At 73.5% G+C, this 50,076-nt stretch carries 43 protein-coding genes, 3 tRNA genes and 2 pseudogenes (1 of these 48 only partly in view); 35 read left to right on the top strand and 13 right to left on the bottom strand.

All coding sequences use genetic code 11. The features are described 5' to 3' along the window. Positions 1 to 396 precede the first annotated feature (396 nt). The 10 genes from dnaN (at position 397) to HJG43_14515 (ending at position 11,816) form a co-directional block, all read left to right on the top strand. On the top strand, positions 397 to 1,527 hold the full coding sequence (gene dnaN, locus HJG43_14560) for a DNA polymerase III subunit beta (GenBank protein ID UER55556.1): 1,131 nt from the start codon (positions 397 to 399) through the stop codon (positions 1,525 to 1,527). A 24-nt stretch (positions 1,528 to 1,551) separates the two neighbouring features. After that, the gene (gnd, locus tag HJG43_14555) at positions 1,552 to 2,517 is read left to right on the top strand and encodes a decarboxylating 6-phosphogluconate dehydrogenase (protein UER55555.1); all 966 of its coding nucleotides are present in this window, start codon (positions 1,552 to 1,554) and stop codon (positions 2,515 to 2,517) included. A 60-nt stretch (positions 2,518 to 2,577) separates the two neighbouring features. Further along, positions 2,578 to 3,729: a DNA replication/repair protein RecF gene (recF, locus tag HJG43_14550; protein ID UER55554.1), complete on the top strand. Its 1,152-nt coding sequence runs from the start codon at positions 2,578 to 2,580 to the stop codon at positions 3,727 to 3,729. 61 nt (positions 3,730 to 3,790) lie between these two features. After that, entirely contained in the window at positions 3,791 to 4,291 is a 501-nt protein-coding gene (locus tag HJG43_14545; GenBank protein UER56007.1) for a DUF721 domain-containing protein, read from the top strand. A 252-nt stretch (positions 4,292 to 4,543) separates the two neighbouring features. Next, positions 4,544 to 6,634 carry a DNA topoisomerase (ATP-hydrolyzing) subunit B gene (gene gyrB, locus HJG43_14540; protein UER55553.1) on the top strand — a complete coding sequence of 697 codons (2,091 nt, stop codon included), beginning with the start codon at positions 4,544 to 4,546 and terminating at the stop codon, positions 6,632 to 6,634. A 94-nt stretch (positions 6,635 to 6,728) separates the two neighbouring features. After that, on the top strand, positions 6,729 to 9,311 hold the full coding sequence (gene gyrA, locus HJG43_14535; GenBank protein UER55552.1) for a DNA gyrase subunit A: 2,583 nt from the start codon (positions 6,729 to 6,731) through the stop codon (positions 9,309 to 9,311). A gap of 32 nt (positions 9,312 to 9,343) precedes the next feature. Continuing rightward, a complete protein-coding gene (locus HJG43_14530) occupies positions 9,344 to 9,808 on the top strand; it encodes a DUF3566 domain-containing protein (GenBank protein ID UER56006.1) in 465 nt (154 codons plus the stop codon). A 97-nt stretch (positions 9,809 to 9,905) separates the two neighbouring features. Beyond that, positions 9,906 to 9,979 (top strand) — tRNA-Ile (locus HJG43_14525). Positions 9,980 to 10,155: 176 nt separating this feature from the next. Next, a tRNA-Ala gene (locus tag HJG43_14520) sits at positions 10,156 to 10,228 on the top strand. A 61-nt stretch (positions 10,229 to 10,289) separates the two neighbouring features. After that, positions 10,290 to 11,816: a CYTH and CHAD domain-containing protein gene (locus tag HJG43_14515; GenBank protein UER55551.1), complete on the top strand. Its 1,527-nt coding sequence runs from the start codon at positions 10,290 to 10,292 to the stop codon at positions 11,814 to 11,816. Between the two features lie 62 nt (positions 11,817 to 11,878). Here HJG43_14515 and HJG43_14510 read toward each other — a convergent pair whose 3' ends face one another. Next, a complete protein-coding gene (locus tag HJG43_14510; GenBank protein UER55550.1) occupies positions 11,879 to 12,727 on the bottom strand; it encodes a DUF5324 family protein in 849 nt (282 codons plus the stop codon). A gap of 124 nt (positions 12,728 to 12,851) precedes the next feature. Between HJG43_14510 and HJG43_14505 the strand changes: the two genes are divergently transcribed. After that, positions 12,852 to 13,373 carry a peptidylprolyl isomerase gene (locus tag HJG43_14505; GenBank protein UER55549.1) on the top strand — a complete coding sequence of 174 codons (522 nt, stop codon included), beginning with the start codon at positions 12,852 to 12,854 and terminating at the stop codon, positions 13,371 to 13,373. Further along, the gene (locus HJG43_14500) at positions 13,370 to 14,224 is read left to right on the top strand and encodes a rhomboid family intramembrane serine protease (protein ID UER55548.1); all 855 of its coding nucleotides are present in this window, start codon (positions 13,370 to 13,372) and stop codon (positions 14,222 to 14,224) included. Before HJG43_14505 ends, HJG43_14500 begins: the two co-directional genes overlap by 4 nt. Positions 14,225 to 14,370: 146 nt before the next feature. Here the strand turns inward: HJG43_14500 and HJG43_14495 are convergent, their stop codons facing one another. After that, positions 14,371 to 14,646 (bottom strand): cell division protein CrgA, encoded by a 276-nt coding sequence (locus HJG43_14495; GenBank protein ID UER55547.1) that lies wholly within the window; start codon positions 14,644 to 14,646, stop codon positions 14,371 to 14,373. A 210-nt stretch (positions 14,647 to 14,856) separates the two neighbouring features. On the opposite strand from HJG43_14495, the gene HJG43_14490 reads away from it, so the two are divergent. From HJG43_14490 to HJG43_14475, 4 genes are read left to right on the top strand one after another with little or no spacing between them, the layout of a single operon-like run. Further along, complete coding sequence (locus tag HJG43_14490) at positions 14,857 to 15,561, top strand: DUF881 domain-containing protein (GenBank protein ID UER56005.1); 705 nt, start codon at positions 14,857 to 14,859, stop codon at positions 15,559 to 15,561. Next, the gene (locus tag HJG43_14485) at positions 15,558 to 16,277 is read left to right on the top strand and encodes a class E sortase (GenBank protein ID UER55546.1); all 720 of its coding nucleotides are present in this window, start codon (positions 15,558 to 15,560) and stop codon (positions 16,275 to 16,277) included. The genes HJG43_14490 and HJG43_14485 overlap by 4 nt, the downstream gene beginning before the upstream one ends. 4 nt (positions 16,278 to 16,281) lie before the next feature. After that, positions 16,282 to 16,437 (top strand): hypothetical protein, encoded by a 156-nt coding sequence (locus tag HJG43_14480; protein UER55545.1) that lies wholly within the window; start codon positions 16,282 to 16,284, stop codon positions 16,435 to 16,437. A 14-nt stretch (positions 16,438 to 16,451) separates the two neighbouring features. Further along, the gene (locus tag HJG43_14475; protein UER55544.1) at positions 16,452 to 17,087 is read left to right on the top strand and encodes an aminodeoxychorismate/anthranilate synthase component II; all 636 of its coding nucleotides are present in this window, start codon (positions 16,452 to 16,454) and stop codon (positions 17,085 to 17,087) included. Positions 17,088 to 17,353: 266 nt separating this feature from the next. Here HJG43_14475 and pknB read toward each other — a convergent pair whose 3' ends face one another. Genes pknB through HJG43_14440 form a run of 7 tightly spaced genes read right to left on the bottom strand, consistent with a single transcriptional unit; the run spans position 17,354 to position 26,156 of the window. Further along, entirely contained in the window at positions 17,354 to 19,252 is a 1,899-nt protein-coding gene (gene pknB, locus HJG43_14470; protein ID UER55543.1) for a Stk1 family PASTA domain-containing Ser/Thr kinase, read from the bottom strand. A gap of 2 nt (positions 19,253 to 19,254) precedes the next feature. Then, positions 19,255 to 20,679: a serine/threonine protein kinase gene (locus HJG43_14465; protein ID UER55542.1), complete on the bottom strand. Its 1,425-nt coding sequence runs from the start codon at positions 20,677 to 20,679 to the stop codon at positions 19,255 to 19,257. Beyond that, on the bottom strand, positions 20,676 to 22,133 hold the full coding sequence (locus HJG43_14460) for a penicillin-binding protein 2 (protein UER55541.1): 1,458 nt from the start codon (positions 22,131 to 22,133) through the stop codon (positions 20,676 to 20,678). The genes HJG43_14465 and HJG43_14460 overlap by 4 nt, the downstream gene beginning before the upstream one ends. Further along, positions 22,130 to 23,545: an FtsW/RodA/SpoVE family cell cycle protein gene (locus tag HJG43_14455; protein ID UER55540.1), complete on the bottom strand. Its 1,416-nt coding sequence runs from the start codon at positions 23,543 to 23,545 to the stop codon at positions 22,130 to 22,132. Before HJG43_14455 ends, HJG43_14460 begins: the two co-directional genes overlap by 4 nt. Further along, positions 23,545 to 24,933 carry a serine/threonine-protein phosphatase gene (locus tag HJG43_14450; protein ID UER55539.1) on the bottom strand — a complete coding sequence of 463 codons (1,389 nt, stop codon included), beginning with the start codon at positions 24,931 to 24,933 and terminating at the stop codon, positions 23,545 to 23,547. The genes HJG43_14455 and HJG43_14450 overlap by 1 nt, the downstream gene beginning before the upstream one ends. Before the next feature lie 3 nt (positions 24,934 to 24,936). Continuing rightward, positions 24,937 to 25,449, bottom strand: a complete 513-nt coding sequence (locus HJG43_14445) for an FHA domain-containing protein (GenBank protein ID UER55538.1) — start codon at positions 25,447 to 25,449, stop codon at positions 24,937 to 24,939. Next, positions 25,446 to 26,156, bottom strand: a complete 711-nt coding sequence (locus HJG43_14440) for a DUF3662 and FHA domain-containing protein (GenBank protein UER55537.1) — start codon at positions 26,154 to 26,156, stop codon at positions 25,446 to 25,448. Before HJG43_14440 ends, HJG43_14445 begins: the two co-directional genes overlap by 4 nt. Before the next feature lie 165 nt (positions 26,157 to 26,321). On the opposite strand from HJG43_14440, the gene HJG43_14435 reads away from it, so the two are divergent. The 6 genes from HJG43_14435 (at position 26,322) to trxA (ending at position 29,394) form a co-directional block, all read left to right on the top strand. Continuing rightward, positions 26,322 to 26,405: transfer RNA gene (locus HJG43_14435), tRNA-Leu, on the top strand. A gap of 238 nt (positions 26,406 to 26,643) precedes the next feature. Then, entirely contained in the window at positions 26,644 to 27,207 is a 564-nt protein-coding gene (locus HJG43_14430; protein UER55536.1) for a helix-turn-helix domain-containing protein, read from the top strand. A gap of 3 nt (positions 27,208 to 27,210) precedes the next feature. Beyond that, positions 27,211 to 27,798 carry a PIN domain-containing protein gene (locus HJG43_14425; GenBank protein UER55535.1) on the top strand — a complete coding sequence of 196 codons (588 nt, stop codon included), beginning with the start codon at positions 27,211 to 27,213 and terminating at the stop codon, positions 27,796 to 27,798. Positions 27,799 to 28,123: 325 nt separating this feature from the next. Then, positions 28,124 to 28,645 carry a peroxiredoxin gene (locus HJG43_14420; protein UER56004.1) on the top strand — a complete coding sequence of 174 codons (522 nt, stop codon included), beginning with the start codon at positions 28,124 to 28,126 and terminating at the stop codon, positions 28,643 to 28,645. Further along, positions 28,642 to 28,935 carry an NrdH-redoxin gene (locus tag HJG43_14415; GenBank protein UER55534.1) on the top strand — a complete coding sequence of 98 codons (294 nt, stop codon included), beginning with the start codon at positions 28,642 to 28,644 and terminating at the stop codon, positions 28,933 to 28,935. The genes HJG43_14420 and HJG43_14415 overlap by 4 nt, the downstream gene beginning before the upstream one ends. Before the next feature lie 6 nt (positions 28,936 to 28,941). After that, the gene (trxA, locus tag HJG43_14410) at positions 28,942 to 29,394 is read left to right on the top strand and encodes a thioredoxin (GenBank protein ID UER55533.1); all 453 of its coding nucleotides are present in this window, start codon (positions 28,942 to 28,944) and stop codon (positions 29,392 to 29,394) included. A gap of 75 nt (positions 29,395 to 29,469) precedes the next feature. Here the strand turns inward: trxA and HJG43_14405 are convergent, their stop codons facing one another. Further along, a complete protein-coding gene (locus HJG43_14405) occupies positions 29,470 to 31,098 on the bottom strand; it encodes a long-chain fatty acid--CoA ligase (GenBank protein UER55532.1) in 1,629 nt (542 codons plus the stop codon). 115 nt (positions 31,099 to 31,213) lie between these two features. Here HJG43_14405 and HJG43_14400 point away from each other — a divergent pair, with 115 nt between their 5' ends. Together HJG43_14400 and HJG43_14395 are read left to right on the top strand one after the other, a co-directional pair. Next, positions 31,214 to 32,767, top strand: a complete 1,554-nt coding sequence (locus HJG43_14400) for an AMP-binding protein (GenBank protein ID UER55531.1) — start codon at positions 31,214 to 31,216, stop codon at positions 32,765 to 32,767. Positions 32,768 to 33,034: 267 nt separating this feature from the next. After that, positions 33,035 to 34,325 (top strand): annotated as a pseudogene (locus HJG43_14395) (ISL3 family transposase). A gap of 57 nt (positions 34,326 to 34,382) precedes the next feature. Here the strand turns inward: HJG43_14395 and HJG43_14390 are convergent. After that, positions 34,383 to 35,944, bottom strand: a pseudogene (locus tag HJG43_14390) (IS1634 family transposase). 108 nt (positions 35,945 to 36,052) lie between these two features. Between HJG43_14390 and HJG43_14385 the strand changes: the two are divergent. Both HJG43_14385 and HJG43_14380 read left to right on the top strand, forming a co-directional pair. Beyond that, positions 36,053 to 36,262: a hypothetical protein gene (locus HJG43_14385; GenBank protein ID UER55530.1), complete on the top strand. Its 210-nt coding sequence runs from the start codon at positions 36,053 to 36,055 to the stop codon at positions 36,260 to 36,262. A gap of 198 nt (positions 36,263 to 36,460) precedes the next feature. After that, positions 36,461 to 37,381 (top strand): glycosyltransferase, encoded by a 921-nt coding sequence (locus tag HJG43_14380; GenBank protein ID UER55529.1) that lies wholly within the window; start codon positions 36,461 to 36,463, stop codon positions 37,379 to 37,381. A gap of 42 nt (positions 37,382 to 37,423) precedes the next feature. Here HJG43_14380 and HJG43_14375 read toward each other — a convergent pair whose 3' ends face one another. Continuing rightward, a complete protein-coding gene (locus tag HJG43_14375; protein ID UER55528.1) occupies positions 37,424 to 38,878 on the bottom strand; it encodes an aldehyde dehydrogenase in 1,455 nt (484 codons plus the stop codon). A gap of 188 nt (positions 38,879 to 39,066) precedes the next feature. Between HJG43_14375 and HJG43_14370 the strand changes: the two genes are divergently transcribed. From HJG43_14370 to HJG43_14330, 9 genes are read left to right on the top strand one after another with little or no spacing between them, the layout of a single operon-like run. Then, positions 39,067 to 40,767: a carbamoyltransferase gene (locus tag HJG43_14370; protein UER55527.1), complete on the top strand. Its 1,701-nt coding sequence runs from the start codon at positions 39,067 to 39,069 to the stop codon at positions 40,765 to 40,767. Continuing rightward, a complete protein-coding gene (locus tag HJG43_14365; protein ID UER55526.1) occupies positions 40,764 to 42,293 on the top strand; it encodes an HAD-IIIA family hydrolase in 1,530 nt (509 codons plus the stop codon). Before HJG43_14370 ends, HJG43_14365 begins: the two co-directional genes overlap by 4 nt. Next, complete coding sequence (locus HJG43_14360) at positions 42,290 to 43,309, top strand: glycosyltransferase family 9 protein (protein ID UER55525.1); 1,020 nt, start codon at positions 42,290 to 42,292, stop codon at positions 43,307 to 43,309. Before HJG43_14365 ends, HJG43_14360 begins: the two co-directional genes overlap by 4 nt. Beyond that, complete coding sequence (locus HJG43_14355) at positions 43,306 to 44,262, top strand: glycosyltransferase family 4 protein (GenBank protein ID UER55524.1); 957 nt, start codon at positions 43,306 to 43,308, stop codon at positions 44,260 to 44,262. The genes HJG43_14360 and HJG43_14355 overlap by 4 nt, the downstream gene beginning before the upstream one ends. Next, on the top strand, positions 44,259 to 45,482 hold the full coding sequence (locus HJG43_14350; protein ID UER55523.1) for a glycosyltransferase: 1,224 nt from the start codon (positions 44,259 to 44,261) through the stop codon (positions 45,480 to 45,482). The genes HJG43_14355 and HJG43_14350 overlap by 4 nt, the downstream gene beginning before the upstream one ends. After that, positions 45,479 to 46,090, top strand: coding sequence for an SIS domain-containing protein (locus HJG43_14345; GenBank protein ID UER55522.1), 612 nt, complete (start codon positions 45,479 to 45,481; stop codon positions 46,088 to 46,090). The genes HJG43_14350 and HJG43_14345 overlap by 4 nt, the downstream gene beginning before the upstream one ends. Next, the gene (locus tag HJG43_14340; GenBank protein UER55521.1) at positions 46,087 to 47,583 is read left to right on the top strand and encodes a bifunctional heptose 7-phosphate kinase/heptose 1-phosphate adenyltransferase; all 1,497 of its coding nucleotides are present in this window, start codon (positions 46,087 to 46,089) and stop codon (positions 47,581 to 47,583) included. The genes HJG43_14345 and HJG43_14340 overlap by 4 nt, the downstream gene beginning before the upstream one ends. Continuing rightward, positions 47,580 to 48,290 carry an SDR family NAD(P)-dependent oxidoreductase gene (locus HJG43_14335; protein ID UER55520.1) on the top strand — a complete coding sequence of 237 codons (711 nt, stop codon included), beginning with the start codon at positions 47,580 to 47,582 and terminating at the stop codon, positions 48,288 to 48,290. Before HJG43_14340 ends, HJG43_14335 begins: the two co-directional genes overlap by 4 nt. After that, the gene (locus HJG43_14330) at positions 48,287 to 49,309 is read left to right on the top strand and encodes a glycosyltransferase family 9 protein (GenBank protein ID UER55519.1); all 1,023 of its coding nucleotides are present in this window, start codon (positions 48,287 to 48,289) and stop codon (positions 49,307 to 49,309) included. Before HJG43_14335 ends, HJG43_14330 begins: the two co-directional genes overlap by 4 nt. On the opposite strand, the gene HJG43_14325 is transcribed toward HJG43_14330, so the two are convergent. After that, positions 49,293 to 50,076: the 3' portion of an SDR family oxidoreductase gene (locus HJG43_14325; GenBank protein UER55518.1), read on the bottom strand. The gene runs 179 nt beyond the window's last position; 784 of the gene's 963 nt are visible here — the last part of the coding sequence; its start codon lies beyond the right edge, outside the window — the gene reads right to left on this strand; the stop codon is at positions 49,293 to 49,295. The genes HJG43_14330 and HJG43_14325 overlap by 17 nt on opposite strands.

Genomic DNA, 50,076 nt, shown 5'->3' with positions numbered 1-50,076 from the left:
GATCATGTGGACGGACCGGCCTGTGCCTGGGGACGAAGGGTGGACACGACGTGGACGACGTCCGGGAGCGCCGGTACGTGCACAGCCGTCCACCGGTCGACCGGCCGGGGTGCACACCCGGCGCACACCCCGACGCGCTGCCTGACCAGGCCTGACGTCCGTCGTCCACAGGATCCACAACCGTGAGTACGACGACGGTCCTGTCGTGCGAGGAAAGTTGATCCGCGCACAGTCAGGGACGCGCACTCCAGGGGCGGCTTCACCCGCGGAGCCGGTTGTTCACTGACAGCGCCGGCTGCCGTACTGTCGTCCCGCGCACGCCGGTCGGCGGGTGCGTCCGAGCACGGGCTGGTCGCGACCGCCGGGTCGCGCGCCGGGGAGAAGGAGCGTGGCTGCGTGAGGTTCCGGGTCGAGCGCGACGTCCTGGCCGAGGCGGTGGGGTGGGCGGCCCGCACGCTCCCGACGCGTCCTCCGGTGCCGGTGCTCGCCGGCGTCCGGGTCGACGCCGACACCGCCGGAACCCTCGTGCTGTCCAGCTTCGACTACGAGGTGTCTGCCCGGGTCGAGGTGCCCGCAGAGGTCGCCGAGGGCGGGACCGCGCTGGTCTCCGGGCGGCTGCTCGCCGACATCTCCCGGAGCCTGCCGAACCGCCCGGTGGACGTCGTCGCCGAGGGCAGCAAGGTCACCGTCACCTGTGGGGCCAGCCGGTTCGCTCTGGCCACCATGCCGGTCGAGGAGTACCCCGACCTGCCGCCGATGCCCTCGGTCGCCGGCACCGTCTCCGGTGAGGCGCTGACCTCAGCGGTCGCCCAGGTCACGGTCGCGGCGAGCCGGGACGAGACCCTGCCGATCCTTACCGGCGTCCGGATGGAGATCGAGGACGACCGGATCACCCTGCTGGCCACCGACCGCTACCGGCTGGCCCTGCGGGAGATGCCGTGGCGGTCGGCCGCTCCGGGCACGTCAGCGGTCGCGCTGGTCCGGGCGCGCACGCTGTCCGACGTGGCCAAGTCCCTCGGCGGCGGCGGCGAGGTCACCGTCGCGCTGTCCGCGGACGGCGGCACCGGGCTCATCGGCTTCGAGGCCGGCGGCCGCCGGACCACCTCGATGCTCGTCGACGGGGACTACCCGAAGGTGCGGTCGCTGTTCCCCGCCGAGTCGCCGGTGTGGGCCGTGTGCCACACCGCGGCTCTGGTCGAGGCGGTCCGCCGGGTGGCGCTCGTCGCCGAGCGCAACACCCCGGTGCGGATGGCGTTCACCGACGGCCAGGTGCGACTGGACGCAGGCCAGGGCGACGACGCCCAGGCGACCGAGGAGCTCGAGGCGGACCTGCACGGCGAGGACATCACGATCGCGTTCAACCCGCAGTTCCTCCTCGACGGGCTGCAGGCGTTGACCACCGACTACGTCCGGATGTCGTTCACGCTGGCGACCAAGCCGGCCGTGCTCACCGGGCAGTCTGAACGCGACGGGGACCCCGACGACACCTACCGTTACCTGCTGATGCCCGTCCGGATGGCGGGCTGACAACCGCGGCAGGGAGGTCTCACCGTGCACATCGGTCTGGTCGGGCTGGGCAGGATGGGCGGCAACATGCGCGAGCGGCTGCGCCGCGCGGGCCTGGACGTGACCGGGTACGACCGGGACCCGCAGGTCAGCGATGTCGACTCCCTCGCAGCCATGGTCGAGGCGCTGCCGGCGCCGCGCACGGTGTGGGTGATGGTGCCGGCCGGCGACATCACCCGGGGCGTCGTCGAGGAGCTCGGCGGCCTGCTCGAGGCCGGGGACCTCGTGATCGAGGGCGGGAACTCCCACTACACCGACGACCGGGAGCACGCCGCCTTTCTCGCCGAACGTGGCATCGGCTACCTCGACTGCGGCGTCAGCGGCGGGGTGTGGGGCCTGGACAACGGCTACGGCCTCATGTGCGGTGGCTCGGCCGACGACGTCGAGCGGGCGATGCCGGTGTTCGACGCGCTGCGCCCGGAGGGTCCTCGCGAGGAGGGCTTCGTGCACGCCGGCGACGTCGGCGCCGGCCACTACGCGAAGATGGTCCACAACGGCATCGAGTACGGGCTCATGCAGGCCTACGCCGAGGGCTACGAGCTGCTCGCGGCCAAGGACATCGTCACCGACGTCCACGGCTGCTTCCAGGCCTGGAGCCGGGGCACCGTCGTCCGCTCCTGGCTGCTCGACCTGCTCGTCAAGGCGCTGGACGAGGACGCCGGTCTGACCGGGATCAAGGGCTACGTCGAGGACTCCGGCGAGGGCCGGTGGACCGTGCAGGAGGCCATCGACAACGCCGTCCCGATGCCGGTGATCTCCGCTGCCCTGTTCGCCCGGTTCGCCTCCCGGCAGGAGGACTCCCCGGCGATGAAGGCGGTCGCCGCGCTGCGCCACCAGTTCGGCGGGCACGCCATGACCGAGGCCGGGCCGACGTCCGGCACCGAGGACGTCAGCGCCGAGGCCGAGGCCGACGAGGCCGGTCCCTCCTCCGGCGCCGGCGACACGGACTGACCGGCCCTGACCGGCACCGACCGTCAGCCGCACCCGACCCGCCGAGGACTCCGTGAACCTGTGCACGTCACCCACCTGTCGCTGACCGACTTCCGCTCCTACCGGGGCGCCGAGGTCACCCTCGGCCCGGGGGCGACGGCCGTCGTCGGGCCGAACGGGCAGGGTAAGACGAACCTCGTGGAGGCCCTCGGCTACATCGCCACGCTGGGGAGCCACCGGGTGGCCACCGACGCCCCGCTGGTGCGGGCCGGGGCCGAGCGGGCGGTCGTGCGGGTCGCGGTCGACCGCGGCGGGCGCTCCACGCTGGTCGAGCTCGAGATCGTGCCCGGCCGGGCCAACCGGGCCCGGCTCAATCGCGCCCCGGTGCCGCGGCCGCGGGAGGTGCTCGGCACGCTGCGCACCGTGCTGTTCGCGCCGGAGGACCTCGGCCTGGTCAAGGGCGAGCCCGACGCCCGTCGCCGCTTCCTCGACGAGCTGCTCGTCGCCCTGGCCCCGCGGCTGGCCGGCGTGCGAGCCGACTACGACCGGGTGCTGCGTCAGCGCAACGCGCTGCTGAAGTCCGCCGGCGCCACCCGCGCGACCCGCCGCGGCACGGCCGACCTGCCCACCCTCGACGTCTGGGACGGCCACCTCGCTGCGGCCGGTGCCGAGCTCGTCGCCGCCCGGCTGCACTTGGTCCGCCGGCTCGCCCCGTTCGTCGCCGAGGCCTACCGGCAGGTCAGCGACGCCCAGGGGGACGCGGTCATCGGCTACCGCTGGTCGCTGACCGGCCCCGTCCCGGACGACGTCCCGCGCCGGGACGAGCTCGCCGAGGCGCTGCGGGCCGACCTGGCCCGTGGACGCGGCCAGGAGATCGAGCGGGGCACCACCCTGACCGGCCCGCACCGCGACGACCTCGTGCTGACCCTCGGCGACCTGCCGGCCAGGGGGTACGCCAGCCACGGCGAGTCCTGGTCCTACGCCCTGGCCCTGCGGCTGGCGTCGTGGTACCTGCTGCGCGGCGACGGACAGGATCCTGACCCGGCGCAGGAGCCGGTGCTCGTCCTCGACGACGTGTTCGCCGAGCTCGACACCGGTCGGCGCCGCCGGCTCGCCGAGCTGGTGGCCGGTGCCGAGCAGGTGCTCGTCACCGCCGCGGTGGACGACGACGTGCCGGCCGAGCTGAAGGGAGCGCGGCTGACCGTGCGCGACGGGGAGGTTCTCGGTGGCTGACGAGCACGAGCGCGGCCCGGACGACGAGCCCGCCGAGGGGGCTGGGCCGGACGGGACCGGGGTGGACGCCGTCCGCGCGGCCCTGAACCGGGCCCGGGCGGCTGCCGCCGCCCGAGGTCACACCCCGTCGTCCCGGCCTGGTCCGGCCGCCGGCCGCGGCCGGCGCCGGGTGGCCGGCCAGAGCCGGTCCGGGGCCCACCCCGACGGCCGGGACCCGCAGCGGGTTGCGGGTGTCATCGACCGGCTCGTCGCCGAGCGGGGCTGGCAGGCCCCGGTCGCCGTCGGCGGGGTGATCGGCCGCTGGGAGCAGGTGGTCGGCGACCAGGTCGCCGCGCACTGCACCGCCGAGGCCTTCGCGGACGGTGTCCTGACCGTCCGCGCCGACTCCACCGCGTGGGCCACCCAGCTGCGGCTGCTCACCCCGACCCTGCTGCGGCGGATCAGCGAGGAGCTCGGCCCCGGGGTCGTCGAGCGGCTCGTCGTACGCGGTCCGACGGCCCCGAGCTGGCACCGCGGCCCCCGGACCGTCCAGGGCCGCGGTCCCCGCGACACCTACGGCTGAGGCGTTCGAGGACCGGGGGCGCGTACGGGGACCCGTGACTGAACCCCTTCGCGCGCCACGCCGGCCGCCACGGGCTGTGGACGGCCTGTCCGGACTGTCGCGACGGGTAGACTGGACCTCAGTTCGGTGGTCGTCCCCACCGCTGCGCCGGGATCCCGTGCGGGTCGTCCGGCCCGGGCGGCCGCCGACATCAGGCCGGCGTCCGTCGGCCCGACTGCGACCGCCGTACGCGAGACAGGAGCGCCGGACCCAGTGGCCGACGAGACGAGCACGCCCCAGCCCGACACGTCCCCCGACCAGGCACCCTCCCTCGCCGACGTCGTCGACGCGTCCGCGGCCGGGCCGGCGTCGTCCGGGAGCTACGACGCGAGCGCGATCACGGTGCTCGAAGGCTTGGAGGCGGTCCGCAAGCGTCCCGGCATGTACATCGGCTCCACCGGGGAGCGCGGGCTGCACCACCTCGTCTACGAGGTTGTCGACAACTCCGTCGACGAGGCGCTCGCCGGGTACGCCACGTCGATCGAGGTGACGCTGCTGGCCGACGGCGGCGTCCGGGTCGTCGACGACGGCCGCGGCATCCCCGTCGACGTCCACCCGGTGGAGAACCGTCCTGCGGTGGAGGTCGTGCTCACCGTGCTGCACGCCGGCGGCAAGTTCGGGGGCACCGGGTACGCGGTTTCCGGTGGCCTGCACGGGGTTGGCGTGTCCGTCGTCAACGCCCTGTCCACCCGGCTCGAGGTCGAGGTGCGCCGGCAGGGTCACGTCTGGCGGCAGGCCTACCTGCAGGGCGTGCCGGAGGCGCCGCTGGCCAAGGGGGAGCCGACCGACCGCACGGGCACCACGGTGACCTTCTGGCCGAACCCCGACATCTTCGAGACCACCGACTTCGACTTCGAGACGTTGCGCAGCCGGTTCCAGCAGGTGGCGTTCCTCAACAAGGGACTGACGATCTCGCTGACCGACGAGCGCCCGGGGCACGCCGCTGAGGACGCCGGCGACGTCGCCGCCGACACGGGTGGGCCGGCGCAGGAGGCGGCGGCCCGCACGGTGACCTTCCGCTACGACGGCGGACTCGTCGACTACGTCACCCACCTCAACTCCTCGAAGAAGACCGAGAAGATCCACCCCGAGGTGATCTCCTTCGAGACCGAGGACGCCGACCGGCGGATGAGCCTCGAGGTCGCGATGCAGTGGACGGGCGCGTACTCCGAGAGCGTCCACACCTACGCCAACACCATCAACACCCACGAGGGCGGCACTCACGAGGAGGGCTTCCGGGCGGCGCTGACCACGCTCGTCAACCGGTACGCCCGCGAGCAGAACCTGCTCAAGGAGAAGGACCTCAACCTCACCGGCGAGGACGTCCGCGAGGGCCTCACCGCCGTCGTGTCGATCAAGCTGGCGGACCCGCAGTTCGAGGGCCAGACCAAGACCAAGCTCGGCAACACCGAGGTCAAGGGGTTCGTCCAGCGGGTGGTCACCGACGAGCTCGCCGACTGGTTCGAGCGCAACCCGCGGGAGGCCAAGGACGTCGTCCGCAAGGCCATCCAGGCGGCCGCGGCCCGGATGGCCGCACGCAAGGCCCGGGAGGCGACCCGGCGCAAGGGGCTGCTGGAGTCCGGCGGGATGCCGGGCAAGCTGCGGGACTGCCAGCTCAACGACCCCGTGCGCACCGAGGTGTTCATCGTCGAGGGCGACTCCGCCGGCGGCTCCGCCGTCCGCGGCCGCAACCCCGAGACGCAGGCGATCCTGCCGATCCGCGGCAAGATCCTCAACGTCGAGAAGGCCCGGATCGACAAGGCGCTGGGCAACCTCGAGGTCCAGGCGCTCATCACCGCGTTCGGCACCGGCATCGGGGAGGACTTCGACCTCGCCCGGCTGAGGTACCACAAGATCATCCTGATGGCGGACGCCGACGTCGACGGCCAGCACATCTCGACGCTGCTGCTGACCCTGCTGTTCCGCTACATGAAGCCGCTCATCGAGAACGGCCACGTCTACCTCGCCCAGCCGCCGCTGTACCGGCTGAAGTGGAGCAACGCCCCGCACGAGTACGTCTACAGCGACAAGGAGCGCGACGCCCTGCTGCGCGAGGGGATCGCCGCGGGCAAGCGGATCCCCAAGGACAACGGCATCCAGCGCTACAAGGGCCTCGGCGAGATGGACTACTCCGAGCTGTGGGAGACGACGATGGACCCCGAGCACCGCACGCTGCGGATGGTGACCATCGACGACGCGGCCGCCGCCGACGAGATCTTCTCCGTGCTCATGGGTGAGGACGTCGAGTCCCGGCGGGCGTTCATCCAGCGCAACGCCAAGGACGTCCGCTTCCTCGACATCTGACCCCCACCCCCGACCCCCTCCACCCTGACCCCTCCACCCCCGACCCCCCAACCGTGATCATGCAGTCCCGCCACCCTGACGACGAAGGACGCCCGTGACCGAGCAGCCCCCCACCCCGTCGGCCGGCGACCGGGTCGAGACCGTCGACCTGCAGCTGGAGATGCAGCGGTCCTACCTCGACTACGCGATGAGTGTGATCGTGGGGCGGGCGCTGCCGGAGGTGCGGGACGGTCTCAAGCCGGTGCACCGCCGCGTCCTGTACGCGATGTACGACGGCGGCTACCGACCGGACCGCGCGTTCTCCAAGTGCTCCAGGGTCGTCGGTGACGTCATGGGGCAGTACCACCCGCACGGCGACCAGGCGATCTACGACACCCTCGTACGGCTGGTCCAGGACTGGTCGATGCGGTACCCGCTGGTGGCGGGCCAGGGCAACTTCGGCTCCCCGGGCAACGACCCGGCCGCCGCCCCCCGGTACACCGAGTGCCGGCTGGCGCCGCTGGCCATGGAGATGGTCCGTGACATCACCGAGGACACCGTCGACTTCGTCGACAACTACGACGGGCGCACCAAGGAGCCGGTGATCCTGCCGAGCCGGTTCCCGAACCTGCTCGTCAACGGGTCCGCCGGCATCGCCGTCGGGATGGCGACCAACATCCCCCCGCACAACCTGCGCGAGGTCGCGGCCGGCGTCCAGTGGCTGCTGGAGAACCCGGACGCCTCTAAGGAGGAGCTCCTCGACGCCCTCATCGCCCGGATCCAGGGGCCGGACTTCCCGACCGGAGCCCTCGTCCTCGGTCGCCGCGGCATCGAGGAGGCCTACCGCACCGGCCGCGGGTCGATCACGATGCGCGCGGTGGTGGAGGTCGAGGAGATCCAGGGCCGCACCTGCCTCGTCGTCACCGAGCTGCCCTACCAGGTCAACCCGGACAACCTGGCGCAGACGATCGCCCAGCTGGTCAAGGACGGCCGCCTCGCCGGCATCGCGGACATCCGGGACGAGACGTCCGGGCGCACCGGGCAGCGGCTGGTCATCGTGCTCAAGCGTGACGCCATCGCCAAGGTGGTGCTCAACAACCTCTACAAGCACACCCAGCTGCAGTACACCTTCGGCGCCAACATGCTGGCCCTCGTCGACGGCGTGCCGCGCACCCTGAGCCTCGACGCGTTCGTCCGGTACTGGGTCGACCACCAGATCGAGGTCATCGTCCGGCGGACCCGCTACCGGCTGCGGGAGGCCGAGCAGGAGGCGCACATCCTGCGCGGCTACCTCAAGGCGCTCGACGCGCTCGACGAGGTGATCGCGCTGATCCGGGCCAGCGCCACGGTCGAGGTCGCCCGCACCGGGCTGATGGACCTCCTCGACATCGACGAGGTGCAGGCGACCGCGATCCTCAACATGCAGCTGCGCCGGCTGGCGGCCCTCGAGCGGCAGAAGATCGAGGACCGGTTCGCCGAGCTGCAGACCCTCATCGCCGACTACGAGGCGATCCTCGCCGACCCCCAGCGGCAGCGTCGGATCGTCAGCGAGGAGCTCACCGAGATCGTCGACAAGTACGGCGACGAGCGGCGCACCCGGGTGGTGCCCTTCGACGGGGACATGTCGATGGAGGACCTCGTCCCGCAGGAGGACGTCGTCGTCACCATCACCCGCGGCGGGTACGCCAAGCGGACCCGGGTGGACCAGTACCGGTCCCAGCGCCGCGGCGGCAAGGGGGTGCGCGGGGCGCAGCTGCGGGCCGACGACGTCGTGAGCCACTTCTTCACCACCTCGACCCACCACTGGCTGCTGTTCTTCACCAACCTCGGCCGCGTCTACCGGGCCAAGGCGTACGAGCTGCCCGAGGGGGGCCGGGACGCGCGAGGCCAGCACATCGCCAACCTGCTCGCCTTCCAGCCCGGCGAGGAGATCGCCCAGGTGCTGGCGCTGGAGAGCTACACGCAGGCCCCGTACCTCGTGCTGGCCACCCGGCGCGGGCTGGTGAAGAAGACCCGGCTGACCGAGTACGACTCCAACCGGTCCGGCGGGGTGATCGCGATCAACCTGCGGGACGGCGACGAGCTGGTGTCCGCCCGCCTCGCCTCCGCCGAGGACGACCTGCTGCTGGTCTCCCGCAAGGGTCAGTCGCTGCGGTTCACGGCTACTGACGAGAGCCTGCGGCCGATGGGCCGGGCGACCTCCGGGGTCACCGGGATGAAGTTCCGCGGGGACGACGAGCTGCTGGCGATGGACGTCGTCCGGGAGGGCACGCCGGACGACGTGTTCGTCGTCTTCGAGAACGGCCTGGCCAAGCGCACCCCGGTGGCGCAGTACCGGGTGCAGGGCCGCGGCGGGCTGGGGATCAAGGTCGCCGCGATCACCGAGCGCGGCGGGGACCTCGTCGGAGCCCTCATCGTCGGCCCGGACGACGAGGTGCTCGTCGTCATGGAGAAGGGCAAGATCGTCCGCTCGCGGGTGTCCGAGGTCCGCTCCACCGGCCGGAACACCTCCGGGGTGAAGTTCGCGACGCCGGACCCCGGCGACTCCATCATCGCGGTGGCGCGCAACGCCGAGCGTGCCATCGAGGAGGAGATCGGGGACGAGAGCCCCGACGACGTGCCGGACGGCGCGGGGACGGCCGAGACCGCCGGCGATGCCGTACCGTCGGAGCCGTCCGACGACGGAGGTGAGGCGTGAGCCCGTCCGAGCAGTCCCCGCCGGGGCCGACGGTGACCGCGTCACGGACGCCTCAGGGCCGCCCGGCCGAGACCCGGGACGCGTCCGGCGGCCCCGCCCAGCGCCCGTCGTCCGCGGCGCCCCGACCGGCTCCCCCGGCGCCGCGCAAGGTGCGGCTCACGGTCTCCCGGGTCGACCCGTGGTCGGTGATGAAGCTGGCGTTCCTGCTGTCGGTGGCGATCGGGATCGCCCTCGTCGTCGCGGCCGGCATGCTGTGGTCGATCCTGGACGGGATGGGCGTGTTCGCGGACCTGTCCGACGTCATCGGCCAGATCCTCGGCGACCCGGCGTTCAGCCTGGAGGACTACGTCGGCTTCTCCCAGGTGCTGTCGCTGGCCACGGTCGTTGCCGTCGTCGACGTCGTGCTGCTCACCGCGATCGCGACGCTGGGGTCGTTCCTGTACAACCTGTCCAGCGCACTCGTCGGCGGGCTGCACGTGACCCTGTCCGACGACTGAGATCCCGTCGGCCGTCGACCGGGCCCGACTGCCCTTCCGACCGCGGCGGTCGGTTTGGGAGGCCCCGACGCGCTGGGGTACCCTCGTGCGGCACCACGGGCCTATAGCTCAGTCGGTTAGAGCGCTTCCCTGATAAGGAAGAGGTCAGAGGTTCAAGTCCTCTTAGGCCCACTGCCTCCTGCGAGGCCCGCTGTCCGTCCCACGCTGTGGAGGTCGTCGTGAAGAAGCTGCTCACGCTGGCGGCGGCCGCCGCCGCGGGCGTCGTCGTCTGGCAGCGGCTGCGCGCCGAGCGCGCCGAGCGGGACCTGTGGGCGGAGGCGACCGACCGGGTCTGACCCCGGGCCCCGGGGGGCGTGGCGCAAGTGGTAGCGCACCTGCTTTGCAAGCAGGGGGTTAGGGGTTCGAGTCCCCTCGCCTCCACCCCAGACTCCGAAGGCCAGTACGTGGCTGCTGGCGCCCCCGGCGCCTAAGGAGACGGCAGATGCACAACCAGCTCGAGGTCGAGCGGAAGTTCACGGTCGACGAGGACTTCGACCTCACCAGCGTGCGTCTCTCCGACCGGACTCGCCTGGTGCACGACGGAGTGTTCCAGCTGAGGGCGACGTACTACGACGCCGCCGACCTGCGGCTGATCGCCGAGGGGATCACGCTGCGCCGGCGAACCGGTGGCCCCGACGACGGGTGGCAGCTCAAGCTGCCGCACGGGCCCGACGGACGCGAGGAGGTGCACGAACCGGCCGCAGCCGGTGAGACCGAGCCGCCGGTGTCGCTTCGTGGCCTGGTCCTGGCCCACCTGCGCGGTGAGACCCTGAGGCCGGTGGCGCAGATCACGACCTCCCGCGTCGTCCACCGTCTCGTCGGCGACGAGCGGGGCGGTCCGGTGCTTGCCGAGCTCGTGGACGACCACGTCACAGCCGAGGTGTGCGGAGACGAGGCGATCTCTACCGCTTGGCGCGAGGTGGAGGCCGAGCTGGTCGAGGGCGACGCAGACCTGCTGAGAGCGGTCACGGCCGCACTGGAACGGGCGGGTGCCTCCCGCGCCGTCGCAGGATCGAAGCTGGAGCGCGCGCTCGGCGGCCGGATGCCGCCCCGGCGCCAGGCGCCGGCGGACCTCGGCAGGGACAGCGACGCCGCCGCAGTGGCGCTGGCCTACCTGCGCCAGCAGGTCGCGGCGATCACGGCGGCCGATCCGCTGGTCCGGCTGGACGCCGAGGACGCAGTGCACCAGATGCGCGTCGCGTCCCGGCGACTGCGGGCAGCCCTGACGACGTTCCGGCCCTACCTCGCCCGCGGGCACACCGACGCGCTTCGCGGCGAGCTGCGGTGGCTCGCCGGCCTCCTCGGCGACGTCCGGGACGCCGAGGTCCTTCGCGACCGCCTGCGCGACCGGTTCGACGCCGCCCCGGTCGGTCCGGGGACCGCGGCGGCTCGGGCGCGGGTGGACGCCGGCCTCTCCCGCAGGTACGACCACGCGCGCGCCGAGATGCTCCACCAGCTCGCCAGCCCCCGCTACCTGCGGCTGCTGGACGACCTCGACGGCCTGCTCGACGCGCCGCCGCTCACCCCACGTGCCCGGCGTCCGGCGCGCGAGGAGCTGCCGGGCAGGGCCCGGAAGGCGTGGAAGGCCCTGCGCCGGGCGCACCAGGCAGCCGATGCAGCGGTCACACCCGGGGAGAGGGCGACCGCCCTGCACGAGGTCCGCAAGGCCGCCAAGCGCGCGCGGTACGCCGGCGAGGCGCTCCAGCCCGCCTTCGGCAAGGACGCGGCACGGTTTGCCGCGGCGATGGAGCGGGTCCAGGAGGTGCTCGGCGAGCACCAGGACAGTCAGGTGGCGCGCGAGACGCTCGCCGAGATGGCAGCCCAGGCGTACGCCGCCGGCGAGGACACGTTCGCCTACGGCTTCGTGGCTGGGCTCGAGGAGGCAGCGGCCGCGGCGGCTCGGAGCACGTACCGCGACGCGTGGCGGGCGGCGTCGCGACAGAAGCTGCACCGCTGGACGCGGTCCTGAGCGGTGCGTCCCCACCGAAGCGCTACGTCCACGCCTCAGCGGTCCACTCGACTCCGGCCGGCCTACCCCCGGCCGGGCTCGTTCTTCGGCTCGTCCGTGCTCTCGCCCTCGGCCGGGACGCCGGGGACCTCCGCCGTCCCGGTGCCGGCGGCGTCGGCGTCCAGGGCTGAGCTCGCCTCACCGGACGCCAGGGCCTCTCCGGCCTGTGCCTCGGGCGACCCGTCGGGTGCCGGGGTGTCGACGTCCGTGCTCTCACTCGCCAGGGTGCCCGTACCGAGCCCGCCACCGGTGGTGCCGCCGCTGAGCCGGCTGCCGCTGGTCCCGTAGCTCGGGGCAGTCCCCGTCCCGCTCGCCCACGGGTTCTCCACCGGGCGGGTGGAGCGCCAGACGGCCCATCCTGCGGCGACGGCCGCGGCGAGCACGGAGACCAGCAGCACGGTCCGCCCGGTGTGCCTCTCCTCGCGCCGGCGCGCTGCGCGGGCCGCCTTGGCGCTCTTCTTCGCCTGCTTCTCGGTCTCGGCGAGGGCCACCATGCTGCGGTCGTGCGCCGCGTCCGCCTTGGCCTGCGCGGCGGCGGCGGCCGCCGTCACCGCCTCGACGAGCCGCGGCAGCACGTCGTCCACGATCTTGTCGCGGGCGGCGTCCACCCTCGGGGCGAGCGCCTCGGCCGCGGCCTCCACCTTGGGAGCGGCCGTCTCCAGTCCCCGGGTGCGGGCGTTCTCCAGCCGGGGCTGGGCCCACTCCCGGGCTGTCGCGCCGGCGGTCAGGGCACTCTCCCGCGCCCGTTCGGCAGCCCGCTCGGCGGCCGGGCTCAGCCGCTGACGCACCTCCTCGGCGGACTGGCGCAGGTGCTCGGTGGACTCCCGCAGCTGCTCGGTGGTTCGTCCGGAACCGCTCTTCGTACGGAACACGCAGTCCTCCCCTCGGGCCCGTCTGGTCCGGGCCTGGTGGTCGTGGTGCCCCATCCTGCCCCTCCCGGCGTGCGCCTGCCCGCCGGGGCCGGCCGGGCGTGACGTGCGTGACAGGATGGGCGTCATGTTCGCGACCCTGCACACGTCCCACGGCGACATCCGTATCGAGCTGTTCGAGAACCACGCCCCCAAGACGGTCCGCAACTTCACCGGACTGGCCACGGGCACCCGGGAGTGGACCGACCCGAGGTCCGGCTCGACGTCCTCGGAGCCGTTCTACGACGGCCTGACGTTCCACCGCGTCATCCCCGGCTTCATGATCCAGGGCGGCTGCCCGTTGGGCACCGGGACCGGCGGTCCCGGTTACGTGTTCGACGACGAGATCCACCCCGAGCTGTCGTTCGACCGGCCCTACCTGCTGGCGATGGCCAACGCGGGCAAGCGGATGGGCAAGGGCACGAACGGCTCCCAGTTCTTCATCACCGTCGCGCCGACGACGTGGCTCACCGGCAAGCACACGATCTTCGGCGAGGTCGCCGACGCGCCGAGCCGGGAGGTCGTCGACGCCATCGCCGCCGTCCCGACCGGCCCGCAGGACAAGCCGCGCCAGGACGTCGTCATCGAGCGGGTGACGATCGAGGAGTGAGTGGGGACCTCCCCGCCACGGGCGGGCCCGCTGCGCCCCCGGTGTGTCCCCGGCACCCCGACCGGGAGTCCTGGGTCCGCTGCCAGCGCTGCGAGCGTCCCGTCTGCCCGGAGTGCCAGCGGCCGGCCGCGGTCGGCGTCCAGTGCGTCGACTGCGTCCGTGACCAGGCGCGCACCGTCCGCCCGGCCCGGACGACGTTCGGGGGCCGGGCCGCCGAGGGCCGGCCCGTCGTCACCCTGACCCTCATCACGGTGTCCGTGCTGGCGTTCCTCGCCCAGCGGGTCCCGGGGCTGGACGTGACGAGCACCTTCGCGTTCACCCCCGCGTTCGCGGCCGAGCAGCCGTGGCGGTTCCTCACCGCGGCCTTCCTGCACGCGCCCGGCTCCATCTGGCACATCGGCTTCAACATGTACGCGTTGTGGCTGCTCGGCCCGTACCTCGAGGGCCTCTTCGGCCGGTTGCGGTTCTCGGTGCTCTACCTCATGTCAGCCCTCGGCGGGTCGGTCGGCTTCGTGCTCCTCGCGGGCTTCGTCGACGGCCCGTACCTCACGAGCACCGTGGGCGCCTCCGGTGCGGTGTTCGGACTGTTCGGTGCGCTCGTCGTCGTCCAACGCCGGCTCGGTCGCCGGCTCGGGCAGATCGCCGTCGTGCTCGGCATCAACGCCGTGCTCGGCTTCGTCCTGCCCAACATCGCCTGGCAGGCGCACCTCGGCGGGCTGGTCACCGGCGCCGCCCTGGCGGCCGTCCTCGCCTACGCGCCGCGCGAACGGCGGACCGTCGTCCAGGTCGCCGGGACCGCGGCGGTCGCGGCCGTCCTCGTCGTCCTCGCCGCCGTCCGCTACCTCGTCTGACCGGCCAGCGCCCGACCGCCGTGAGCTGCTCGCTTGCCCGCCGGCACGGTCTGAGGACAAGAGTTCCAGGGGCGTAATTCCACCGGTGGAACTTGTCCCCAGGTGTGGAGAACCCTGTGGACGACGCCCGGGTGAGTGCGGTGCGCTCAGCGCCAGCGGGTGGTCATGAGGAACCCGGCCATGATGAAGACGAAGCCGATCACGAGGTTCCAGTTGCCGGGAGTCCACTCACCGCCGCCGAGGGACAGGGTCGGCAGCGGGTACTGGCCCTGGCTGAGGTAGTACACGACGATCCAGACCAGCCCGAGGAGCATGAGGCCGAGCATCACCGGGACGAACCACGGCGGGTTCGGCTTCGGTCCGGACGAGGACGTCGGGGGCGGCGTGTAGGCGGCCTTGCGACGGCTCCTCGACTCGGGCACGGGTTCCTCCTCGGGACCAGGGGCGGGATCAGCGCGGCTGATCTGTGCACGGCGGAACGACCGGACCGCCTGAGACGTCTAGCGTAGTGCCGAAGGACTTCCCGGGGCACGAGCGGGCACGCGGTGGCGGGAACGGACGACGGACGGACGACAGGAGCGGTGGAAGTCGACGTGGACTCAGCGGACCGAGGGCACCAGAGGCGCCGGGGGCTGCCCCTCGGCGTGACCGCGGTGCTCGTCGTGGCCGGCCTGCTGTTCTCCGCCAGCGCCACCGTGGCTGACGGCGACGACCTGCGCACCGATGTGGCCGACCTGCCCGCCCTCATCGCCGCCGAGACCAAGGACGTCGAGGCCAAGGCGGAACGGGTCACCCAGCTGCGGGCCGAGGTCGAGGAGCTCAGCGAGCGCACCGGCGACACCCAGGTGCAGGACCTGCAGGCCGTGGCCGACACGCTCGGCTTCGCCAGCGGCACCCAGCCGGTCGAGGGCCCGGGGGTCGAGGTCGTCCTCGACGACGTACCGCGGGACCGGCCCCTCCCCGAGGGGGTGGCCGCCGACCTGCTCGTCGTCCACCAGGAGGACGTGCAGGCCGTCGTCAACGCCCTGTGGGCCGGTGGCGCGGAGGCCATGACGCTCATGGACCAGCGGGTGATCTCCACCAGCGCCGTGCGCTGCGTCGGCAGCACCCTGCGCCTGCAGGGCCGGGTCTACAGCCCGCCGTACACCATCCGCGCCGTCGGGGACACCGGCGCGCTGCTGCGCGCCCTCGAGGAGTCCCGGGACGTCCAGATCTACCGTGAGTACGTCGACGCGTACGGCCTGGGGTGGAGCACCCGGGTGCTGCCCTCGGTGGAGGTGCCGGCGTTCGAGGGGTCGCTCGAGCTGCGGTACGCCGAGGCGCTGGAGGACGCGTGATCCGGTCCGTCGTCCGGGGCGTCGGGGAGGTGCTCCTCACTCTCGGTGTCCTGCTGCTCCTGTTCGTGGCCTGGCAGCTGTGGTGGACCGACGTCGAGGCAGGACGCGAGCAGCAGGCCGCCGCCGACCGGCTGCGGGGATCGTGGACCGAGCCGGCCGCGGCGGAACCGGCTGCGGACCCCGACCCCCCGCCGTCCGAGCCCCCGGTGCCGTCACCGGTGCAGGAGGGGGAGTCCTTCGCGCTCGTGCACGTCCCCCGGTTCGGCCCGGACTACGCCGTCCCGGTCGACGAGGGCATCGGGCTCGAGGAGGTGCTCAACGACGGCGTCCTCGGCCACTACCCGGGCACGGCGCTGCCCGGGTCGGTCGGCAACTTCTCGGTCGCCGGCCACCGGGTCACCTACGGGCGGCCGCTCAACCTCATCGCCGAGCTGCGCCCCGGGGACCCGATCGTCGTCGAGACCGCCGACGCCTGGTACGTCTACCGGATGCGTGAGCACCAGATCGTCTCGCCGGACCGGGTGGAGGTGGTGGCTCCGGTGCCCGGGGACCCGCAGGCGGAGCCGTCCGAGCGGCTCATGACACTCACCGCGTGCCACCCGATGTACTCGGCGCGCGAGCGGTACATCGTGCACGCCGAGCTCGACACCTGGCTGCCCCGGGACGCCGGCCCGCCGCCCGAGCTGGCTGCGGCACCCGAGAGGACGGAGGACTGAGCCGGTGTACGGATGGATCTGGCGCTCTCTTCCCGGTCCGGTCGCGGTGAAGGTGCTGCTCGCGCTGGTGCTGGTCGTCGCGGTCGTGGCGGTGCTGTTCGTCTGGGTCTTCCCCGCGGTGGCGCCCTACCTGCCGTTCAACGACAACACCGTCGGCTGAGGCAGGATGGGTCCGTGGCCCCCCACGTCCTCGTCGTCGACAACTACGACAGCTTCGTCTTCACCATCGTCGGCTACCTGCGCCAGCTCGGCGCCAGCTGCCGGGTGGTGCGCAACGACGCCGTCGGGGTGGAGGCGGCGGACGACGTCGACGGCGTCCTGCTCTCGCCCGGGCCGGGTACGCCGGCCTCGGCGGGGGTGTGCAGCGACCTCGTCCGGCACGTGGTGCGGACCGGGACGCCGCTGCTCGGCATCTGCCTGGGACACCAGGTGATCGCCGAGGTGCACGGAGCGACCGTCACGCACGCCGACGAGCTCGTGCACGGCAAGACGAGCCGCGTCGTCCACGACGGCGTGGGGGTGCTCGACGGGCTGCCGAGCCCGTTCACGGCGACCCGCTACCACTCCCTGGCCGTCGTGGAGTCCACCGTGCCGGACGACCTCCTCGTCACCGCACGGACCGACGGCGGGGTGGTGATGGCGCTGCAGCACCGGGAGCAGCCGGTCCACGGGGTGCAGTTCCACCCGGAGTCGGTGCTGACCGAGGGCGGTCACCGATTGCTGGCGAACTGGCTGACCACGTGCGGGGACCCCGGCGCGGTCGCCCGCTCCGCCGGCCTGGCCCCCCTGGCCCCCCACCCCCCTTCGTGATCATGCAATCCCGCCACCCTCGCCGTCCCTCTTGACCCCCGTGATCATGCAATCCCGCCACCCACCGGCTCGCAGAATGCTGGGTTGGTGGCGCGACACGCCGGCCGGGTTGTGCTGAGCGCAGCATTCTGTGGTGGAGCCGCCCGACCCAACTGGTGCTGAGTGCGGGGGTGGCGGGATTGCATGATCACCGATGGGGCAGAGGGATCCACGCACGGGGCGCGCGGCGGCTTGGACAGGGTGGCGGGATTGCATGATCACCGAGGTCAGGGGGCGGGGGTGGGCGGCGGGGCTGGCTCCGTGGTGGGCGGCGTGCTCGGCTCGGCCGGGGGTGTCGTCGTCGTGGGCGCGCTCGTCGTCGGTGTCGACGGCTCAGGCAGCGGGTCGGCGACGACGAGGGTGACCACGCTGCCCCGCTCCACCCGGCCGGGAGCCGGGTCCTGGGACACCACGGCGTCCGGCTCCTGCTCGTCGGTCGGCTGTCGCTCGATGACGACCTGGAGACCGAGGTCGAGCAGCTCGGCGCGCGCCTCCGGGTACGGCGTTCCGACGAGGTCCGGCAGCTCCACCTGCCCGGAGGACAGGACGAGGTCGATCTGGGTGCCCTCGGGCACCGACTGCCCGGCCGGCGGGATGGTTCGCACGACCCGGCCGGCGTCGTGGTCGGGGGAGTCCTCCGTGGTGACGACGCCCGGTTCGAGGCCCAGCTCCTGCAGGGCGGTGCGGGCCTCCTCCTGAGTCCGCCCCTCGAGGTCGGGGACGTTGACGTTGCCAGGGGCCGCGGCCAGTCGCACCGTGACGGTGGTCCCGACGTCGACGGTGGTGCGCTCCTCGGGAGTCTGGTCCACGACCGTGCCCGGCTCCGCCTCGGTGTCCTCGACGTCCTCGCCCTGGGCGTACTCGAGCTCGAGCTCGTCGAGGGCGGCCTTCGCCTCCGGCGCGGTCATCCCGATCAGCCGCGGGACCTGCACCTGCTCGATCGTGGACGTGCCACCGACGAGGTTGCTGGTCAGCAGCGCCGCGACGGCGAACACGGCGATGACGGCAAGCGCCAGCCCGACGTAGCCCGCGGCCCGGCGACGGCGTCGCGGCGGTGGGTCCTGGACGTCGCGGGCGGTGATCGTCTCGGTCGGTGGCGACGGCGGCGCACCGACGGGAACGGTGGCACCCGTGGCGCCGGCCGCCGGCATCGCCTGGGTGGCAGCGGTGCCCACACCGGGCAGAGCCTGGGTGGCCGCCGCGGCGGCGGCCGCAGCAGCGGCGACGGCCGGTGCGGAGACTGGTCGCCCGTCCCTGGCGGCGATCAGGTCTCGGCGGAAGGCCGCGGCGTCCGGGTAGCGGTCGCCTCGCTCCTTGGCCAGGGCGTGCAGCACCACCCGGTCGACCGCCTCCGGCACCTCGGGGTTGAGCGAGGACGGCGGCTGCGGGACCTCCCGCACGTGCTGGTAGGCCACCGACACCGGGGAGTCGCCGACGAAGGGTGGCCGACCGGTGAGCAGCTCGTACAGCAGGCACCCGGCGGAGTACAGGTCGCTGCGGGCGTCGACGGTTTCCCCCCGGGCCTGCTCGGGTGACAGGTACTGGGCGGTGCCGATGACGGCCTGGGACTGGGTCATCGTCGCCGAGGAGTCGGCGACGGCGCGGGCGATGCCGAAGTCCATCACCTTGATGTCGCCGCGCGGAGTGATCATGACGTTCCCGGGTTTGATGTCCCGGTGCACGATGCCGGCACGGTGGCTGTACTCGAGGGCCTCCAGGACGCCCAGGGTGATGGTGATGGCCTCCTCGACGCCGACCCCCTGGGAGGTGCCGTCCGGGCCGGCGGGCCGGTTGTGCAGCAGGTCCCGGGCGGTGTGCCCTTCGACGTACTCCATGACGATGTAGGGCACCCGGGCCTGCGCACCACCGGACTCGGTGACGACGTCCTCCCCGGTGTCGTAGACGGCGACGACGTTGGGGTGGTTGAGCGCGGCGGCCGACTGCGCCTCGCGGCGGAACCTGGCCTGGAACACGGGGTCTCGGGCGAAGTCGGAGCGCAGCATCTTGATGGCGACGCGACGACCCAGCCGGGTGTCGCGGCCCAGGTGCACCTCGGCCATGCCACCTCGTCCGAGCAGGGCTCCGACCTCGTAGCGGTCGCCGAGCATGCGGGGTGCGTCGTCCACGATCAGTTGTCCTCGTCCTTGTCGTTGCCCTTGCCGGGATTGTTGCCCTCGTCGGGCTGGGGTCGGGGGTCCGCCACGACGACGGTCACGGTGTCCCCGGCGGCGAAAGCGCCTTCGGAGACGGCCACGACGGTCCCCTTCTGTGCGTCGGTGTCCTTCTCGTCGCGACGCTCGACCTTGAGACCGAGTCCCTCCAGGGTCGCCTTCACGGTCTCGAAGTCCTGGCCGACCAGCTCGTCGGCGCTGATCTCGAGCCCGCTGGGACCGCTGGTCGCCGGCTCGGGGTCCTCGTCAGCGGGGGCCTCGGTGGGCGGCGGCGTCGTCACCGGTGGCTCGGACGGCGCAGGGCCGGTCGGGGTTCCCGTCGTCGCCACCGGGGTGTCGCCCGGGACGACGGCCCCGGTGTCCTCGTTCGCCCCGGTCACCAGTGCCCCGGTGACGACGAACCCGACCAGCGCGACCAGGGCGACCAGCGGCCAGGTCAGCCCGCGCGGCGGACGGGTCGTCAACGGTGTCGCCGCGGCGCCGTCCCCGACGCCGCTCCCGGACGCCGGCAGCGGGGCCGTCGGGGGGGTCGGGGGTGTCGTGACCGGCTGTGCCGGCAGGTCGGTACCGGCGGCGAGCGCCTCGGCCGCCTCGGCGAACTCGCCGGCGTCCGCGGGGCGGTCGGCCGGGTCCTTGGCGAGCGAGCGCTCGACCAGCTCCCGGACGCCGGCGGGCACGTCGTCCGGGAGCGGCGGTGGCGGGTCGTTGACGTGCTGCAGGGCGACGGCGACCTGGGAGCCGCCGTCGAACGGCCGGGAGCCGGTCAGTGCCTCGTAGGCGACCACCCCGAGCGCGTACACGTCGCTGGCGGGGGTCGAGGAGCCGCCGGACGCCTGCTCCGGGGCGAGGTACTGCGCCGTCCCCATCACCTGCCCGGTGGCGGTCAGCGGCGCGGCGTCCACGGCCCGGGCGATCCCGAAGTCCGTCACTTTGACCTGGCCGTCGGGGGTGACGAGCAGGTTGCCGGGCTTGACGTCCCGGTGGACGACGCCGACGGCGTGCGCCGCGGACAGCCCGCGCGCCGCCTGGGCCAGCAGGTCCAGGGCGCGGCGCGGCGCGAGCGGGCCCTCGCGGGCTAGCAGGTCGGACATCGGCTCGCCGGGGACGAGCTCCATGACGAGGTACGTGCTGTGCTCCTCCTCGCCGTAGTCGTAGGTGCCGGCGATGTTGGGGTGGGTGAGGGCGGCGCTGTGCCGGGCCTCCGCCCGGAACCGTTCGACGAAGCCGGGGTCCCCGGTGTACTCCTCCTTGAGGACCTTGACGGCGACCTCGCGGCCGAGCACGTCGTCGCGGGCGCGCCACACCTCGCCCATGCCGCCGACGGCGATCCGGTCGAGCAGCCGGTACCGACCGCCCAGGACGGCGTCGGGCTGCGGCCTCACCGCAGCACCGCCTCGATCACGGCCCGGGCGATGGGGGCGGCGGTCCGGCCACCGGAGGCCTCGCTGCCGGCCTCCCCACCCTCCTCGACGACGACGGCGACGGCGACGGTCGGGTCCTGCGCGGGCGCGAAGGCGGTGAACCAGGCGTGCGGCGCGGCACCCGGCGCGTGCTGGGCGGTGCCGGTCTTGCCGGCCACGTCGACGCCGTCGATCTGCGCCGCACGTCCGGTGCCGTCGGTGACGACGGTGGTCATCATCCGGGTGAGGGCGGCGGCGGTCTCCGCCGAGACCGCTCGGCCGAGCTCGGTGGGCTGCGGCTCGTCGATGACCTCCAGCTCGGCGCTGCGGACCGAGGAGATGAGCTGCGGTTCCATCACGACGCCGCCGTTGCCGATCGCGGCGGCGACCATCGCCATCTGCAGGGGGGTGACCCGCACGTCGTACTGGCCGATCGCGGACTGAGCGGTCTGCGGCGCGTTGAGCTCCTCCGGCACGCTGCTCGGGGTCACCCGTAGCGGGATGCGCAGGTCCTGACCGAACCCGAACGCCTCGGCCTGGTCCCGCAGCGCCTCACCGCCGAGGTCGAGGCCGATGGCCCCGAACGCGGTGTTGCAGGACTGCCGCATGGCGTCGGTCAGGGACACCTCGTCGTCCGGTCCGCAGGCGCCGCCGCCGGCGTTGGGCAGGGTGACGGTGGTCTGCGGCAGGTCGAGCTCGGCCGGGCCCGGGACCACGCTGTTCTCGTCGTACCGGCCGGACTCCAGCGCGGCCGCGGCGGTGACGAGCTTGAACACCGACCCCGGTGGGTAGAGCCGCCCGGAGATCGCCCGGTTCTCCAGCGGCCGCGCCGGGTCGTCCAGGAGGGCCTGACGGGTACCGACCGCGGTCTCCCGGTCGTGGGAGGCGAGCGCGTTGGGGTCGAAGTCCGGGGAGGACACCATGGCGAGCACGTCGCCGGTGCGCGGGTCGAGGGCCACGACCGCGCCGCGCTGGTCGCCGAGGGCCTCGGCCGCGGCCTGCTGGACGGCGGGGACGACGGTGGTCTCGACGACCGCCCCACGTGGCTCGGCACCGGTGAGCAGGTCGGACAGCCGGCGGTAGAAGAGCTGGTCGGCGCTGCCGGACAGCAGGTCCCCGGCGGCCGCCTCCAGGCCGGTGGCCCCGAAGTACACCGAGTAGTACCCGGTGAGGTGGGCGTACAGCTCCCCGGCCGGGTACCGGCGCTGGTACTCGAAGGCGTCCTGGTCGTCGTCCGGCACCGACTCGGCGACGGGGTCGCCGGCGACGACGATCGGGCCGCGCTCCCGGCCGAGCTCCCGCAGCAGGGTGCGGCTGTTGCGCGGATCAGCGTTCAGGTCGTCGGCTTGGACGAACTGGATCCACGTCGAGGCGGCCAGCAGCATCGCGAAGAACGCCGCGACCACGACCGAGAGCCGGCGCAGCGGGGTGTTCACGACGTACCTCCTGGGCGGACGGCGACCACCTGGGTGGCCGCGGTGTCCGCCGAGGACGACGAGGTGCTGACCACGACCGGGGCGGGGCGGCGGGCCGCGTCGCTGACCCGCAGCAGCAGCGCGACGATCATCCAGTTGGCCACGAGCGAGGAGCCGCCGTAGGCGAGCAGCGGCATGGTCAGTCCGGTGAGCGGGATGACCCGGGTGACCCCGCCGGCGACGACGAAGACCTGCAGGGCGACAGCGAACGCGAGCCCGCCGGCGAGCAGCTTGCCGAACCCGTCCCGGACGCCGACCGCGGCGCGCAGGCCGCGCTGGACGAGCACGAGGTACAGCAGGAGCAGGGCGGTGAGCCCGGCCAGGCCGAGCTCCTCGCCGATCGCGGCGACGATGAAGTCGGACTCGGCGTACGGGACGATGTCGGGCCGGCCCTGACCGAGACCGGTGCCGATGAGACCGCCGTTGGCCATCCCGAACAGGCCCTGGACGAGCTGGTAGCTGCCACCGACCTCGGCGTCGTAGACGGCCGGGTCGTACGGGTCCAGCCAGGCCTGCACCCGCCCCTGGACGTGGTCGAACAGGCTCCAGGCCAGGACGGCGCCGGCGGCGAACAGGCCGAGGCCGAGCGCGATCCAGGCGACCCGCTGGGTAGCGACGTAGAGCATGGCGACGAAGATGCCGAAGAAGAGCAGCGACGTGCCGAGGTCCCGCTCCAGGACGAGGACGCCCATGCTCGCCACCCAGGCGATGAGGATGGGGCCGAGGTCCCGGGCCCGCGGCAGCTGCAGGCCGAGCACCGTGCGACCGGCCAGGGACAGGGTGTCCCGGTGGGTGACGAGGTAGCCGGCGAAGAAGACCGTGAGCGCGATCTTGGCCAGCTCGCCGGGCTGGAAGCTCAACGGCCCCAGCCGGATCCAGATCCGGGCCCCGTTGATCGTCGTCCCGAGCACCGGCACGAGCGGCAGCAGGAGCAGGACGAGCCCGGCGACCATCGCGGTGAAGGTGTACCTGCGCAGGATCCGGTGGTCGCGCAGCAGCACGAGGACGGCTGCCGCGGCGGCGACCCCGATCGCCGTCCACACCAGCTGGCGGGGGGCGAACGCGGACGCACCGGACTGGCCCTCGGCGAGGTCGAGGCGGTGGATGACGGCGAGCCCGAGCCCGTTGACCGCCGTCGCGATGGGCAGCAGGACCGGGTCGGCGTACGGCGCCCGCCAGCGCAGCACGAGGTGCAGCGCGACGGCCAGCGCGCCGAGCCCGGCGCCGTACCCGAGCAGGCCCGGCGGCCACACGCCGTCCTGGGCCAGGCCGACGAGGGCGTAGGCGGCCATCGCCACCCCGACGGCCAGGACGAGCAGGGCCAGCTCGACGTTGCGGCCGGTGCGCGGGGCGGGCTCGGTGACGGTGGCCATCAGTCGCCCACCTCGCACCCGGGTGGCAGGGTCGCGGTCGGGGACGGCGCCGGCGCGGGAGTCAGACCGGACGTCGGGGAGGGGGCGTCCGGGGCGCCGGGACCGGGCGCGGGTGTCGTCCCGGTGGTCGGCGTCGGGGACGGTGCGGGGCTCGGAGTCACCGGGACCGGGGTGCACAGGTCGGAACGCAGTCGCAGGTCGGCGACGATCCGCTCGGCGTCCGGGAGGTCCTCGGCGGTGATCCCGTCGGCCACCCGGTCCTGCCAGACCCGGGGCAGGGTGTCGACCGGCAGGTCCTGGCGCTCGTGGACGGCGGACAGGCTCAGCGGACCGACGTCCTGGGTGAGGCCGCGGTAGATCGCGACGTCCGTCCCCGCGGTCCCGACGTAGAACTGCTGCTGGCTCCAGCCGTACGCCGCCCAGCCACCGGCCACCAGCACGGCCACGACGCCGAGGGCGGCCAGGGCGCGCAGGACCCGCCGACGTCCGCCGTGCTCGGGTGGCGGGCCGTCCTCGCCGTCCTCGGCGTGCTCGGCGCCTCGGTCGCCGGGGGTGGCGGTGAGTGCGGCGGCCCGGGCGGCGGGGCTGTCCTGCGGGACGGCCCCGGGGCCGGTTCGACCGGCCGCCGCCCCGACGACCACCGGTACGGCGTCCGGGGTCTGGGTGTCGTCGACGACGTCGGCGACGACACAGGTGATGTTGTCCGGGCCGCCGGCCCGCAGGGCCAGCTCGACGAGCCGCTCGGCGCAGGTCGCCGGGTCCTCCACCACGCGCAGCGTCTCGGCGAGGGTGTCCGCCGAGACGACCCCGGACAGCCCGTCGGAGCACAGCAGCCAGCGGTCGCCGACGGTGGCCTCACGCACCGAGGTGTCCACCTCGCTGGAGGCGTCGACGTCGCCGAGCACGCGGGTGATCACGGACCGCTGGGGATGGCGCTCGGCCTCCTCGGCGGTGATCCGGCCGGCGTCGAGCAGGCTCTGCACGAACGTGTGGTCGCGGGTGACCTGGGTGAGCTCGCCGTCGTGCAGCAGGTACGCGCGGGAGTCGCCGATGTGGGCCAGGACGAGCTTGCGGCCCGAGCGCAGGACGGCGGTGACGGTCGTGCCCATCCCGGCGAGCTCCTGCTCGTCGTCCGCGCGGTCCTGGATGAGCTCACGGGCGCGGCGGATCGCGGCCTCCAGCTGGGCGACCGCCTCCGGGCCGTGCGACTCGCCGTCCAGCCGGCTCAGCTCCCCGACGGCGATGGACGACGCGACGTCCCCCCCGGCGTGCCCGCCCATCCCGTCGGCGACGACGAGCAGGTGCGGACCGGCGTAGCCGGAGTCCTGGTTGTTCTTGTACCGGCCGTGGCCGATGTCGGAGCGGGCGGCGAAGCGCAGCGCGACCACGGGCTACCTCCGCAGCTCGAGAACGGTCCGCCCGATGCGCAGCTGCTGGCCGGGCTCGACCGGCGTCGGGGCGGTCACCGGCGAGCGGCCGAGCCGGGTGCCGTTGGTGGAGCCGAGGTCCTCGACCCACCACCGGCCGTCCCGCGGGAACAGCCGCGCGTGCCGGCCGGAGGCGTACTCGTCGGTGAGGACGAGGGTGCACTCCGGTGCCCGACCGATGAGCACCGGGCTGCTGCCCAGGGTCAGCGTCGTCCCGGCCAGGGAGCCGGCGGTCACCACGAGGGTCCGCGGGTTCGTCGTGGCAGCGGGGGACGACGGGGGCGGGCCGGCCGGTCGGGAGGCTGCCGGGGCCGCGGGCTGCGGACGACGCGACGGGCTGCGTGGCGACGGGCTGCGGCGCGCGACGGTGGTGCCGCCGTAGAGGTCGCGGCGCAGCACTGCGACCACGGCGAGCACGAACACCCACAGCAGGACGACGAAGCCCAGCTGCAGGACGGTGAGGGTCAGCTCACTCATGCGCCCTCGTCCTGGTCACCGTGGCCGGCCAGGTGGACGGTGATCCTCGTGCGACCGAGCGTGAGCCGGCTGCCGTCGGTGAGCCGGGCGCTGGGAGTGCGCTCGCCGTCGACGAAGGTGCCGTTCGTCGAGCCCAGGTCGCGGACGAGGGCACCGTGGTCGTCGAGCCGGATCTCGGCGTGCCGGCGGGAGACGCCGGGGTCGTCCAGGACGACGTCGGCGTCGGAGCCACGGCCGATGACCGTGACCTCGCGGGTCAGCTGGTAGCGGCGACCGTCGACGTCGAGCACCGGGTGGCGGGGGGTCGCGGTCGCCGCGGTCGCCGGGGCGATGCGGCCCTTGACCCGGGCGCTGCGGACCCGGAACACGCCGGTGTCCAGCGACTCGTCCCGGTGGAAGCGCACCGACACCGGCCCGACGAACGCGTACCGCTGGTGGCGGGCGTGCTCGGTGACGGCGTCGGCGAGCTCCTCGGCGAGGGTGTCGTCCCACTGCGCGACCCGGTCGTGGTCGCTGGGGCCGAGCTCGATGACGAAGGCGTTGGGGACGAGCACCCGGTCGCGGGCCACGACGGCAGCCTCGGTGTCGGTCTCCCGCCGCAGCGCGCTGGCCAGCTCGACCGGTTGGACCTCCGCCTTGAAGGCGCGCGCGAAGGCCCCGCTCACCGCGCGCTCGATCCCGCGCTCGAAGCGGTCCAGCACTCCCACGCCGGCCTCCTCACGCCTCGGGGACGTCCGGTGCCGCATGCAGTCCCGGCACACGGAACGGGGCCGGTGCTGCCGGCCCCTCGCGGAATCGTAGCCGCAGCCACCCTCCGCGCACTCCTCGCCGTCCGGGGCAGGGACCGATGCGTGCTAGGGTCGTCGACGCTCGCGCGAGTGGCGGAATAGGCAGACGCGCACGGTTCAGGTCCGTGTGCCCGAAAGGGCGTGGGGGTTCAACTCCCCCCTCGCGCACCGCAACCCGGAGATGATTCGGGTCCGAGGACGGGGCGACCAGCGACCTGGGCGCCCGTCCTCGTCGTCTTCTGTTGGCGTGGACTCCTGTTGGCGTGGACCACGGTCCCGGGCCCGGGGACCGACCCGAGGGCGACCCGTCGGACGCCGGGGGTGTGGGTGAGCGGTCGGTCCGCTCGCCCACGCCTGGGCTCGGAGGGCGGGGGCCCCTCCGTTTGTGTGAGTGGTCACGGGGATCATGGACGCGTTCGTTTTGTTCGACTACTCTGGGGAGGTGTGGGGGCGGCAGTCGATATCAGGAGGATTCGTGACCAGGGTTGCGGCCGGCTGCGACGCCAGGACGTACGTACCCGATGACGCACAGGGCGCGCTGATCGCCGAGGTTGCGCGCGTCCTGGACGAGGCGGGGCTCGCGGCGGTGGGTCCACGGCCCGCGCTGGTAGCCGCGAACGGACAGCGCTACGAGCTGCCGGAGCCGATGTTCGCCGTGCTCCGACAGGTGGCCGAGGCGCTGTCCAGCGGAATGGGGGTGAGCGTCGCACCGCTGAGTGCGATGCTCACGACTCAGGAGGCCGCGGACTACCTCGGGGTCTCCCGTCCGACGCTCGTCCGGATCCTTGAGCGCGGCGAGATCCCCATGCACAAGCCGGGCCGGCACCGCTTCGTTCGACTGCAGGACCTCGTCGCCTACCAGCAGCGGATGCAGGTGGAGCGCCGCGCCGCGCTGGACCAGATGGTGACCGACGCGGTGCGGGACGATCTCTACGCCAGGACGGACGGTCCGCCTCCCCGGACTCGGTGACGTATGGCGTTCCCGGCGTTCCTGGACACCAATGTCCTGTATGGCGCGACGCTGTGCGACACGATGCTGCGGATCGCCGAGCAGGGCGCCTACCGGCCGCACTGGTCGGCCGGCGTGCTGGGCGAGCTCGTCGAGGCGCTGGTCCGCCATGCCGGGATCCCGCTAGAGAGAGCCGAGCGCCGCGTGGCCCATATGCGGCGCGCGTTCCCGCACGCCGCCGTCGAGGAATACGAGGTGCTCGTCGAGGCCATGGCCTGCGACCCGAAGGATCGACACGTCCTGGCGGCGGCCGTCGCGGCACGCTGCGAGGTCGTCGTGACGTTCAACGTCAAGGACTTCCCGCACGAGTCAACCCATCCTCACCAGATTTCGGTCGTCACCCCGGACGCGTTCCTGCTCGACCAGCTCGACCTGCACCCACCGATGGTGCGGCGGGCGCTCGAGGCACAGGTGAGCCAGGCCCGCCGTCCGCAGTTGACGATGGGGCAGCTGCTCGCCAGCCTGGCGCGCGCCGGCGTCCCGGCATTCGCCGAGGAGGTGAGGCGCCAGGAGCTTGGTGACACATCACAGGCGGATGACGCATTGTCCTGAGGGGGCACTGGCGAGGGATGACGGCGGCGACGAAGGTGGCCGCAGCAGTCAGGACCCGTACGGTGCCTGGGAGGCGGCGGCGGGAATATTCGGCCGGCTTCCTTCGTCTCACGTGTCGGATTTCAGTTCCCCGACCCGAGCCGCCAGGACGGGAGCCTCAGCGGCTCGAGGGCTTGGACAAGGAGGCGCTGAGATGCTGTCCGACCTGTCAGAGAAGGACCCGCTGCGCACCGACCCGCTTTCACTCGTGGATGACCTTCCCGAGGACCTGACGCCTAGTTCGGGGTCGACCGATGTGCGCGACCTGTACCGGACCGCCCCGCCGATGGAGGGTGACCGTCTCTCGACCGGCCTGCCGGTCGGCACGGCCGCACCGGACTTCGAGCTGCCGGATGCCGCGGGCGACGTCGTCCGGCTCTCGGACCTGAGGGGCCGTCCGGTCGCCCTGGTGTTCTACCCGCTCGACTGGAGCCCTGGGTGCAGCGTGCAGCTGGAGCTCTACCAGCAGGAGCACGAGGAGTTCAGCTCTCGCGGGATCCAGCTCCTGGGGATCTCGGTCGACTCCATCTACAGCCACGGCGCGTGGGCGCACGTGCGCGGCATCACCTACCCGCTGCTGTCCGACTTCAACCCGCGTGGCGAGGTCGCCCGGCGTTACCAGGTGTGGCGGGAGCCTGACGGGTTCAGCGAGCGCGCCGTGTACCTCGTCGACGCGGACGGCGTCATCCGCTGGACCTACGTGTCGCCCCAGCTCCACCACCTGCCGCCGTGGGACGAGCTCGTCAGCGCACTGGACGCCGTCGCCCGGACCGGAGTCGAGACCGGAGTGGAGGTGCAGACGACATGACGATCCTCGACGTCGGCGCGCCCGTCCGGCAGCGTCCCTCGACGGTGCCCGTCGCGGTCTACGGCCACCGGTGGTGCGGGCTGACCCAGATGATCGCTCGCGCCCTCGGCCGGGCCGGAGTGGACTTCCAGTACGTCGACCTCGACCTCCACCCTGAGATCGAGCACAGACTGCGGTTGACGCTGGGTCACCGCCTGCGGACGCCGCTGGTCTACGTCGGTGGCGACTGGTACATGGCTCCGAGCCTCATGGAGCTGCAGAACGCGCTGGTCCGGCACGGAGGCTGGTGACGACCGGTGGCAACGGCTGAGGCGAGCATCGTCACCTGCCCGTCCTGCGGGAAGCGCAACCGGGTCGCGAGCCCGACGGCGGGCCGCGCCCGGTGCGCGGTCTGCCACGCCGACCTGCCGCGCCTCGTCGTGGCCGACGACGCCACCTTCGACGAGGTCGTCGTCGACAGCTCCGTGCCCGTCCTCGTCGACCTGTGGGCGCCGTGGTGCGGCCCGTGCCGGGCGATCGCGCCCGTCCTCGAGCAGGTGGCGGTCGACTACGCGGGCCGGCTGAAGGTCGCCAAAGTGAACGCCGACGAGTCACCGCAGGTGTCCGCGCGTCACCAGGTGACCGCTATCCCTACCTTGCTCCTCTACCGAGGAGGGTCCGAGGTGGCGCGTACCGTCGGAGCGCTGCCCCCGCCACAGCTGCGCGCCTGGTTGGACGGGGCCCTGCGAGAAGCCCCGTCGCCGGCATGACGCCGGAGACGGGACACGCCGTCGCCGGGCGGCGACGGCGTGTCCCGTGAACCTCAGTGGGACAAGGGCTCTGGGCTAGCGGTTGGTCGCCGAGTTCAGCCGGTAGTCGGCGAACCTCTCCCGCAGGGTCTTCTTGGAGAACTTCCCGACGCTGGTCTTGGGAACCTCCTCGATGAACTCCACTGCGTCGGGCAGCCACCACTTGGCCACCAGCGGCTCCAGGTGGTCGAGGATCTCCTCCTGGGTGGCCGTCTCCCCGGGCTTGAGGACGACGCAGGCCAGGGGCCGCTCACCCCACTTGGGGTCCGGCACGGCCACCACCGCGGCCTCGGCGACCTTCGGGTGGCTCATGATCGCGTTCTCCAGCTCGACCGAGCTGATCCACTCGCCGCCGGACTTGATCAGGTCCTTGGTCCGGTCGGCGATCCGGATCGACCCGTAGGGGTCCATCGCAGCGATGTCGCCGGTGCGCATCCAGCCGTCCTCGGTGGACAGCACCACGCCCGCGTCGGGTCGGTAGTACTCCTGCGCGCACCACGGCCCGCGGACCTGCAGCTCTCCCGTGGCCCGGTCGTCCCACGGCTGCGGCTCCAGGGTGTCGGCGTCCACGATCCGGGCCTCGACACCGAAGATCGGGATGCCGGCGCGGGCCCGCTGGTCGGCCTGGGTGGCGGCGTCCGCGTCGGCGTAGCGGCGGGGCAGCACACTGGAGGAGGCCAGCGGGCTGGTCTCGGTCATCCCCCAGGCCTGCAGGATCGGCAGCCCGACCTGCTCGCGGTAGGCCTCCGAGAGGGCCTTGGGCACCGCCGAGCCGCCGCAGCCGATCTCCCGCAGCTGGTGCGGGCGGCCGGCCAGGTGCGGCAGCACCCCCTGCCACACGGTCGGGACGCCCGCGGTGAAGGTCACTCCCTCGTCCACGATGAGGTTCGCCAGCGCCTCGGGTTGCATGACCGGTCCGGGCAGCACGAGGGAGGCGCCGGCGGCGGGGGCGGCGTGTGCGATACCCCAGGCGTTGGCGTGGAACATCGGGACCACCGGCATCGCGACGTCACGCACCCCCATGCTGAAGGCGTTCGCCGATAGCGCCGCCATGGTGTGCAGCACGATCGAGCGGTGCGAGTAGACGACGCCCTTCGGGTTCCCGGTCGTGCCGCTGGTGTAGCACATCGACGCGGCCAGGTTCTCGTCCCGGACGGCGAACTCGACGGGCTCGGCCTCGGCCAGCAGGGTCTCGTAGTCGAGGATCCGCCGGTCGTCCGGCAGCTCGCAGTCACCGCCGTCGTCCATCACGACGACGTGCCGGACGGTCTTCATCGTCTCGACCAGCGGCCAGAACACCGGGAAGACGGTGCGGTCGACGAAGACCACCTCGTCCTCGGCGTGGTTGGCGATGTACGTGAGCTGGTCGGGGAACAGTCGGATGTTGAGCGTGTGCAGCACCCGGCCGGTGCCCGGGGCGGCGAAGTACAGCTCCAGGTGCCGCTGGGTGTTCCAGCCGAAGCTGCCGACCCGGCCGTCGGCGCTGATCCCCAGCGTGTCGAGGACGCCGCCGAGTCGGCGGGTGCGCTGGGCCCAGTCCCCGTAGGTCGTGCGGGTGACGCCCTTGGGCGTGTTCGTGGCGATCGTGCCGTCGCCGAAGTGCTGCTCGACGTGTCGGAAGATGGCGTCGAGGGTGAGTGGGTAGTCCTGCATCAAGCCGCGCATGGCGTGATCCTGCCACCGAACTCGGCCGCGATCGAGGGTTTCCATGGGATTTCATGGCCATGACGTGGCCGTGGCATGGGCCGTTGGTAAGGTCGCCGGTGTCGAAGGGAGCGCCATGTTCGTCCCGTTGAGTGTCCGCGACTTCCTCGACCGTGCTGTCACCGTGTACGGCGACAGGATCGGCGTGGTCGACGAACCCGATCAGCCCGCGCCCAGCCAGGGGCAGCTGACCTACCGGGAGCTGGGTGACCTGGCACGCCGTCAGGCTGCGAAGCTCGACCAGCTGGGCGTCGGCGTCGGCGAGCGGGTCGCAGTCGTCAGCCACAACTCCAGCCGGCTGCTGACGTCGTTCTTCGGCGTCTGCGGGTGGGGCCGGGTGCTGGTGCCGGTGAACTTCCGGCTCCGGCCCGAGGAGGTCTCCTACATCGTCCAGCACTCCGGTGCCCGGGTGCTCTACGTCGACCCCGAGCTTGAGCAGTCGCTCAAGGACGTGGAGTGCGAGCACACGTTCGTGCTCGGTGACGACGACGACCTCTATGCTCCCGAGGGCGCGGAACCCGTTGAGTGGGAGCCGGACGAGGGCGCCACGGCGACGATCAACTACACCTCGGGCACCACCGCCCGCCCGAAGGGCGTCCAGATCACCCACCGCAACATCTGGGTGAACGCGGTGACGTTCGGCCTGCACACCACCATCAGCGACCGGGACGTCTACCTGCACACGTTGCCGCAGTTCCACGCCAACGGGTGGGGGATGCCGTTCGCCATGACCGGGGTGGGCGCGCAGCACGTCATCCTGCGCAAGGTCGACGGCGCGGAGATCCTTCGCCGGGTGCGCGACCACGGCGTGACGGTCATGTGCGCGGCCCCGGCTGTCGCGGCCGCTGTTCTCGACGCGCTGCCCGACTGGGACGGCGAGGTGCCGGGCCGGGACCGGGTGCGGATCATCATGGCCGGTGCGCCGCCACCGACGAAGACGATCAGGCGCGTCCAGGAGGAGCTCGGCTGGGAGTTCATCCAGATCTACGGTCTCACCGAGACCTCGCCGCTACTGACGGTCAACCGCGACCGCGCCGAGTACGACGACCTCTCCCCCGAGGAGCGCGCCCAGAAGCTGGCCCGCGCAGGAGCCCCGGCGCTCGGGGTACGGCTCGCCAGCGACCACTCCGAGCAGGGCGCCGGTGAGGTGCTCGCCCGTTCCAACGTCGTGCTCGAGGGCTACTGGGAGCAGCCCGAGGAGACGGCGAAGGCGCTGGAGGGCGGTTGGTTCCACACCGGTGACGGCGGCTTCATCTCCGAGGACGGGTACCTGACGATCGCCGACCGCAAGAAGGACGTGATCATCACCGGCGGGGAGAACGTGTCCTCGATCGAGGTCGAGGACTGCCTGTTCTCCCACGACGCCGTGGCCGAGGTGTGCGTCATCGGCGTGCCGAGCGAGAAGTGGGGCGAGACCATCAAGGCGCTGGTGGTGCTGGCCGAGGGCTACCAGCCGTCGCCCGACCTCGAGGCCGAGCTGATCGCCTTCTGCAAGGAACGGATGGCGGGGTACAAGGCGCCCACCTCGATGGAGTTCCGCGACGAGCTGGCCCGTACGGCCACCGGCAAGCTGCAGAAGTTCAAGTTGCGCGCCCCGTACTGGGAAGGCCGCACCCGCCAGGTCAACTAGCTCGAGGTCCACTTGGGGTATGCGATCCACCGACGAGGTCATCCGCTCCCACCTGGCCCACCGCGCCGCCGGGGACCTGGAGGGCGACCTGGCCGAGAACTACCACGACGACGTCGTCCTGCTCTCCTGGGGTGAGGGTGTCACCCGAGGAAAGGAGGCTCTCCTGCTGCTTCCGTGGGTGGGTGGGCGTGCCTGGATGGGCGCACGCCGTTCTCTGCGTAGGTTTCTGAGCTGTCAAGGGCCAGGAACCAGTGAGCGGAGAACGGCGTGCAGAACAGCACCTTATGGCGGGCCCTGCTGGGGGTCGAGAAGACGGTCGTCGAGGACGTTGAGTTCGAGGAGGACGACCAGCGGTTGGTCGCCCATGTGCGGCCGCGTGCCCGGGCCCGTGCGCGGTGTGGGCGGTGCCAGCGCAGAGCTCCTTCCTACGACCGCGGGCAGGGACGACGGCGGTGGCGTGCCCTGGACCTGGGCACGGTCCAGGTGTTCTTGGAGGCCGACGCCCCGCGGGTGAACTGCGCGGTGCATGGTCCGACGGTGGCGGCGGTGCCGTGGGCGCGGCACGACGCCGGACACACCCTCGCCTTCGACGAGCAGGTCGCCTGGCTGGCCACCCAGTGCTCCAAGACCGCGATCACCGAGTTGATGCGGATCGCGTGGCGCACTGTCGGGTCGATCGTGAGCCGGGTCTGGGCCGACGTCGAGGCGGTGAACGACCGGTTCGCGCGGGTTGCGGCGCATCGGGATCGACGAGATCTCCTACAAGCGCGGTTACAAGTACCTCACCGTGGTCGTCGACCACGACACCGGCCGCCTGGTGTGGGCCGCGCCGGGACGGGACCGGCGCACCGTCGCGGCGTTCTTCGATGCCCTCGGCGAGGACCGCTGCGCGTTGATCACTCACGTCAGCGCCGATGGCGCTGACTGGATCGAGGACGTGGTCACCCAGCGCTGCCCGAACGCGGTGCGCTGCGCGGACTCCTTCCACGTCGTGCGCTGGGCCACCGACGCCCTGGACGCCGTGCGCCGGCAGGCCTGGAACACCGCCCGCCGAGCACCGGGCGGGACCACCGGCAACGGCCGCTCCCACGGACGACCCCAACGCATCGCCACCGGCCACGCCAAGACCCTCAAACGCGCCCGCTGGGCACTGTGGAAGAACCCCGAGAACCTGACCCCACGACAGGCAGCCAAACTGGACTGGATCGCCAAGAACGACCCGAAGCTGTACCGCGCGTACCTGCTCAAGGAGGGCCTGCGGCTGGTCTTCCAGCTCCCCTACCAGGAAGCCGTCGAGGCGCTCGAGGCCTGGATCGCCTGGGCGCGACGCTGCCGCATCGACGCCTTCGTCGCGCTCCAGCGCCGCATCGTCAAACACAAGGCCGCGATCCTCGCCGCGATCGCCCACGGACTGTCCAACGGCCGCATCGAATCGGTCAACACCAAGATCCGGCTCATCACGAGAATCGCGTTCGGCTTCGCCTCACCACAGGCCCTCATCGCCCTCGCCATGCTCAACCTCGGCGGCCACCGCCCCACCCTCCCCGGCCGCAGATGACCCACGGATCAGTCAGGAGAGCCGGAAAGGACGGCGTGAGGCCTGACTCGTGCCGATTTAGTGTGTCGGCCACTTGACACCTACAGCGTCGATGATCGTGCGGGCGGTGTCGGTGAGGGGGTCGCTGGCGGGATGTTCGTGTCCGGCGATGTTGACGGTGATCTGCTGCAGCGGGCGTAACGCCTGGATGATCTTCTTGAGGCTCATCCCGGTCGTGTTCTGCAGGTGACGGGCGACGGCGAGGGCGGCCATGACGACAGTGAGGTGGGCCTCGATCGCGTCGCGGTCGTGGTGGAACACCGGACGGGCCCGTAGGTCGCTCTTGCTCATGCGGAACGAGGCCTCGACCTGCCACAACGAGTGGTAGGAGTCGATGACCTCACTGGCCGCCATGAGCGTGGCGGGCACGTTGGTGATGTAGCCCTTCAACCCGACGAGCCGGCGGGCGCGGTCCAGGGCCGCCTGGTCGAGACTGACTGCGCCGTTCGCCGTCGTGACGAACCGGGTGTGCGGGCGGCCTTCTCCCCGGAGACCACTGCCCTGGCCCTGTTCTCCTGCGCGGTGAGGGTCCTGCCGTCGCGGGCGGCTCGCTTGCTGGAGTACGACCACACTGCCCGCCACGACCGCTCGTGCACGGCCGGGTCCCACACGGGTTCGGCGCGCTTGGTGGTGTCGTTGCTGCTGCGGGCGGTGCCGGTGGACAAGCGTGGGGTGATCGTGTCGATGACCTGCCCATCGGTGAACGCGTCCCCGTGCCAGCGGAAGTGGGAGGCCAGGTCGACCGGCGCCTTGGTGACCCGCGAGCCGACGATGAACCGCAGGTTCGCCTCGTCCAGTTCCCGCAGGTTCGCCGCCGACAGCATCCCCGCGTCGGCGACGACGACCATGTCCGCGACCTGGTGGCGGGCCTGGAACTGCTGGATGATCGGCAGGATCGTGGTCGTCTCGGCCTTGTTGCCCTGAAAGCAGCCGACCTCGAGCGGGAACCCGGCCCGGTCCACGAGCAGCCCAACGACGATCTGCGGGTCCACGCGGCGTTCCTTGGAGTACCCGACCCGCCGCAGGTCGTCCTCCTTCTCAGCCTCGAAGTACAAGGTGGTGACGTCGTACAGCACCAGCGACAGATCACCGTGGACACTGGCGTGCTCGAAGCACGCCCTGGCGATCTGGTCCCGGTACCCACGCTCCTGGCAGCGGGCCAGCGACCGGAACATCGTGCGCAGCGAGGCGTGAGCGACCCCCAGCTCGTCCAGGACACGCACAGAGTCGGCCTTGCTGGTCGGCTCGACCAGCCGGGCCAGCACCAGCTGCTTGAACGCCTCGTCCCCGAGCGCGTCGAACCCCAACCGCGCGTACGTGCTGACCAGGACGTGCCACAGCAGGGCACTGGACCGGCTGGTGATGACCGCCTGACCAGCGGGCACCGACCCACCGCTGAGGTCCAGTTCGCCCTGACCCGGGCGGATCTTGCGGCGGGCGACCTCCAGCAGCGCCGTCAGCTCCTGCGCCGTGCGCGCCGACCCCACGTGCTCCAGCACCCGGTCACGCCCGCCCGCCCGCTCAGCGATCTGCACCGCCGTCGCCCCCGACCCCGTCCGCACCTTCCGAACGAACACCACCCGGCGACACTACCCACCGATTAGTGTGTCGCAGCCCCCCTACTCAACCCTCTGACCAGCAGCGATCCCCCCGCACCCACCAGATCCCGGAGAAGTGGCACGAGTCAGGTGAGGCGCCTGGCCAGCATCCTCAAGACCTACGTCGGAGCCGGGCAATACCGCTACGACGACGTCATCGCCGCCGACGAGTTCGCGATGCTCCGCTGGCACGGGGAGGCACCCGATCTGCAGGTGCACGACGGCACCGACTCGTTCGTCGTGCGCGGCGGTCTCATCGTCGCGCAGACGATCGCCTACGCCGTCGACCAGAAGCCCTGACTGATGGCGGACGCCGGCCGGTGAGGTGACGCGCCTCCACCACAGAATGCTGCGCTCAGCATGGCTTGAGCGGCGTGTCGTGCCACCAACCCAGCATTCTGCGAGCCGGGGGGTGGCGGGATTGCATGATCACGAGTGGTGGGGAGGCGGGCTGTGCGGGGTGGCGGGATTGCATGATCACGGGGAGGGTGGGCGGGTGTGAGGGACACCCGGACCGGGGTCGTGGTCATCACCCACAACCGTCGTGCCGAGCTCGACCGGACGCTGCGGCTCCTGCGGCGACTGCCCGAGCAGCCGCGGGTCGTCGTCGTGGACAACGCCTCGGGCGACGGGACCGCCGCAGCCGTGCGCGCCGACCACCCGTGGGTGGACCTCGTGGTCGCGACGGAGAACCTCGGTGCGGTCGCCCGCAACGTCGGCGTGGAGCGGCTCGACACCCCCTACGTCGCGTTCTGCGACGACGACACGTGGTGGGAACCGGGCAGTCTCGCTCGGGCGGCCGACGTGCTGGACGCCCACGACGACGTCGCGGTGGTGACCGCCCGCATCGTCGTGGAACCGGCCGGCACGGAGGACCCCATCGTCGCCGAGCTGCGGGACTCGCCGGTGCAGGGCCGCAGCGGGCTGCCCGGCCCGGCGCTGGGCAGCTTCCTCGCCGGCGCCTCGGTGGTCCGCCGTGAGGCGTTCCGTTCCGTCGGCGGCTTCCACCCGCGCCTGTGGCTGGGCGGGGAGGAGGAGCTCCTCGCCGCCGACCTCGCGTCCCAGGGGTGGGAGCTGTGCTACCTCGAGGAGCTCACCGTGCACCACCAGGCCTCGACGCTGCGCGACGAGCGCCGTCGCCTGCGCGACGGCGTCCGGAACACGTTGTGGTTCACCTGGCTGCGCCGGCCGCTGCCCGCGGCCCTGCGCCGCACGGCCGCGGTGCTCAGCGACGTCCGGCCCGGCAGCCCCGCGCTCGCCGGGGTGCTCGCGGCACTGCGCGGCCTGCCGTGGGTGCTGCGTGAGCGGCGGGTCCTGCCGCCGCGGACGGAGCAGCGCTTCCGGGTGCTGGAGTCGGCGCAGCGCCGGTCCACGGCACGCCGCTACCGCCTCGCGCCCCGACCCGAGAGCAGCCGGTGAGCACCGGGTGCGGCAAGACCACCGTGCGCGGCACTGTCCTCGTCAGGGCGTGGCGGGCAGCCCCTCCAGGTGCACGGTCTTGAGCAGCGTCATCGCTGCGATCAGGTCCGGCCCGTAGCCCGCACCGGAGCCCGAGTCCCGGCGCGGGTCCGCCGAGCCGCCGGGTGCGCCACCGAAGACCGCGTTGACCTTGACCGTGCCCACGTCCAGCTCCTCGGCGGCTCGCAGGGCGTGGCGCAGGTCCGGGGTCAGCACCGTGGCGGCCAGCCCGTACCGGCCGGTGTTCGCCAACGCCAGCCCGGTCGCGAAGTCGGGCACCCGCACGGCCGCCGCCACCGGGCCGAAGGTCTCCTCCCGCATGACCTCGAGGTCCTCGGTGCACCCGTCCAGCACGGTGGGCGGGTACCAGCTGCCCGCCCGGTCCAGCCGGCTGCCGCCGGTGAGCAGACGAGCGCCGGCGGCGACGGCCTGCTCGACCTGCCGGGCCACGACGTCCAGCTGCGCCTCGTCAACGAGGGGCCCGAGCTCCGTGGCGGGTTGCCGCGGGTCGCCCACGACCGTCTGCTCGGCGATCCGCACCAGCTCGGCCAGGACGTCGTCGGCCACGGCGTCGTGGAGGTAGACCCGCTCCACCGAGGTGCACAGCTGGCCGGTGTTGGTGAAGGCACCGGTCGCGATCTGCCGGGCCGCCCAGCCGGGGTCCACCCCGGCGTCGACGACCAGCGGGTCCTTGCCGCCGTTCTCGAGCAGCACCCGGGCACCTCGAGCACCGGCTGTCGCCGCGATGGCGCGTCCGGTGGCGGTGGAGCCGACGTGGGCGACCAGCCCGACGCGCTCGTCCGCGACCAGCGCGGCCCCGGTGTCGCCGTCGCCGTTGACGACCCCGAGCACGCCGGCCGGCACGTTCTCGGCGATGATCCGCGCCATCTCGTACCCGGCGAGGGCGCTTCGCTCGGACGGCTTGTGGACCACCGTGTTCCCGGTCACCAGCGCAGCAGCGACGAGACCGGCGGCGGTGGGCAGCGGGTCGTTCCACGGGGTGATGACGGCGACGACGCCGTGCGGCTCGCGGCGCACCACGTCGAGCGCGGCGGGGGCCCCGGCCAGGGTCCGGCCGGTGGCTCCCAGGCCCGTGACCGCCGCCTCCTCGAGCAGGTCGGCGGCGACGTGGGCGCTCTCGCGAGCGGTGGCCAGCGGCCGTCCGGTCGCGGCCGTGAGCAGAGCCGCCAGCTCGTCCGCCGACTCGCGCACGCCGTGCGCCGCCCGGCGCAGCGCCGCCGCCCGCTCGGCCGGCGCCGTGCGCCGCCAGTCCGCGCTCGCGGCGGACGCCGCGTCCACGGCCGCGGCCACCTCGTCCTGCGTGGCCGCCAGCACGATGTGGCCAGGCCCGCCCGTTGCGGGGTCGAGGCGGTGGATCTCCCGCCGGCCGCGGCCCGGCACGGCCACTCCGCCGACGTGGTGGACGTCGAGGCGGTCGGTGTCGACGGGGGTGCGCATGGGCCTCCTCAGGTCGGTTCGCGGTGCCTCCGGGTGCAGCGGCCCCATCAAACCGCTCACCGTGCGAGCGGGGCGACTTGGGTGCACAGTGCACGGGTACCCGAATCACCTATACCGAACACCCGACCAGATCCCCACGACCGGATCCACCCGACCAGACCCGTCCGATTCGTGAAGGTCCTACGTCTATGCGTGTCCTCGGAGTCAACGCCCTGTTCCACGACCCCTCGGCGGCCCTCGTCGTCGACGGCCGGGTCGTCGCCGCCGCCGAGGAGGAGCGGTTCAGCCGGCGCAAGCACGGCAAGCGTCCCGTTCCCTTCGCCGCCTGGGAGCTCCCCGAGCAGGCCATGGCCTGGTGCCTGCGGGAGGCCGGGCTGCGACCGGCCGACCTCGACGTCGTGGCGTACTCCTTCGACCCCGACCTGGCCCGCCCGGCCGGGGAGATGGGGCTGGACGACCCGTGGGACCACCTGCGCCTGACGTACGCGCAGCGCGCCCCCCAGTTCCTGTCCGCCGCCCTGCCCGGTCTCGACCCGGCGAGGGTCCGCTTCGTCCCCCACCACGTGGCCCACGCCGCGTCGGCGTCCCTGGCCTCGCCGCACCGGCGCAGCAGCGTCCTCGTGCTCGACGGGCGCGGCGAGCACGCCTCGCACCTGTCTGGCCGGTACGTCGACGGCCGGCTCGAGGTCCTCGCGAGCCAGGACCTGCCGCACTCCCTCGGCCTGCTGTACGAGTCCCTCACCGAGCACCTCGGGTTCCTGCGCTCCTCCGACGAGTACAAGGTGATGGCACTGGCCTCCTACGGCCGGCCCGCCTACCTCGAGGAGCTGCGCGAGCTCGTCCACGCCACCGACGACGGCGGCTTCGTGGCGGAGGTCCCGGACTGGTCGCGGTGGGTGCCACCCCGGGTGGACGACGGCACGTGGGGCGGCGCGCACGCCGACCTCGCGGCGTCCGTCCAGACCCGGCTGGAGGAGGTGCTCGTCGACCTTGCCCGGTGGGTGCACGAGCAGACCGGCGACCGGGTGCTGGCGATGGCAGGCGGCACCGCGCTCAACTGCGTGGCCAACTCCCGGATCTGGCGGGAGACGCCGTTCGAGGAGGTCTGGGTCCAGCCCGCGGCCGGGGACGCGGGGACCGCACTGGGCGCGGCGCTGCAGGTCAGCGCCGACGGTGGAGAGGTCGCGCACCCGATGCCGGGTGCCGCGCTGGGCCGGTCGTGGTCGGACGAGGAGCTGGCCGCCCGGCTGCGCGCGGCCGCCGTCCCGTTCACGACGCCGGACGACCTCGCCGGGCAGGTCGCCGACGTCCTGGCCGTCGACGGCGTCGTCGCCTGGTTCGACGGGCGCAGCGAGTTCGGCCCGCGCGCGCTGGGTCAGCGCTCGCTGCTGGCCCACCCCGGCAACCCGGCGAACCTCGAGCGGCTCAACGACGTCAAGGGCCGCGAGCAGTTCCGCCCGGTCGCCCCCATGGTGCTGGCCGACCGGGCGGCGGAGATCTTCACCGACGGCCCGCTGCCGAGCCCGTACATGCTGTTCGTCCACACCGTGCGCCCGCACTGGCGTGACCGGATCCCCGCAGCGGTCCACGTCGACGGCACGGCCAGGATCCAGACCGTCGACCCCGCCACCCAGCCCCGGCTGGGGCGCACCATCGAGGCGTTCGCCGCCCGCACCGGGCTGCCGGTCCTCATCAACACCTCGCTCAACACCGCGGGGCGCCCGATGGTCGACGACCCCCGCGACGCCCTCGAGCTGTTCGGCTCGGCGCCGGTGGACGCCCTCGTCCTGGGACCGCACCTCGTCCTGCGAGCCGAGATGTTCGGCCGCGGCGCGACGGCGGCGAACGAGGTGACGGCGAACGAGGTGACGGCAGGGGCCGGCCGGTGAGGCCGGTCGGCTACGCCGTGGTCGTCCCCACGCTGGGACGTCCCTCGTTGGCGACGCTCCTGCGAGCCCTCGCCGACGAGGCGGCCCGTCCCGGGCACGTCGCCCCCGCCGAGGTCGTCGTCGCCGACGACCGCCCGCTGACGGCCGACGCTCCTGCCCCGCTGGACCTGCCCCCGCTGCCGTGGCCGGTGCGCGTCGTGCGCACCGGCGGCCGGGGGCCGGCCGCCGCCCGCAACGCCGGCTGGCGGTCCACCTCCGCCCCGTGGGTGGCCTTCCTCGACGACGACGTCGTCGTCCCGGCCGGCTGGACCGCGGCGCTGGCCTGTGACCTCGCCGCGGTGGCGGACGACGTCGGCGCCGTCCAGGGCCGGGTCCGCGTTCCGCTGCCGGCCCACCGGCGGCCCACGGACTGGGAACGCAGCACCGCCGGGCTCCAGGACGCCGCCTGGGCCACCGCCGACATGGCCTACCGGCGGGCCGCGCTGGACGCCGTTGCCGGGTTCGACGAACGGTTCCCCCGCGCCTACCGGGAGGACGCCGACCTCGCCGTGCGAGTGCGCCGGGCGGGGTGGCGTCTGGCCCGCGGCAGCCGGCACGTCGTCCACCCGGTGCGCCCCGCCGACGCGTGGGTCAGCGTCCGGGTCCAGGCTGGTGCCCGGGACGACTCGCTGATGCGCGCCCTGCACGGTCCGCGCTGGCGGGACGTGGCCGAGACCGGGCGGGGCCGCTTCCGCCGGCACGTCGTCACGACCGCGGCCGGGCTGGTCGCCGCCGGTGCGTGGGCTGCCGGGCTGCGCCGGTCCGCCGCCGCCGCGGGCGCCACCTGGCTGGCGCTGACGGCCGAGTTCGCCGCACACCGCATCGTCCCCGGGCCGCGTCCGGGCCAGGAGGGGTGGGCTCGGGAGTGGACCCGGATGGCGGTGACGAGCGCGGTCATCCCGGCCGCCGCCGTCCTGCACCGGGTGCGCGGCACCCTGGCGCACCACGGCGCACCACCGTGGCCGCCGCCGCTTCGGGCCGTGCTCCTCGACCGGGACGGGACGGTCGTCCACGACGTCCCCTACAACGGCGACCCGGCCGCCGTCCGCACGGTGCCCGGGGCACGTGCGGCTGTGGACCGGCTGCGAGCCGCCGGGCTGCGGGTGGGAATGGTGTCGAACCAGTCCGGTGTCGCCAGGGGTCTGCTGACCCGCGACCAGGTCGACGCCGTCAACGCACGCGTGTCCGACGAGCTGGGCGGCCTGGAGGTCGTCGAGGTCTGCCCGCACGGGCCGGACGACGGCTGCCCGTGCCGCAAGCCCGGACCGCTCATGGTGCTGCGGGCGGCCGCCGCGCTGGGCGTCGCTCCGTACGAGTGCGCCGTGGTGGGGGACATCGGCGCCGACGTCGGGGCGGCCGTCGCGGCCGGCGCCCGGGCGGTGCTCGTGCCCACCGACGTCACCCGGACGCAGGAGGTGGCCGCCGCGCCCGTCGTCGCCCCGGACCTCGGCACCGCCGTGGACCTGCTCGTGGGGGTGTCTCGATGACCCGGGTGCTGGCCGTGCGCCTGGACAGCGACGGCGACGTGCTGCTCACCGGCCCGGCGGTCCGGGCACTGGCGGCCGCGGCCGAGCAGGTGGACCTGCTCGTCTCACCGGCTGGCAGCGCCGCAGCGCGGCTACTGCCCGGTGTCGAAGACGTCCTCGTCTTCGACGCCCCGTGGAGCGGGTTCCGGCCGCCGCCGGTGGACCGGCCCGCGGTGGACGCGCTCGTCCAGGACCTCGCCGGTCGCCGCTACGACGCCGCGGTCGTGTTCACCTCGTTCCACCAGAGCCCCCTGCCGATGGCGCTGCTCGCCCGCATGGCCGCGATCCCCTTCGTCGCGGCGACGAGCGAGGACTACCCCGGCTCGCTGCTGGACCTGCGGCACCGCCGTGCCGACGGGCTGCACGAGGTCCGCGCCGCCCTCGACCTCGCCGTCGCCGCCGGCGGCCGGCAGGACGGCGAGGACCTGCGGGTCCGCGGCCCCCTGCCCGACGTCCGGGGCCTCGTCCCCGAGCCCGGCTACGTCGTCCTGCACCCCGGCGCCTCGGTGCCATCCCGCGCGCTCGGACCCGACCAGGTCCAGCGCATCGCCGCAGCGCTCGGCTCGGCCGGGTGGCCGGTCGTCGTCACCGGCAGCCCCTCGGAGCGCCCGCTCACCGCGGTCGCCGCCGGCCGCGGCGCGGTCGACCTGGGCGGGCGCACCTCCTTCGCCGAGCTCGCCGCCGTGCTCGCCGGGGCCGCGTGCGTGGTCGTCGGCAACACCGGGCCGGCGCACCTGGCCGCCGCCGTGGGCACCCCGGTGGTCTCGTTGTTCTCCCCCGTCGTGCCCGTCGAGCGCTGGGCCCCGTGGGGGGTCCCCACTGTGGTGCTCGGCGACCAAGGGGCCGCGTGCGCCGGCTCCCGGGCTCGGGACTGTCCGGTCCCCGGGCACCCGTGTCTGGACTCGGTGGACGCGGCCGACGTCCTCGCCGCGGTGGCCGTGCTGACCGGCACCACGGTCCGGGAGGCGCTGCGATGAGGATCCTCGTCTGGCACGTGCACGGGTCGTGGATGACGTCGTTCGTCGCCGGCCCCGACACCTACCTCATCCCCGTCGTCCCCGGCCGGGGACCGCAGGGGCGGGGCCGGGCGCAGACCTGGGACTGGCCGGCCGCGGCGGTGGAGGTCAGCCCCGCCCAGCTGCGGGACGACGGCTTCGACGTCGTCGTCCTCCAGCGGCCGGAGGAGCTGGACCTCCTCGAGCAGTGGACGGGACTACGGGCCGGCCGCGACGTCCCGGCCGTCTACGTGGAGCACAACACCCCGCGCGGGCCCGCGGTGGAGACGGTGCACCCGCTCGCCGGCCGAGACGACATCCCCGTGGTCCACGTCACCGCGTTCAACGCCCTGGTGTGGGACACCGGGGTCGCCCCGACCTGTGTCGTGGAGCACGGCGTCCCCGACCCGGGGCACCGGTACACCGGCGAGACCGAGCGGGTCGGGGCCGTCGTCAACGAGCCGGTGCGGCGGTGGCGGGTGGCCGGCACCGACCTGCTGCTGCGCCTCGGCGCGCAGGTGCCGCTGTCGGTGTTCGGGATGCAGACCGGGGCGCTGGCCGCCCGGGCCCCGGCGCTGACCGGCCACCTGCACGACCTCGGTCAGGAGGAGATGCACACCGCCCTGGCCGCCCACCGGGCCTACCTGCACCCGTACCGGTGGACGTCCCTGGGGCTGGCGCTGCTCGAGGCCATGACCCTCGGCATGCCGGTGCTCGTCGTCGCGGCCACCGCCGCGCCCGAGGCGGTGCCGCCCGGGACCGGTGTGGTCTCCAGCCGGCCGGAGGTGCTGGCCGCCACGGCGCGGCGCTGGCTCGCCGACCCCGCCGAGGCCCGCGAGGTGGGTGCCGCGGCCCGCCGCCACGCACTGGACACCTTCGGCCTGGACCGGTTCCTCGCCGACTGGCAGAGGTTGCTCAAGGAGGTAGCCCGATGAGGATCGCGATGGTCTCGGAGCACGCCAGCCCCCTCGCCACGCTCGGCGGAGTCGACGCCGGCGGCCAGAACGTCCACGTCGCCGCCCTGGCCACCCAGCTCGCCCGAGCCGGGCACGACGTCACCGTCTACACGCGGCGGGACGACGCGGACCTGCCCGAGCGGGTGGCGATGCCGTACGGGGTCCGGGTCGTGCACGTGGACGCCGGACCGGCTCGGTCGCTGCCCAAGGACCACCTCCTGCCGTTCATGGCGGACATGGGCAGGTGGATCCAGCGGGACTGGCGCGAGCGCGGGCTCCCGGACGTCGTGCACTCGCACTTCTGGATGTCCGGGCTGGCCGCCCGCACCGCCGCCCGCAGGCTCCGGGTCCCGGTCGTGCACACCTACCACGCCCTCGGCTCGGTCAAGCGCCGCCACCAGGGCGCGGCGGACCCCTCGCCGCCGCAGCGGGTGCACCTGGAGACCCGGCTCGGCCGGGAGGTCGACGCCATCGTCGCCACCTGCACCGACGAGGTGACCGAGCTGGTCCGCATGGGCGTCCCCGACGCGCACGTGCACGTCGTGCCCTGCGGCGTGGACACGACCTACTTCACCCCCGGCCCCGGCACGGCGCAGCCGTGGCTCACCTGGGAGCCGCTGCCCTACCGGCTGCTGAGCGTGGGCCGGCTCGTGGAGCGCAAGGGCCTGGCCACCGTCGTCGAGGCCCTGGCGTCCGTGCCCGGCGCCGAGCTCGTCGTGGCGGGCGGGCCCGCCGACGGCCACCTGGACGACGAGCCCGAGGTGCGGCGGCTGCGGGCACTGGCCGCCCGGCTCGGCGTGGCAGGCCGGGTGCACTTCGTCGGTGCCGTGCCGCGCGAGCAGGTGCCGGCGCTGATGCGCGCCAGCGACGTGGTCGTCGCGACCCCGTGGTACGAGCCCTTCGGCATCGTCCCGCTGGAGGCCGCCGCCTGCGGGCGCCCGCTGGTCGGAAGTGCCGTCGGCGGGTTGCTGGACTCCGTCCAGCACGGCGTCACCGGGGTCCTGGTCCCGCCGCGCGACCCGGCCGCGCTCGCGCGTGAGCTGCGGCTCCTCCTCGCCGACCCCGCCCGGCGGCGCCGGCTCGGCGAGGCCGCACGCCGGCGCGCGGTGCGGCTCTACGACTGGCGGCAGGTGGCCGCGCGCACCCTCACCGCCTACGAGTCCGTGGTGTACCCGAGCGTGAAGGAGGCGACGGCATGAGCACCGAGAGCTGGCTCGACGAGCACGGCACCGAGCTGACCGGCGGCCTGGCGAGCCTGCGGGCACAGGCCGCGACGGTGGAGCGCTGGGGCCACCGCCTGGCCGACAAGGTCCGCGGCGGCTCCCGGCTGCTGGCCGCGGGCAACGGCGGCAGCGCCGCCGAGGCGCAGCACCTCACCGGGGAGATCGTGGGTCGCTTCCTCGGCGAGCGCCGTCCCTTCTCCGCGATACCGCTGTGCGCGGACAGCGCCGCGGTCACCGCGATCGTGAACGACTACGGCGTCGAGGAGATGTTCGCCCGGCAGGTCGAGGGCCACGGCCGCCCCGGCGACGTCCTGGTCCTCCTGTCCACCTCCGGCGCGAGCCTGAACGTGCTGCGTGCCGCCGAGCGCGGACGCCACCTCGGCCTGGACGTCTGGGGCCTGACCGGGCCGGCGCCGAACCCGCTCGCGGAGTGCTGCCACGAGGTGGTCGCGGTCGACGCACCCTCGACCGCAGCGGTCCAAGCCGTCCACCTCGTCGCCATCCACGCCCTGTGCGCCGCGATGGACGCCCGCCTCCAGGTGCTGTCCTCCTACCGGCCCGCCCTTCAGGAGGTGACGGCGTGAGCCGGCCGGCCGTAGTGGTGGTCGGGGACGTCGTCCTGGACGCCGACGTCGAGGGCACCGTGGAACGTCTCGCCCCCGACGCCCCGGTCCCCGTCCTGGACGTCGCCGCCACCCGGGAGAGCCCCGGCGGCGCCGGTCTGGCCGCGCTGCTGTGCGCGGCCGCTGGCGCCAGGGTGACCCTCGTCGCCCCGGTCGCCGAGGACGAGTGGGGCGACCATCTTGCCGCCCTTCTCACCGAGCACGTCGAGCTCGTCCGGCTCGGCCACGACGGGGCGACCCGGCGCAAGACCCGCCTGCGCAGCGCGAACCAGTCCCTCGTCCGCGTCGACGACGGTGGCCCCGGAACGCCCCAGCACGTTCCGGTGGCCACGGTGGAGAAGGTCCTGGCGGCGGCGGACGTGGTGCTGGTCTCCGACTACGGGGCGGGCGTCACCCGCGACCCGGCGCTGCGCACCCTGCTGACCGCGGCCGCACGCGGCCGTCGTCTTGTCTGGGACCCGCACCCCCGGGGCGGCGCGCCGGTGCCGGGGGCCACGCTGGTGACTCCGAACTTGGCGGAGGCACGGACGGCGACCGGGCAGGACACCGAACCAGCGGACGTCCTCGCCGCCGCGCTGGTGCGCCGGTGGGACGCCGAGGCGGTGTGCGTCACCGCCGGCGCGGCCGGCGCGTTCCTGGCCCGCCCGGGCGGGGAGGCGACGTTCGTCCCGGCCGTGCCGGTCGCGGGCGGCGATCCCTGCGGTGCCGGCGACCAGTTCGCCGCGTCTGCCGCGGCGGCGCTCGCCCGTGGGGCTGTCGTCCCGGAGGCGGTGCAGGCCGCGGTCGCGGACGCGACGGCGTGGGTCGGGGCCGGCGGCGCCGACGGCTTTCGCGCCCGTGGGAGTCTCCGTCCTGCCGCTGGAGGGCTCTCCGCCGCGGCCCCTGCCGGTGCGGTGGCCGGCGCCCCGGTCCTCGCCGGCGGGCTGCCGCGTGCCGGCGAGGGAGAGGAGCTGGAACGGCTCGCCGGCCGGCTCCGCGGTGACGGGGGCACGCTCGTGGCCACCGGTGGCTGCTTCGACATCGTCCACGCCGGTCACGTCGCCACGCTCCAGGCGGCCCGTCGGCTCGGTGACCGGCTCGTCGTCCTCATGAACTCCGACGCCTCCGTCGCCCGGCTCAAGGGGCCGGGGCGACCCGTCGTCACCGCAGCGGACCGAGCACGCGTGCTGGAGGCGTTCGACTGCGTCGACGCCGTCGTCGTCTTCGACGAGGACGACCCGAGCGCAGTCCTGGAACGGCTCCGTCCGGACGTCTGGGCCAAGGGCGGTGACTACGGCGGAGCGCCGCTTCCCGAGGCCGAGGTCGTCCGCGCCCACGGTGGGCGCGTGGTGCTCCTGCCGTACCTCGGTGGCCGGTCGACCACCTCCATCATCGAGCGCACGGGTGCCGCCGTGCCCGCCACCGCCCGTCCTGCAGATGTCACCGTCCGTCCTCCAGATGGGAGAACCGCGTGAGTCCCACCGCACCCCGTTCACCTCGCGAGCTCGGCACCGTCGTGATCACCGGCGGCTCGAGCGGGCTGGGCGCCGCCGTCGTCGACGCCGTCGCCGCGGCCGGCGGGTCGCCCGCCGTCCTCGATCGCCGCCCCCCTCGTGACGGTGTGCCGTACGTCGAGGTGGACCTTGCCGACTCGCGGGCAGCCGGTGAGGCCGTGGCGCAGCTGGTGGAGGTCGCCGGGCCGCCGTCGGCGGTGGTCACCGCCGCCGGCATCGACGTGCCGGGCGAGCTCGGCGAGCTCGAGCCGGAGGTGTGGGAGCGGGTCGTGCGGGTCAACCTGTTCGGCACGGTCGCCGTCGTGCGTGCCTGCCTGCCGTACCTGGAGGAGTGCTACGGCACCGTGGTCACGGTGGCCTCCACGCTGGCGCTGCGGGGTATGAGTGGGGCGACGGCGTACTCGGCGTCGAAGTTCGGCGTGCGCGGGTTCACTCAGGCCCTCGCCGCTGAGCTGGCCGGCCGCGTCGCAGTGACCGGCCTGGTGCCCGGTGGGATGCGCACGGCGTTCTTCGACGACCGGGACGAGCGGTACCGGCCCGGACCGGACGCCCAGCTCAACGACCCCGCCGACACCGCGGCCGCGGTGCTCACCGCGTTGCGCCAGCCGGTGGGCTCGGAGATCCGGGAGATGCTCGTCATGGCCTCGGGGGAGAGCTCCTGGCCGTGACGGCCGGCGACGTCCTCGTTCTGCGCGCCCTGGGCCTCGGTGACGCCCTCACCGGGGTGGCGGCGCTGCGTGGCGTGCGGCGTGCCTGGCCGGACCGGCGCCTGGTCCTCGCCGCGCCCGCAGGCACCGGCGGCTGGCTGCGTGATCTCGGCGTGGTGGACGCGGTGCTACCGACCACGGGTCTGGACCGGCTCGGCCCGCTCGACGGCGACCAGGATCGTGGGGGCTACCAGGACCGCGGGCACGTGGCCGTCAACCTCCACGGGCGCGGCCCGCAGAGCCACCGGCTGCTCCTGGGGACCCGGCCGGACCGGCTCGTCGCCTTCGCCTCGCCGAAGGCCGGCCACCTCGACGGGCCGCACTGGCGGGCGGACGAGCACGAGGTGGACCGGTGGTGCCGCCTCGTCCGGTGGGCCGGCGGTGCCTGCGGCCGCGAGGACCTGCGGCTGGCGGTGCCACGGCGGGACGGCCACGGACGCGACGGAAACGGTGCGGTCGTCCTGCACCCCGGTGCGGCGTCGGGGTCGCGGCGCTGGCCGGCGGAGCGCTGGTCGTGGCTGGCCGCGCGGCTGTCCGCCGCCGGAGTGCCCGTCCTCGTCACCGGGTCGACGGCGGAGACCGGTCTGTGCGACCAGGTGGTGGCGGGCACCGGCGACTACGGGCGAACGGACCCGGTGGTGCCGGGGCGCCGCCTGGCTGCTGGGACGGTCCGCTCCGTCGCCGGTGCCCTGGACCTGCCGGGGCTGGCGTCGCTCGTGGCCGGCGCCCGCGTGGTCGTCTGTGGCGACACCGGCGTGGCCCATCTGGCCACCGCCGTCGGCACCCCGTCGGTGCTGCTGTTCGGGCCCACCCCGCCGAGCTGGTGGGGGCCGGCGCTCGACCTCGAGCGGCACACCGTGCTGTGGCACGGCAACGGGCTCGGCGACCCGCACGCCGAGACCGTCGACCCGGCGCTGGCGGCAATCACCCCGGGCGAGGTGTGGGACGCGGTGGAGGGGATGCTCAGGCAGTGCGGCTGAGGACGTCCGCGAACCACTCCACGGTGCGGCTGAGGCCCTGCTCCCACGGGACTCGTGGCTCCCACCCCAGCAGCTCGCGTGCCCTGGTGGTGTCCGGTCGGCGGACCTGGGGGTCGTCGACCGGACGCTCGACGAGCTGGACCTGCGAGCGTGAGCCCGTCGCGGCGATGACGTCCTGCGCGATGGCGAGCACCGACCGCTCCTGCGGGTTGCCGATGTTGACCGGCCCCGGGTGCCCCGACCCGGCGAGCGCCAGAACGCCGGCGACGAGGTCGTCGACGTAGCAGACCGACCGGGTCTGGCGTCCGTCACCGGCCACCGTGACCGGCTCTCCCGCGAGCGCCTGGCGGATGAAGGTGGGGATGGCCCGGCCGTCGTCCGGGCGCATGCGGGGGCCGTACGTGTTGAAGATCCGCACGATGCCGGTGTCCACGCCGTGGGTGTCCCGGTAGGCCGTCACGAGCGCCTCGGCGTACCTCTTGGCCTCGTCGTAGACGCCGCGTGGCCCGATCGGGTTGACGTGGCCCCAGTAGTCCTCCGGCTGCGGGTGCACCTGGGGGTCGCCGTACACCTCGGAGGTGGAGGCCAGCACGAAGCGGGCGCCCTTGTCCCGGGCCAGGACCAGGGCCCGCTCGGTGCCGACCGACCCCACCCGCAGGGTCTCGATGGGGAGCTGGAGGTAGTCCACCGGTGAGGCCGGGGAGGCGAAGTGCAGGACCAGGTCCACCTCGCCGCGCACGTGCGTGTTCTCGGTGACGTCGCAGTGC

It is taken from the genome of Kineosporiaceae bacterium SCSIO 59966 (assembly GCA_020881835.1).
In the GTDB taxonomy this organism is placed as follows: Bacteria; Actinomycetota; Actinomycetes; order Actinomycetales; family SCSIO-59966; genus SCSIO-59966.
Note: the sequence above shows the minus strand (reverse complement) of the source record. Positions and strands in the feature narration are given on the sequence as shown.

Excerpts from the sequence above, each read along its gene's own strand:
- HJG43_14420 (UER56004.1), top strand. The coding sequence starts at position 28,124 with ATGGAGGGTGACCGTCTCTCGACCGGCCTGCCGGTCGGCACGGCCGCA.
- HJG43_14350 (UER55523.1), top strand. The coding sequence starts at position 44,259 with ATGAGGATCGCGATGGTCTCGGAGCACGCCAGCCCCCTCGCCACGCTC.
- HJG43_14445 (UER55538.1), bottom strand. The coding sequence starts at position 25,449 with ATGAGTGAGCTGACCCTCACCGTCCTGCAGCTGGGCTTCGTCGTCCTG.
- HJG43_14415 (UER55534.1), top strand. The coding sequence starts at position 28,642 with ATGACGATCCTCGACGTCGGCGCGCCCGTCCGGCAGCGTCCCTCGACG.
- HJG43_14505 (UER55549.1), top strand. The coding sequence starts at position 12,852 with ATGTTCGCGACCCTGCACACGTCCCACGGCGACATCCGTATCGAGCTG.
- HJG43_14355 (UER55524.1), top strand. The coding sequence starts at position 43,306 with ATGAGGATCCTCGTCTGGCACGTGCACGGGTCGTGGATGACGTCGTTC.
- HJG43_14405 (UER55532.1), bottom strand. The coding sequence starts at position 31,098 with ATGCGCGGCTTGATGCAGGACTACCCACTCACCCTCGACGCCATCTTC.
- HJG43_14345 (UER55522.1), top strand. The coding sequence starts at position 45,479 with ATGAGCACCGAGAGCTGGCTCGACGAGCACGGCACCGAGCTGACCGGC.
- HJG43_14360 (UER55525.1), top strand. The coding sequence starts at position 42,290 with ATGACCCGGGTGCTGGCCGTGCGCCTGGACAGCGACGGCGACGTGCTG.
- HJG43_14430 (UER55536.1), top strand. The coding sequence starts at position 26,644 with ATGGACGCGTTCGTTTTGTTCGACTACTCTGGGGAGGTGTGGGGGCGG.
- HJG43_14455 (UER55540.1), bottom strand. The coding sequence starts at position 23,545 with ATGGCCACCGTCACCGAGCCCGCCCCGCGCACCGGCCGCAACGTCGAG.
- HJG43_14400 (UER55531.1), top strand. The coding sequence starts at position 31,214 with ATGTTCGTCCCGTTGAGTGTCCGCGACTTCCTCGACCGTGCTGTCACC.
- HJG43_14375 (UER55528.1), bottom strand. The coding sequence starts at position 38,878 with ATGCGCACCCCCGTCGACACCGACCGCCTCGACGTCCACCACGTCGGC.
- HJG43_14370 (UER55527.1), top strand. The coding sequence starts at position 39,067 with ATGCGTGTCCTCGGAGTCAACGCCCTGTTCCACGACCCCTCGGCGGCC.
- HJG43_14425 (UER55535.1), top strand. The coding sequence starts at position 27,211 with ATGGCGTTCCCGGCGTTCCTGGACACCAATGTCCTGTATGGCGCGACG.
- HJG43_14515 (UER55551.1), top strand. The coding sequence starts at position 10,290 with ATGCACAACCAGCTCGAGGTCGAGCGGAAGTTCACGGTCGACGAGGAC.